Source organism: Pseudomonas sp. TUM22785 (assembly GCF_028198105.1).
Classification (GTDB): Bacteria; Pseudomonadota; Gammaproteobacteria; order Pseudomonadales; family Pseudomonadaceae; genus Metapseudomonas; species Metapseudomonas solani.
In genome coordinates, this window is the sequence record NZ_CP116239.1 from 5463827 (window position 1) to 5520769 (window position 56943).

Consider the following 56943-nt stretch of genomic DNA (forward strand, 5'->3'; position numbering starts at 1 on the left):
GGCATCGGCCAGCGCTTGCTCGCGCGCGGCACTGTCGCCGCCCGCCGGGGACGGGCCTTCGCCCCACAGGGCACCGGTCGGATGCAGGTCGAGGATCGCCAGGCGCGGGTCCCGGCACTCCTCCTCGCCGGCCATGAAGAAGCTGCGCTTGTCGGTAAAGGCCAGCAGGTCGCCGACTTCGGCACGGTTCCAGTTGCCGCTGGCGACACGCTCGGCGAGCACGCGGTTGAACAGGTAGCTACGCCCGGCCGACAGCAGACGTGAACGCAGGTTGCGCTGCTCAGGCAGCTCACGCCGCTCGGCAAAGGCACGGGCGTCGACGACATTGCCACCGCCATGGCCGAAGCGCTGCAGGCCGAAGTAGTTGGGCACGCCGCCGGCAGCCATGGTGGTCAGCCGTGCATCCAGGGCCTCATGGTCAGCGGCCAGGCGCGTGAGGCGCAGGGTAAAACCGTTGGCCGAGTGCGCGCCGCGTTGCAGCTTGCGCTTGTGGCGGGCGCTTTTGAGGATGCGCAGGTTCGAGTTCTCGGCAGCGGAAAGGTCCGGGTCGGCCTTGCCCGGCAGGTGCAGGCTGAACCACTGGCGGGTCAGTGCCTGACGATCCTTCAGGCCGGCGTAGCTGATGGTACGCACCGGCACTCCGGCGGCACGGGCGATGCGCCGTGCGGCCTCCTCGGTGTTCAGCTCGCGCTTCTCCACCCACAGCCACAGGTGTTCGCCTTCGCCGACGAGGGGGATGTCCAGCACTTCGTCGACCTGGAAGTCTTCGGCGATGGCCTTGAGCACGGCCTGCCCCAGGGGCTCCCCATAGGCACGCGGGCCCAGCAGTTCGAGTTCGTTCATGCCTTCAGCAACAGGGCGACTGCGTGAACCGCAATCCCCTCCTCGCGACCGGTGAAACCGAGCTTCTCGGTGGTGGTGGCCTTGACGTTGACCTGGTCCAGTTCGACGCCGAGGTCTTCGGCGATCAGCGCACGCATGGTCTCGATATGCGGGGCCATCTTCGGCGCCTGGGCGACGATAGTGGCGTCGACGTTACCGACCTTCCAGCCCTTGTTGCGCACCTGCACCAACACATGGCGCAGCAGCGCGCGGCTGTCGGCGCCCTTGAACTGTGGGTCGGTGTCCGGGAAGTGCTTGCCGATATCACCCAGCGCCGCCGCGCCCAGCAGCGCGTCGGAGAGTGCGTGCAGCAGCACGTCGCCGTCGGAATGGGCAATGAGCCCGAACTTGTGAGGGATGCGCACGCCGCCCAGGGTGATGAAATCCCCTTCGCCAAAGCGATGCACGTCGTAACCGTGGCCAATTCGCATAGTCAGAAAAACGCCCTGAAAAGTCAGGGCGCGATTCTAACTGAAAGCGGAAGCGGGAAGCGGGAAGCCAGACCGGCTTCCAGCCCTCAGATCACCCCAAGCCGACTCATCAGCCTTTCAACGCAGCGGCGTGGTGCCGCAGGTGATCGTCGATGAAGCTGGCGATGAAGTAGTAGCTATGGTCATAGCCCGGCTGCAGGCGCAGCGTCAGCGGATGATCGGCAGCCTTGGCGGCGGCCTGCAGCGCCTCGGGCTTGAGCTGGTTGACCAGGAAATCATCGCGGTCGCCCTGGTCCACCAGGATAGGCAGGCGCTCGCCCGCCTCGGCGATCAGGGCACAGGCATCCCATTCGCGCCAGCGCGAGCGGTCATCGCCGAGGTAGCGGGAAAACGCCTTCTCGCCCCAGGGGCACGCCATCGGGTTGACGATGGGCGCGAAGGCCGACAGCGACTGATAGCGCCCCGGGTTGCGCAGCGCGCAGACCAGCGCGCCATGGCCGCCCATGGAATGCCCACTGATGCCGCGCTTGGCCGAGACCGGGAAGTTGGCCTCGATCAGCGCCGGCAGCTCCTGCACCACGTAGTCATGCATCCGGTAGTTGCGCGCCCAGGGTTCCTGGGTGGCGTTGAGGTAGAAGCCGGCGCCGAGACCGAAGTCCCAGGCACCGTCCGGGTCACCCGGCACATCGACACCGCGCGGGCTGGTGTCCGGGGCGACGATGATCAGCCCCAGCTCGGCGGCCATGCGATGGGCACCGGCCTTCTGCATGAAGTTCTCGTCGCTGCAGGTCAGCCCCGACAGCCAGTACAGCACCGGCAGCTTCGTGCCCTGCTCGGCCTGGGGCGGCAGGTAGACGGCGAAGACCATGTCGCAGTTGAGCGTGGTGGAGCGGTGGCGATAGCGCTTGTGCCAGCCACCGAAGCTCTTGTTGCTGGAAACGATTTCAAGGGTCATTGAACGGACTCCGTCCGAGCAGTGAGCCAGAAGCTGGAAGCCCGAAGCAAAAGGCATCGCTACCTCCAGCTTCAAGCTTCAGGCTTCTAGCTAGCTCAGTAATGAATGACGGTGCGGATGCTCTTGCCTTCATGCATCAGGTCGAAGGCTTCGTTGATGCGGTCCAGCCCCATGGTGTGGGTGATGAAGGTATCCAGCGGGATCTCGCCCTTCTCGGCCTTTTCCACATAGCTCGGCAGCTCGGTGCGACCTTTCACGCCGCCGAAGGCCGAACCGCGCCAGACGCGACCGGTCACCAGTTGGAACGGACGGGTGCTGATCTCCTGGCCGGCACCGGCGACACCGATGATCACCGACTCGCCCCAGCCCTTGTGGGCGCACTCGAGGGCGGCGCGCATCAGTTGCACGTTGCCGACACACTCGAACGAATAGTCGACGCCACCGTCGGTCAGCTCGACCACCACGTCCTGGATCGGCTTGTCGTGGTCCTTCGGGTTGATGAAGTCGGTCGCGCCCAGCTCACGGGCCACATCGAACTTGGCCGGGTTGATGTCGATGGCGATGATGCGCGAGGCCTTGGCCATCTTGGCGCCGATGATCGCCGCCAGGCCGATGCCACCCAGGCCGAAGATGGCCACGGTGGCGCCCTCCTCCACCTTGGCGGTGTTGAGCACCGCGCCGATGCCGGTGGTCACGCCGCAACCCAGCAGGCAGACCTTCTCCAGCGGCGCTTCCTTGGGAATCTTCGCCAGGGAAATTTCCGGCACCACGGTGTACTCGGAGAAGGTCGAGGTGCCCATGTAGTGGTAGATCGGCTGGCCGTTGTAGGAGAAACGGCTGGTGCCGTCGGGCATCAGGCCCTTGCCCTGTGTGGCGCGCACTTTCTGGCACAGGTTGGTTTTGCCGGATTTGCAGAACTTGCACTCGCGGCACTCGGCCGTATAGAGCGGGATCACGTGGTCGCCCACAGCCAGGGAGGTCACGCCCTCACCCACCGCCTCGACGATGCCGCCACCTTCGTGGCCGAGGATGCAGGGGAACACGCCTTCGGAATCCGCACCGGAGAGGGTGTAGGCGTCGGTGTGGCAGACGCCGGTGGCGACGATGCGCACAAGCACTTCGCCGGCTTTCGGCGGAGCGACGTCCACTTCGACGATCTGCAAGGGTTTGCCGGCCTCGAAGGCAACGGCGGCGCGCGACTTGATCATGGTGACTCTCCAGTGGATTTAACGATGGCGGGGAGTGTAGATGAGCGCTCAATGGTAAATAATCCGCCACAAAGCAAAACATTATTGCTGCATGGGGATAATCGATGAGCCGTTGGGAAGGGTTGGACGAATTCGTCGCCGTGGCCGAGACCGGCCGCTTCACCGCCGCCGCCGAACGCCTGGGACTGTCCTCGTCCCATATCAGCCGCCAGGTGGCGCGACTGGAAGAGCGGCTGCAGACCCGGCTGTTCTATCGCAGCACGCGCAAGGTGGCACTGACCGAAGCCGGGCAGACCTTCCTGCAGCACTGCCAGCGCCTGGTAGACGCGCGTGACGAAGCCCTGCGCGCCGTCAACGACCTCACCGGCGAACCCAAGGGGCTACTACGCATGACCTGCGCCGTCGCCTACGGCGAGCGCTTCATCGTGCCCCTGGTGAATGAGTTCATGGCCCGGCACCCGCAGTTGCGGGTGGAGATCGAGCTGAGCAACCGCCCGTTGGACCTAGTCCACGAAGGCCTGGACCTGGCCATCCGCCTCGGCCGCCTGCAGGACTCGCGGCTGGTGGCCACGCGCCTGGCACCCCGGGTCATGTACCTGTGTGCCGCGCCCTCCTACCTGGAACGCTACGGTCGCCCCCACAGCCTGTCGGAGCTCGGCCGGCACAACTGCCTGATCGGCAGCTCGGACCAGTGGAGCTTCCTCGCCGAAGGGCGGGAACAGACGGTACGGGTTCAGGGCAACTGGCGCTGCAACAGTGGCGAGGCGGTGCTGGATGCGGCGCTGCGAGGCTTCGGCCTGTGCCAGCTGCCGGACTATTACGTGCTGGAGCACCTGCAGAACGGCCGGCTGGTTTCACTGCTGGAGCAGCATCAGCCGCCGAACACGGCAGTCTGGGCGATTTATCCACAGCAGCGTCACCTGTCGCCCAAGGTGCGCCAATTGGTGGATTTGTTGAAGGAAGGCCTGGCGAACCACCCGGCCTATCGCGATCAGTGCCGGCCGGCCCAGCGCTGACGCAGCCAGTCGAGGTCTTCCGGGCGGGTGACCTTGAGGTTGTCCGCACGTCCTTCGATCAGGCGCGGCGCCTGTCCCGACCATTCGATGGCCGACGCCTCGTCGGTCACGGCGACGCCCGAGACCAGGGCATCGGCCAGGGAGCGATGCAGGCTGCCAAAGCGGAACATCTGCGGCGTATAGGCCTGCCAGATGACGCTGCGGTCGACGGTCTCGGCCACACGGCCATCAGGCCCGGCACGCTTCAGGGTGTCGCGCGCCGGCACCGCCAGCAGGCCGCCGATAGGGTCATCGGCCAATTCGGCCAGCAGCAGGTCGAGATCACCGCGCGACAGGTTGGGCCGGGCAGCGTCGTGCACCAGCACCCAGTCATTCGGGCGTGCGCCCAATTCGTCCAGGCGCAGCAGCGCCTTGAGCACGGTATCGGCACGTTCCTTGCCGCCATCCACCCGCTCGATGCGCGAATCGCTGGCGCAATCCAGTTCGGGCCAGTACGGGTCATCGACGGACAGGCCGACCACCACGCGCTTGAGGTTCGGATGGTCGAGGAAGCAGGCGAGGCTGTGTTCGAGAATGGTCCGCCCGGCCAGTTCCAGATACTGCTTGGGGCGGTCGGCGCGCATCCGGGCGCCGACACCGGCGGCCGGGATCACGGCCCAGAACGCGGGGAGTTCGGGGGGACTCATTCGGCCAGCTGGTAGAGGGTTTCGCCCTCTTTGACCATGCCCAGTTCGTGACGCGCGCGCTCTTCCACGGTCTCCATGCCCTTCTTGAGCTCGGAAACCTCGGCCTCGAGGATGCGGTTACGTTCCAGCAGGCGTTCGTTCTCGCCCTTCTGGTCGGCGATCTGCCGCTCGAGGTCCGTCACCTGCGCCAGGCTGCCGTCGCCCACCCACAGGCGATACTGCAACCCGGACAAGGCCAGGATCAGTACGACGAACAACCAGTAAGGGGATTTGGCCATCGAAAGAGAGGTTTCCATACGAAAAGGGCAGCTTTCGCTGCCCTTTTTATCATCCCCGGCTTAGCCGCGGAACTCGGCACGACCACGGTAAGGCGCCTTTCCGCCCAGTTGCTCTTCGATGCGCAGCAGCTGGTTGTACTTGGACACGCGGTCGGAACGGCACAGGGAGCCGGTCTTGATCTGGCCGGCGGCGGTGCCTACGGCCAGGTCGGCGATGGTGCTGTCCTCGGTTTCACCGGAGCGGTGGGAGATCACCGCGGTGAAGCCAGCGGCCTTGGCCATCTGAATGGCTTCCAGGGTTTCGGTCAGCGAGCCGATCTGGTTGAACTTGATCAGGATCGAGTTGCCGATGCCCTTCTCGATGCCTTCCTTGAGGATCTTGGTGTTGGTGACGAACAGGTCGTCGCCCACCAGCTGGATCTTCTCGCCGATCTTGTCGGTGAGGATCTTCCAGCCAGCCCAGTCGGACTCATCCAGGCCGTCTTCGATGGAGATGATCGGGAAGCGCTCGGTCAGGCCTTTCAGGTAGTCGGCGAAGCCTTCGGCGTCGAACGACTTGCCTTCACCGGACAGGTTGTACTTGCCGTCTTCGAAGAATTCGCTGGCAGCGCAGTCCAGGGCCAGGGTCACGTCGGTGCCCAGCTTGTAGCCGGCATTGGCGACGGCTTCGGCGATGGCGGCCAGGGCGTCTTCGTTGGAGGTCAGGTTCGGGGCGAAGCCACCTTCGTCACCCACGGCGGTGTTCAGGCCACGGGCCTTCAGCACGGCTTTGAGGTGGTGGAAGATCTCGGTGCCCATGCGCAGGCCGTCGGAGAAGGTCTTGGCGCCAACCGGCTGGACCATGAACTCCTGGATGTCGACGTTGTTATCGGCGTGCTCGCCACCGTTGATGATGTTCATCATCGGCACCGGCATGGAGTACTGGCCGGGGGTGCCGTTGAGGTTGGCGATGTGCGCGTACAGCGGCAGGTCCTGGTCCTGGGCGGCGGCCTTGGCGGCGGCCAGGGACACGGCGAGGATGGCGTTGGCGCCCAGGGAGGCTTTGTTCTCGGTGCCGTCGAGGGCGATCATCGCCTGGTCGAGTGCTTTCTGGTCGACCGGGTCTTTACCCAGCAGCAGGCTGCGGATCGGGCCGTTGATGTTGGCAACGGCTTTCAGCACGCCCTTGCCCATGTAGCGGCTCTTGTCGCCATCGCGCAGCTCGAGGGCTTCACGGGAACCGGTGGAGGCACCGGACGGCGCGCAGGCGCTGCCGACGATACCGTTGTCCAGGATCACATCCGCCTCGACGGTGGGGTTACCGCGGGAATCCAGGACTTCACGGCCCTTGATGTCGACGATCTTTGCCATTGTTGTTAGCACTCCAAAGTTGACGATGACGCTGCAGCGGAATTAGAGGGGCGGCGCGGGCGGACGTTCACTTGGGCAGATCCGGCCCTTGATCTGACCGATCGGTCAGATAACGCGCGCCCGGCACTTTACCGGAGATTTGCCCGTTCAGGCAGTCTCGATCGGCGGAAAACTCTTGACCAGATCATCCAGCTGCTTGAGCTGGGCGAGGAACGGTTCCAGCTTGTCCAGGCGCAGGGCGCAGGGGCCGTCGCACTTGGCGTTGTCCGGATCCGGGTGCGCCTCCAGGAACAGGCCGGCCAGGCCCTGGCTCATGCCGGCCTTGGCCAGGTCGGTGACCTGGGCGCGGCGGCCACCGGCGGAGTCGGCGCGACCACCCGGCATCTGCAGGGCATGGGTGACGTCGAAGAACACCGGGTACTGGAACTGCTTCATGATGCCGAAGCCGAGCATGTCCACCACCAGGTTGTTGTACCCGAAGGAGGAGCCGCGCTCGCAGAGGATCAACTGGTCATTACCCGCCTCCTCGCACTTGGCCAGGATGTGTTTCATCTCCTGGGGCGCGAGGAACTGGGCTTTCTTGATGTTGATCACCGCACCGGTCTTCGCCATCGCCACGACCAGGTCGGTCTGGCGGGAAAGGAAGGCCGGCAGCTGGATGATGTCGCAGACTTCGGCGACGGGCGCGGCCTGATGCGGCTCGTGCACGTCGGTGATGATCGGCACGCCGAAGGTCTTCTTCACTTCCTCGAAGATCTTCAGGCCCTCTTCCAGGCCGGGGCCGCGGAAGGAGGTCACCGACGAGCGGTTGGCCTTGTCGAAGCTGGCCTTGAAGACGTAGGGGATACCGAGCTTGTCGGTGACCCTGACGTATTCCTCGCAGACCTTCAGTGCCAGGTCGCGGGACTCCAGCACGTTCATGCCGCCGAACAGCACGAAGGGCTTGTCGTTGGCGATCTCGATGTCACCGACGCGGATGATCTTCTGCGCCATGGGTCAGGCCTTCTTCGCTTTCTGCGCCAGGGCGGCGTTGACGAAACCGCTGAACAGCGGGTGACCGTAACGCGGCGTGGAGGTGAACTCCGGGTGGAACTGGCAGGCGACGAACCAGGGGTGATCCGGAGCCTCGACCACTTCGACCAGGGCGCCGTCGCCGGAGCGACCGGTGATCTTCAGACCCGCTTCGCGCAGTTGCGGCAGCAGGTTGTTGTTCACTTCGTAACGGTGGCGGTGGCGCTCGACGATTTCATCCTTGCCGTAGCAGGCATGCACCAAGGAGCCCTGCTCCAGTTGGCAGGCCTGGGCGCCAAGGCGCATGGTGCCGCCCAGGTCGGACGCTTCGGTACGGATCTCGGTGGCACCGGTGGCATCTTCCCACTCGGTGATCAGGCCCACGACCGGGTGGCCGCTGGCCTTGTCGAATTCGGTGGAGTTGGCGTCGGTCCATCCCAGCACATTGCGGGCGAACTCGATGACCGCCACCTGCATGCCGAGGCAGATGCCCAGGTAGGGGATCTTGTTCTCGCGTGCGTATTTGACGGTGGTGATCTTGCCTTCCACGCCGCGCAGGCCGAAACCGCCGGGAACCAGGATGGCGTCGACGCCTTCCAGCAGGCTGGTGCCCTGGTTCTCGATATCTTCGGAATCGATGTAGCGCAGGTTGACCTTGGTGCGGTTCTGGATGCCGGCGTGGCTCATCGCTTCGATCAGCGACTTGTACGCGTCCAGCAGCTCCATGTACTTGCCGACCATGGCGATGGTGACGTCCTTCTCCGGATTCAGCTTGGCATCGACGACGCGATCCCATTCGGAGAGGTCGGCACCGCCACACTGCAGGCCGAAGCGCTCGACGACGAAGTCGTCCAGACCCTGGGCATGGAGCACGGAAGGAATCTTGTAGATGGTGTCGACGTCCTGCAGGGCGATGACCGCGCGCTCTTCCACGTTGGTGAACAGGGCGATCTTGCGACGCGAGGACAGGTCGACTTCATGGTCGGAGCGGCAGATCAGTACGTCGGGCTGCAGACCGATGGAGCGCAACTCCTTCACCGAGTGCTGGGTCGGCTTGGTCTTGGTCTCGCCGGCAGTGGCGATGTAGGGGACCAGGGTCAGGTGCATCAGCATGGCGCGCTTGGCGCCCACTTCCACGCGCAACTGGCGAATGGCTTCGAGGAAGGGCTGGGACTCGATGTCACCCACGGTGCCGCCGATCTCGACCATCGCGACGTCGGCATCGCCGGCGCCCTTGATGATGCGACGCTTGATCTCGTCGGTGATGTGCGGGATGACCTGGATGGTGGCACCCAGGTAGTCACCACGGCGCTCCTTGCGCAGCACGTCCTCGTAGACGCGGCCGGTGGTGAAGTTGTTGTTCTGGGTCATGGTGGTGCGCACGAAGCGCTCGTAGTGGCCCAGGTCGAGGTCGGTCTCTGCGCCGTCGTCGGTGACGAACACTTCACCGTGCTGGAAGGGGCTCATGGTGCCGGGATCGACGTTGATGTACGGATCCAGCTTGAGCATGGTGACCTTCAGCCCCCGCGCTTCCAGAATGGCGGCCAAGGATGCCGAGGCGATGCCTTTCCCCAATGAAGAAACAACACCACCCGTGACGAAGATGTAGCGCGTCATGAAAAACCCTAGAAGTCTGCGTTTAGGCGGAAGGCCGCCGGGGAGAGCGAAGTAAGGCCGAAGCCTGCAATCTGGAACAGTGCCAAAACGGCAAACTCCCGCCGACTCCGAAGGAATCAGCAAGAGCTCTGTAAGACGGGAGCGTAGTCTACCGGAAAGACCCTTTCAGCTCAAACCTTGGTCATTCGTCGGCGGTGTCCAGCGCAGTCGCCAGCGCGCATCCGCAGGCCCGGCGAGGCCCGGGAGATTGGCCACGGCAAGCAGTTCACCCCTGCTGTAGAGCAGTGGCAGGCGCCCACGGACGAACGCCGGCAGGCCGCTCTCGTTGAGGAGGCGCTTGAGGTCGCGACGCCCACGCCCCGCGACATCGAGCACTTCGCCGCCCTGGCGGTAGCGCACTTCGAGCGCACCTTGCGGGGGCTCGCCGACAAGCTGCAACTGGCCGTTGCCGGGCAACTCCAGCACCTTGCCGGGCTCAGGCCATTGCCCGCCGGCCAACAGCCCCTGCTGCCAACTGCCGGGCAACCACCACAGCCGTCCGTCGGCGCGCCGCAGTTCTCCGCCCTCGAGTTTCCAGACCGGGCTGGCACTGGAGCCGGCATCACGCAAGTCATCCCAGCCCGCCCAGTGCCCGCTGTCCGGCATCGCGGTGAACGCGTTGAGCCAGTGGCGCAGGGCATTGCGCTGCCGGGCCGGAGACAAGCCGATCAACGGCGCCAGCTCCAGGGACGGCAGCAGCAGCCAGGGGAAAGCGCTGTCGGTACGTGCCGCCTGCAAATCCAGTTGCGCCAGTTCGCCGAGCAGCGCTTCGCCTTCGGCCAGATGCTCGGCACTGCGGGCGATACTCGACGACGCCTGCGGCCAGCGCTCGGCAAGTGCCGGCATGATCCGTTGACGCAAGTAGTTGCGGGAGAATTCGGTGTCATCATTGGACGGATCCTCGACCCACTCCAGCCCCAGCTCACGCGCACAGGCTTCGAGTTCAGCGCGAGGCACCTGCAGCAGCGGCCGAAGCAGAACACCATCCCCCAGCACGCGACTGCCCGGCATACCCGCCAGGCCACGCACCCCTGCGCCACGCAGCAGGCGGAACAGCAGGGTTTCCGCCTGGTCGTCACGGTGCTGGGCACTCATCAGCACCTCCCCTGCCCCGAGCCGAGCGATGAAGGCGGCATAACGGGCATCGCGCGCAGCACGCTCCAGGCTGTTGCCCGGCGCCACCCGCACCCGCGCCACATCCAGCGGCACACCCAGCCCGTCGCATATGCGCTGGCAATGGGCAGGCCAGGCCTCTGCAGCGGGCTGCAGGCCGTGGTGAACATGGATGGCGGAGAGAGGTGGCAGGCGCTCGCGCTCGGCGAGGCGCACCAGGAGGTGCAGCAGGACGGTGGAATCCAACCCTCCGGAGAAGGCCACCCGCCAGGCCGGTGCGTCACGCCAGGGGGCGACGGCAACCAACAGGAGGGATTCGAGCTTCAGGACGAGCGAGTGGCCGCTTGCGGTCACGCGCTCGTCCCCATGGCCGTCAGGCCACGCCATAGCTCATCAGGCGCTCGTAACGGCGAGCCAGCAGGTCGTCGGTGTCGAGTTTCTTCAGGGCTTGCAGTTGCGAGGTCAGTTCCGCACGGATCGACGCGGCCGCTACGGCCGGTTCGCGATGGGCGCCACCCAGGGGCTCGCCGATCACCTTGTCGACGATGCCCAGGCCCTTCAGGCGCTCGGCGGTGATGCCCATGGCCTCGGCGGCATCCGGCGCTTTCTCGGCGGTCTTCCACAGGATGGACGCACAACCCTCCGGCGAGATCACCGAGTAGGTGGAGTACTGCAGCATGTTCAAACGGTCGCAGACGCCAATGGCCAGCGCACCACCGGAACCACCCTCACCGATGACGGTGGCGATGATCGGGGTCTTCAGGCGCGCCATCACGCGCAGGTTCCAGGCGATGGCTTCGCTCTGGCCACGCTCTTCGGCATCGATGCCCGGGTAGGCGCCGGGGGTGTCGATGAAGGTGAGGATCGGCATCTTGAAGCGTTCCGCCATTTCCATCAGGCGGCAGGCCTTGCGATAACCCTCGGGGCGCGGCATGCCGAAGTTGCGGCGTACCTTTTCGCGCACTTCACGGCCTTTCTGGTGGCCGATGATCATCACCGGCTGGTCGTCCAGGCGGGCAACGCCACCGACCAGGGCCGCGTCGTCGGAGAAGTGGCGATCGCCATGCAGCTCGTCGAACTCGGTGAAGATGTGCTCGATGTAATCGAGGGTGTAGGGGCGGCGCGGGTGGCGTGCCAACTGGGCGATCTGCCAGCTGGTCAGGTTGCCGAAGATGCTTTCGGTGAGCGCGCTGCTCTTCTCCTGCAAGCGGGAGATTTCGTCGGTGATGTTCAGCGCGTTGTCGTTGCCGACCAGGCGCAGCTCCTCGATCTTGGCTTGCAGGTCAGCGATCGGCTGTTCGAAATCCAGAAAATTCGGGTTCATAGGCTTCCGTCGTGCGCGTGGGGCCAGGCGGCTGGTTCCATTTGGCGCCCTACCTTAAAGGAAGGGCGCGTGTGGGTCGAGAAAACGAGGGGCGACCGGGCGCCCCTTCGCTTCAGCGGTAGTGCAGGAAGACGTTGTCGCGCCCGAACTGGTCACGCAATGCCTGAATCAAAGCGTCGGCGGGGTCGATCCGCCACTGCTCACCGAACTGCAGCAACGCCTTGGCACTCGCTCCACTGTAGTCCAGCGTGATCGGGCAGGAGCCACGATGGCGATTGCACAGATCAGCCAGCCAGCGCAGGCGATCGCCCTGCAGGGCGCTGTGGTCGACCTTCATCCGCAGGCTCTCGGCGAGCCCCGTGCGGGCCTCCTCCAGGCTCATCACGCGCTTGGCACGCAGGCGCAGGCCGCCGGAGAAATCGTCGTGGCTGACCTCGCCCTCGACCACCACCAGCGCGTCGGTCTGCAGCAATGCACTGGCGGAGTTGAAGGCATCGGCGAACAGCGACGCCTCGATGCGACCGGAACGGTCGTCGAGGGTGATGAAGCCCATCTTGTCGCCCTTCTTGTTCTTCATCACCCGCAGGTTGACGATCAGGCCGGCGATGGTCTGGGTGTCACGCGCAGGCTTCAGCTCGACGATGCGCTGGCGGGCGAAGCGACGCACCTCGCCTTCGTATTCGTCGATCGGGTGCCCGGTGAGGTAGATCCCCAGGGCATCCTTCTCGCCCTTGAGCCGCTCCTTGAGGGACAGCTCCTTGGCGTTGCGATGGTTGGCGTACATGTCCGCTTCGGGTTCGGCGAACAGGCCGCCGAACAGGTCCATGTGTCCGCTGTCGTGGCTGCGCGCCGTCTGCTCGGCAGCCTGGATGGCTTCCTCCATGGACGCCAGGAGCACCCCGCGGTTGCGGTCGATGCCCGCCTGGTAGGCCTTGGGCTCTTCGCTGAAGAACGGGCCGAGGCGATCCAGTGCGCCGCCTCGGATCAGGGCGTCCAGGGTGCGCTTGTTGACGCGCTTGAGGTCGATGCGGTTGCAGAAATCGAAGAGGTCCTTGAACGGGCCGCCCTCGGCGCGGCACTCGGTGATCGCCTCCACCGGGCCCTCACCCACACCCTTGATGGCGCCCAGGCCGTAGATGATCTGCCCGGCGTCATCGACGGTGAAGCGGTACTCGGAGTTGTTCACGTCCGGCGCGACGATGCGCAGCTTCATGTTCCGGCACTCTTCGATCAGCGTCACCACCTTATCGGTGTTGTGCATGTCCGCCGTGAGTACCGCAGCCATGAAGGGCGACGGGAAGTGCGCCTTGAGCCAGGCGGTCTGGTAGGAGACCCAGCCGTAGGCTGCCGAGTGGGATTTGTTGAAGCCGTAGCCGGCGAACTTTTCCACCAGGTCGAAGATGTTGCCCGAGAGGTTCTCGTCGATACCGTTGCTGGAGCAGCCTTCGATGAAGCCGCCACGCTGCTTGGCCATCTCCTCGGGCTTCTTCTTGCCCATGGCACGGCGCAACATATCCGCGCCGCCGAGGGTGTAGCCCGCCATCACCTGGGCAATCTGCATCACCTGTTCCTGGTACAGGATGATGCCGTAGGTGGGCTTGAGCACGGGCTCGAGGCCCGCGTACTGGTAGTCCGGGTGCGGGTAGGACAGCTCGGCCCGACCGTGCTTGCGGTTGATGAAGTCGTCCACCATGCCCGATTGCAGCGGGCCCGGGCGGAACAGCGCCACCAGGGCGATCATGTCTTCCAGGCAGTCGGGCTTGAGCTTCTTGATCAGCTCCTTCATGCCGCGGGATTCGAGCTGGAAGACCGCGGTGGTCTCCGCCTTCTGCAGCATGTCGTAGGTTTTCTTGTCATCCAGCGGGATGCGGTCGATATCCACCAGGGGCTTGCCTTCCTTGACCCGCTCCCGGTTGATCATCTCCATGGCCCACTTGATGATCGTCAGCGTACGCAGGCCGAGGAAGTCGAACTTCACCAGGCCGGCGGCTTCAACGTCATCCTTGTCGAACTGGGTCACCAGGCCGCCACCCTCCTCGTCGCACGCGATGGGCGAGAAGTCGGTGAGCTTGGTCGGCGCAATCACGACGCCACCGGCGTGCTTGCCGGTACCACGGGTGATGCCTTCGAGCTTCAGGGCCATGTCCCAGATTTCCTGGGCTTCCTCGTCGACCTTGAGGAAGTCGCGCAGCGCCTCCTCCTGATTGAAGGCGGCCTCCAGGGTCATGCCCACTTCGAAGGGAATCATCTTCGACAGGCGATCGGCCAGGCCGTAGGACTTGCCCTGCACCCGAGCCACATCGCGCACCACCGCCTTGGCCGCCATGGAGCCGAAGGTGATGATCTGGCTTACCGCGTTGCGCCCGTATTTGTCGGCCACGTAGTCGATCACGCGGTCACGGCCGTCCATGCAGAAGTCGACGTCGAAGTCGGGCATGGAGACCCGCTCGGGGTTGAGGAAACGTTCGAACAGCAGGTCATAGGCCAGCGGGTCGAGGTCGGTGATCTTGAGTACGTAAGCCACCAGGGAGCCGGCACCCGAGCCCCGACCGGGGCCCACCGGCACATCGTTGTTCTTGGCCCACTGGATGAAGTCGGCAACGATCAGGAAGTAGCCGGGGAAGCCCATCTGGATGATGGTGCCCAGCTCGAACTCCAGCCGATCGATGTAGAGCTGGCGCTTTTCCTCATAGTCGGGCGTGGTCTCCTTGGGCCAGAGCACCTTCAGGCGCTCTTCCAGCCCCTCGTAGGAGGCGTGGCGCAGGTAGTCATCGATACCCATGCCGTTGGGGGTCGGGAAGTCGGGCAGGAAGTGCTTGCCCAGTTGCACCTCGATGTTGCAGCGCTTGGCGATCTCGACGGTGTTCTGCAGGGCCTCGGGGATGTCGGCGAACAGCTCGGCCATCTCTTCCGGGGACTTCAGGTACTGCTGGTTGGAGAAATTGCGGGGCCGACGCGGGTCGTCGAGAACGCGGCTCTCACCGATGCAGACGCGGGTCTCGTGAGCATCGAAGTCGTCAGGCTTGATGAAGCGCACGTCGTTGGTGGCCACCAGCAGGGCGCCGCAACGGTCTGCCAGGGCGACGGCCGCGTGCACATGCTCTTCATCGTTGACCCGAGCCGTACGCTGCAGCTCCAGGTAGAAGCGATCGGGGAAAACTGCCTGCCACTCGGCCAGCAAGGCCTCGGCCCCCGCCTGGTCGCCGTTGAGCAGCGCCATGCCAATCTCGCCCTCCTTGGAACCGGAGAGGGCGATCAGGCCTTCGGCGGCCTCCTTCACCCATTCGCGCTGGATGATCACCAGGTCGTTGCTCTGGCCTTCCGACCAGCCACGGGAGACGAGTTCGGTGAGGTTGCGGTAGCCCTTGGCGTTCATCACCAGCAGGGTCATGCGCGTCAGCGGGCCATCCTCGTAGGGGCTGGCCAGCCAGATATCGGCGCCGCAGATCGGCTTGATGCCGCCGCCCATGGCGGCTTTGTAGAACTTGACCAGGGAGCACATATTGCTCTGGTCGGTGACCGCTACGGCAGGCATCCCGGCACCCGCAACGGCCTTGATCAGGGGCTTGACCCGTACCAAGCCGTCGACCAGGGAGTATTCGGAATGCAGACGGAGATGGACGAAGGCGACAGTCATGGCGGTCCTATTCAAAACGCAAAAACGGCAAGGCCGGGATTGTACAGCGGAAGCGGCAGCAGGCTTCAAGTCGGAAACGGCCGCTTGCCGGAACGCTCTCCGACAGGCCGATGAAATGAGGGCCAGTCGGGCTGACTGGCGTCAGTCGGCGCCTTCGATCACCGCCCGCACCGGGGCGAAGGAGCGCCGGTGGATAGGCGTGGCGCCCAGGCGGCGCAAGGCTTCCAGATGCACGGGCGTGGGGTAACCCTTGTGTCCGCCCATGCCGTAGCCGGGGTACAGCGCGTCCAGCTCCTGCATCTCGCGGTCACGGCTGACCTTGGCCAGGATCGAGGCAGCGGCGATGGCCGGCACCTTGGCGTCGCCCTGGATCACCGGCGCGCTGGGCACGGCGAGCTTCGGGCAGCGGTTGCCGTCGATGAGCGCCAGTTTCGGGGTGATGCTCAGCCCTTCGACCGCACGTTGCATGGCCAGCATGGTGGCGTGGAGGATATTCAGGCGATCGATCTCCTCCACCTCGGCGCGGGCAATGCACCAGGCCAGGGCCTTCTCGCGGATCTCGTCGAACAGCGCCTCACGGCGTGCCTCGGTGAGCTTCTTCGAATCATTGAGGCCAAGAATGGGGCGCGCGGGATCGAGGATCACCGCAGCGGTGACCACGGGGCCGCAAAGCGGGCCACGGCCCACCTCGTCGACGCCGGCAACCAGTTCTTCCACCAGGGCGAAATCCAGTCCGAGTTGCATCAGCGGCTCCCTATCAGCTCGAGTACTGCACCGGCCGCTTCCTTGGAAGCGTCGAGGCGCAGGGTACGATGGATCACGTCGAAGCCCTCGGTCTGCACATCACCGCCATCGAGCAGCGGCACCAGCGTCTGCGCCAGCGCCTCCGCCGTGGCCGCGTCCTGCAGCAACTCGGGAACCAGCAGGCGCTGGGCCAGCAGGTTGGGCAGCGAAACATAGGGGCTTTTCACCAATCGCTTGAGGATGCGATAGGTCATGGGGGCAACCTTGTAGGCCACCACCATCGGGCGCTTGTACAGCAAGGCTTCCAGGGTCGCAGTGCCCGATGCGATCAACACCGCGTCGCAGGCCGCCAGGGCCTGGTGCGAGCGGCCATCGAGCAGCGTCAGCGGCAGGTTCCGGCCCGCCAGCATCTGCTCCAGCTGCTGGCGTCGAGCGGGGCTGGCGCACGGCAGTACGAAGTGCAGGCCCGAACGCATGGAACGCATGCGCTCGGCGGCATCGAGGAACAGGCTGCCGAGCTTGCCCACCTCGCCGCCCCGGCTGCCGGGCATCAGCGCAACCAGCGACACATCCTCCGGGACGTCGATGGCCGCGCGGGCGGCGGCACGGTCGGCCTGCAACGGAATGGTGTCGGCGAGCGGGTGCCCGACGAAACGCACGGGCACCTGATGGGCCTCGTAGAACTGCGCCTCGAAGGGGAACAGGGTGAGCATCAGGTCGCAGCCTTCACGAATCTTCAGCACGCGCTTCTGCCGCCAGGCCCACACGGAGGGGCTGACGTAATGCACGGTGCGAATGCCGGCGCGACGCAACTTGAGCTCGACGCCCAGGTTGAAGTCGGGGGCGTCGATACCGATGAAAACGTCTGGGCGCGCGTCGATCAGGGTGGCGATCAGCCGCTTGCGACGGCGCAGCAGCTCAGGCAGGCGGCCGAGTACCTCGACCAGCCCCATCACCGCGAGACGCTCCATGGGGAAATAGGAAACCAGCCCTTCGGCCTCCATCAACGGTCCACCGACGCCAATGAATTCGGCATCGGGGTGACGGGCTTTGAGGGCTTGCATGAGGCCGGAGCCGAGAATGTCGCCGGACGCCTCGCCGGCGACCAGCGCGATGCGCAATGGACGGGTCATGGGCTCAGCGGGTGATGCCGCGGGTCGAGGACTGGATCGAGTCGCGGAAGACCGCAACCTCGGGGAACTGTTCGGAGGATTCGGCCAGCTCGGCGAGCGCCTGCTCGACGGTCAGCCCCTGGCGGTAGACCACCTTGTAGGCACGGCGCAGGGCCTGGATCGCCTCGGCGGAGAAACCACGACGGCGCATGCCCTCGAAGTTCATGCTGCGCGCCTCGGCGGGGTTGCCGAACACGGTGACATAGGCCGGAACATCTTTGCCGATGGCGGTGCCCATGCCGGAGAAGCTGTGGGCGCCGATGCGGCAGAACTGGTGGACCAGGGTGAAGCCGGAGAGGATCGCCCAGTCATCCACATGGACATGGCCCGCCAGCGCGGTGTTGTTGACCAGGATGCAATGATTGGCGATCACACTGTCGTGGCCGATGTGCACATAGGCCATCAGCAGGTTGTGGTCGCCAATGGTGGTTTCGGATCGGTCCTGCACGGTACCCCGGTGGATGGTGACGCCCTCGCGGATCACATTGTGATCGCCGATCACCAGCCGGGTGGGCTCGCCCTTGTATTTCAGGTCGGGCGTGTCCTCGCCTACCGAAGAAAACTGGTAGATGCGATTGTGCTTGCCGATGCGGGTCGGGCCCTTGATCACTACATGGGGGCCGACCACGCTACCCTCGCCGATTTCCACATCGGGTCCAATGATCGACCAGGGGCCGACCTGGACGTCATCCGCCAGCCGAGCTGACGGATCGATGATGGCGCGAGGGTCGATCAAACTCATAATTTGCGTTCCGCACAAATGATTTCGGCCGAGCAGACTTCCTTGCCATCGACACTGGCCTGGCACTCGAACTTCCAGATGCTGCGCTTGACGCTGCGGAAGCTGGCTTCGAGGATCAGCTGGTCACCCGGCAGCACCGGCTGGCGGAAGCGCAGCTTGTCGGAGCCGACGAAGTAATACAGGGTGCCGTCGGCCGGCTTCACGTCGAGCATCTTGAAACCGAGAATGCCGGCAGCCTGGGCCATCGCTTCGATGATCAGCACGCCCGGCATGATCGGGTGTTCGGGGAAGTGGCCGTTGAAGAATGGCTCGTTGATGCTGACATTCTTGTAGGCGCGAATGCGCTTGCCTTCGATATCCAGATCCACGACCCGATCCACCAGAAGGAAAGGGTAGCGGTGCGGCAGGTATTCGCGAATCTCGTTGATGTCCATCATTTTCCTGGAGCCTTAAAAGGGGATTGGGGATGCGCGGCGCTGCGCGGGTCACGCATCAGATGAAGCATCCCCGCCCGGGGTCACTGACGCCAGGCGCTTTTCCAGCTGTTGCAGACGACGCGCCATGTCATCCAGCTGGCGAATCCTGGCTGCGCTCTTCTTCCAATCCGCCGCAGGTTGCATGGCGGTACCGGAGGAATAGGCACCAGGCTCGGTAATGGAACGGGTGACCATGGTCATGCCGGTGACGAACACGCCATCGCAGACCTCGATATGCCCGACCATGCCGACGCCGCCTGCAATCATGCAGTTGCGGCCGATCTTGGTACTGCCCGAAATGCCCACGCAACCGGCCATAGCGGTGTTGTCACCGATCTGGACGTTGTGGGCGATCATGATCTGGTTGTCCAGTTTCACACCGTTGCCGATCAGGGTGTCGGCCAGGGCGCCACGGTCGATGGTGGTATTGGCACCCACCTCGACATCGTCGCCCAGGGTGACGCCGCCGATCTGCGCGATCTTCTGCCAGACGCCCTTCTCGTTGGCGAAGCCGAAGCCCTCGCCACCGATCACGGCACCCGACTGGATGACCACACGCTTACCGATGCGGACATCGTGGTAAAGCGTGACTCGCGGCGCCAGCCAGCCACCCTCGCCCACCACGCTGCGGGCACCGATGACGCTGTAGGCGCCAACGGTGACGCCCGCGCCAATCTGCGCACCGGACTCGATCACCGCACCAGGCCCGATGCTCGCCGACGGATCGACGATGGCATCGGCCGCGACTACCGCGCTCGGATGGATACCGGCAGGGGAGACGGGTTTGGGATCGAACAGGTGGGAGAGCCGGGCGTAGGCCAGGTAGGGGTTGGGCACCAGAAGCGCGTCACCGGTGAAGCCTTCGGCATCGGCCGGGGTCAGCAGCACGGCGGCAGCGCGGGTATCGACGAGAAACTTGCGGTACTGCGGATTGGCCAGGAAGGTCAGCTGATCGGGACCAGCGTCCTGCAGGGTGGCCAATCCGGAGACAACCCTTGCCTCGTCGCCACGCAGGGTGGCGTCGAGACGCTCGGCCAACTGGCCGAGGGTAAAGGTCGGGGCGGTCATATCAGCGCAGTTGGTTCATGCGCTCGATGACCTGGCGGGTGATGTCGTACTGAGGTTTGACATCGATCACCGCACCACGCTCCAGCACCAGGTCGTAGCTGCCCTTTTTCAGGACTTCTTCGACGGCCTGGTCCAGCTTCGGCTTGAGCTGCTTGAGCATTTCGCGATCGGCAACGGCCTTGGCTTCGTTCAGTTCCTTGGACTGGAACTGGAAGTCACGGGCTTTCTGCTTGAACTCGAGCTCCAGGCGCTCACGCTCGGCCTGCTGCATCTTCTCGCCTTCCTTGACCAGGCGATCCTGGATGCGCTTGGCGTCGCTTTCCAGAGTCTTCAGCTTGGTCAGCTGCGGGCCGAACTTCTTCTCGGCATCCACGGCGTACTTCTTCGCCGAATCCGATTCGAGGAGCGCCATCTGATAGTTCAGTACCGCAACCTTCATCTCGGCAAAAGCCGGAGAGGCCATCAGGGCCGCGGCAACCAGAACGATTTGAGTCAACTTACGCACGATGCACTCCTGCAACAAACACTGTTGTCTTCTTGATCAGCAATTAGAAAGTCTGGCCCAGGGAGAACTGGAATACCTGGGTGTCGGCATTGTCCGGCTTCTTCACCGGCATGCCCAGGCTGAAGCTCAACGGCCCCAGCGCGGTGATCCAGGTCAGCCCCACACCCACGGAGCTGGCGAGGTCGCCTGCGTTGATGCTGCTGCAGTTGGTCGCGGTGGACGAGCAACTGGTGTCGAACACGTTACCCACGTCCCAGAACAGCACGGTACGCAGTTGGCGCTGGTCCTTGACGAAGGGCAGCGGGAACAGCAGCTCTACGCCGCCCTGTACCAGTACGTTGCCACCGAAGGGCAGCGGATCCTGGTCCGGGTCGGTGATGGTGCCAGGGTTTTTACCCCGACTCGGCGTACTGCGCGGACCGAGGCTGCTGTCTTCGAAGCCACGCACCGAGTTGAAGCCGCCGGCGAAGTAATGCTCGTAGAACGGCAGTTCGGAGGTGGAGCCGTAGCTGTCGCCGTAGCCCAGTTCGGTGTGCCAGCGCAGCGCGGTGTTCTGGCTCAGCGGGGTGAACAGCTGGGCGCGGTAGTCTAGCTTGAAGAACGACAGGTCGCTGCCCGGCAGGGTGCTTTCCAGCACCAGGCTCTGGGAATGACCACGGTTGGCCAGCACGCCACGGTTCAGTGTGGATTCGGACCAGCCGATGGAGCCCTTGAAGTTCAGGTAGCTGTCGCCTTCCTGGCGGATGAAGTCGAAGATCTCGTCGACCGTGTACAGGCCGGTGTCGATCTCGTCCTGCTGCACGGTCAAGCCGAAGGTCAGGCGCGAGGTCTCGTTGATCGGGTAGCCGACGCTGACGCCGCCACCGAGGCTGTTCACCGAGTAGCTGGATACGTCGACATCGAGGTCGTCGTAGTCGGTGGTGCGGTAGAAGGCGTTGTAGCCCAGGCTCACACCGTCGACGGTCCAGTAGGGGTCGACGAAACCGAAGTTGTAGCGGGTCTGGTACTCGGAGCGGGTCAGGCCGATGCTGACCTTGTTACCGGTACCGAGGAAGTTGTTCTGGCTGATCGAGCCACCGAGGATCAGGCCTGCGCTCTGGGCGAAGCCGACGCTGGCGGTGATGGAGCCGGAGGGCTGCTCTTCCACGCTGTAGTTGACGTCCACCTGGTCGTCGGTGCCGGGGACCTGCGGGGTCTCGACGTTGACTTCCTTGAAGAAGCCCAGACGCTCGAGGCGGGTCTTCGACTGGTCGATCAGGTAGGTCGACGCCCAGCCACCTTCCATCTGACGCATTTCGCGACGCAGCACTTCGTCCTCGGACTTGGTGTTGCCACGGAAGTTGATGCGGTTGACGTAGGCACGCTTGCCCGGGTCGACGGCGAAGGTCACGGAAACGGTGTGATCTTCGTCGTGTGCCTGAGGCACGCCGTTGACGTTGGCGAAGGTGTAACCCTCGTTACCCAGACGGCGGGTGATCAGTTCGGACGTGGTGGTCATGATCTTGCGGGAGAAGACCTGACCTTCCTTGACCAGCAGCAGCGCCTTCACTTCCTCTTCAGGCACCTTCAGGTCGCCGGAGAGCTTCACGTCGCGAATGGTGTACTTCTCGCCCTCGTCGACGTTGACGGTGATGTAGACGTGCTTCTTGTCCGGGGTGATGGACACCTGGGTGGAGGAGATGTCCATGTTGATGTAGCCGCGGTCCAGGTAATAGGAACGCAGGCGCTCCAGGTCACCGGAGAGTTTCTCGCGGGCGTACTTGTCATCGTTCTTGAAGAAGGACAGCCAGTTGGTGGTCTTCAACTCGAAGAGGCCGATCAGGTCCTCGTCGGGGAATACCGTGTTGCCCACCACGTTGATGTGCTGGATCGCGGCGACCGTGCCTTCGTTGATGTTGATCTTCAGCGCGACGCGGTTGCGCGGCTGCGGGATCACTTCGGCCTCGATCTCGGCGGAGTAGCGGCCCTGGGCCACGTACTGGCGCTGCAGTTCGTTACGCACGCCTTCGAGGGTGGCACGCTGGAAGATCTCGCCCTCGGAGAGGCCGGACTGCTTCAGGCCCTTGAGCAGGTCTTCGCTGGTGATGGCCTTGTTGCCCTCGATTTCGATGCTGGAAATCGACGGGCGCTCGACAACGGTGATCACCAGAACGCCGTTGTCACGGCCAAGCTGGATGTCCTGGAAGAAACCGGTCTTGAACAGGGCCCTAGTGGCTTCAACCAAGCGGCGGTCATCCGCCTGATCGCCGACGTTGAGCGGCAGAGCACCGAACACGCTGCCGGCGGATACCCGCTGCAGGCCGTTTACGCGGATGTCGGAGATGGTGAAGGACTCGGCGTGAACTTCGCCGATCATGAGTGCGGCGAGCACCGCAGTTAGCAGCAGGCGTTTCATGAAGTCCTTTTTTATTCCAACTGATAATAAGGAATCTGCCGCGAAGGGCGGCAGATCCGGAATTCAGTGACGCGTTACAGACGACCCAGGTCGTTCACCAGAGCCAATAGCATGACCCCGACGACAAGACTGATGCCGATCTGCACCCCCCACGCTTGCACCCGCTCTGACAGTGGTCGTCCACGCGCCCATTCAATCAGGTAGAACAGCAGGTGCCCCCCGTCCAGGACGGGAATTGGCAACAGATTGAGAACCCCCAGGCTTATGCTCAGGTAGGCCAGGAAATTCAGGAAATCTCCAACGCCGGACTGGGCCGAAGCGCCCGCCACTTTAGCAATGGTTATCGGCCCGCTCAAGTTTTTTACCGAGAGCTCGCCGAGCAACATTTTCTTTAGGGAATCCAGAGTTAGCAGGCTCATGGACCAGGTGCGACCTGCTGCCTCACCTATGGCATCCAGCGGACCGAAGCTGACCTCGCGCAGCATCTCTTTCGGCCACTCCCCCGCCTTTACACCCGCACCGAGGAAGCCGCTGCGGGCTTCACCCTCGCCACGCGCACCCAGGGTGACCGGCATCTCGGCAACCTGGCCGTCACGCTCGTAGCGAACGGTGATGCGCTGCCCGGGACGACTGCGGACGAAATCGACCAGTTGCTGCCAGTCGTCGAGCACCTGCCCGTCGAGCGCACGGATACGGTCACCAGGGCGCAGGCCAGCTGCCTGCGCCGGACCTTCCGGCACCTCGTCCAGCACCGGCGGCATGGCCGGGCGCCAGGGACGGATGCCGAGAGAGCCGATGGGATCGGGCTCGTCGGCGCCCTTCAGCCATTGATCCAGATGGAGCTGCACCGGCGTCTCGGCAGACGAGCCTTCGCCTCGCACCACCAGGTTCAATTCACCGCTTTCACCGAGACGACGCACCAGTTGCAGGTTCACCCCACCCCAGCCGCTGACCGCCTTGCCGTCGATGGAGAGGATTTCCTGCCCCGCCTGCAAGCCACCCTGGGCGGCGATGCTGTCGGGGGCGACCGAACCCACCACTGGGCGCACCTGCTGGGTACCCAGCATGGCCAGGATCCAGAAGAACAGCAGTGCAAGCAGGAAGTTGGCGATGGGGCCGGCGGCGACGATGGCGATGCGCTGACCGACAGGCTTGCGATTGAACGACTGGTCGAGCAGCGCGGCAGGTACCTCCGCCTCGCGCTCGTCGAGCATCTTCACGTAGCCGCCCAGGGGGATGGCGGCGATCACGAACTCGGTGCCCTGGCGGTCATGCCAGCGCACCAGCGGGGTGCCGAAACCGACGGAGAACCGCAGGACCTTGACGCCGCAGCGGCGAGCGACCCAGAAGTGGCCGAACTCGTGGAAGGTAACCAACACACCGAGCGCCACCAGGGTGCCCAGAACCATGTAAAGCGCGCTCATCGTAAACCTCCGGGCTAGCGCCCGTGACGGGCCAGCCAATCCTGCGCCGCAGCGCGTGCACGGGCGTCCGCGAGCAGCACGGCGTCCAGCGTTTCGACCGCCAGCACCGATTCGCGGTTCAGCACCTCGTCGATGATACTCGCGATCTCGGTGAAGCGAATCCGCCGCCCGAGGAAGGCATCCACGGCCACCTCGTTGGCGGCATTGAGCATCGCCGGGGCGCTGCCGCCCTCCTCCGCCGCCTGTCGCGCCAGGCGCAGGCAGGGGAAACGGGTTTCATCGGGCTCCTGGAAATCCAGACGGCCGATACGGAACAGATCCAGGGGCGAGACACCGGAATCGATACGCTCCGGCCAGGCCAGGGCATGGGCGATGGGCGTGCGCATGTCGGGGTTGCCCAACTGGGCCAGCACCGAACCGTCGACGTAGTCGACCAGGGAATGGATGACGCTCTGAGGGTGGATAACCACCTCGATCTGCGCCGGGCTTGCATCGAACAGCCAGCAGGCTTCGATCAGCTCGAGCCCCTTGTTCATCATGCTCGCCGAGTCCACGGAGATCTTGCGCCCCATGGACCAGTTGGGATGGGCACAGGCCTGCTCGGGGGTCACATCGCGCAGCGCGTCCAGCGATGTTTCGCGGAACGGGCCACCGGACGCGGTGAGGAGGATGCGCCGCACGCCGACCTGGGCCAGCCCACGGGCGTAGTCGCCGGGCAGGCACTGGAAGATCGCGTTGTGTTCACTGTCGATGGGCAGCAGTACAGCACCACTGTGGCGCACCGCCTGCATGAACAGCGCACCGGACATCACCAGGGCTTCCTTGTTGGCCAGCAGCACGCGCTTGCCGGCCTCGACCGCCGCCAGGGTCGGTTTTAGCCCGGCCCCACCGACGATGGCGGCCATGACCGCATCGACCTCGGGATGGGAGGCGACCTCGCACAGCCCGCTCTCGCCCACCAGCACCTCGGTGGTCAGGCCAGCGCCCTGCAAGCCGGCCTGCAGATGGCGGGCGGACTCCTGGTCGGGCACCACGGCGTAGCGCGGGCGGTGCCGCAGGCACAGGGCCTGGAGCTCGGAAAGACGGGAGAAGCCGCTCAGGGCGAAGGCTTCGTAGCGCAGCGGGTGCCGCGCAATGACGTCCAGGGTGCTGAGGCCGATGGAGCCGGTGGCCCCCAGCACGGTAATGCGCTGGGGACGACTCACAGACTGCCCCAGCCCGCGATCCACAGCAGCGCGGCGAACATCGGGATGGCCGCAGTGAGGCTGTCGATACGGTCGAGCACGCCACCATGGCCAGGCAGCAGGTTGCTGCTGTCCTTGATGCCGGACTGGCGCTTGAACATGCTTTCGGTGAGGTCGCCCACCACCGAGATCAACACCACCAGCGCCGCACCGAGCAGGCCAGCGAGCAGCTCACCGCCCGCCCAGCCGCGGAAGATGCCCACGCCGAGGGTGATCAGCAGGCTGGTGCACAGGCCGCCGATCAGCCCTTCCCAGCTCTTGCCGGGACTGACGGCCGGAGCCAGCTTGCGCTTGCCGAAGGCCTTGCCGGAAAAATAGGCGCCGATATCGGCAGCCCAGACCAGCACCATCACCGCAAGGATCAGCCAGTTGGCCAGCGGCCACTGCTTGAACAGCACCAGGCCTTGCCAGGCCGGCAGGAGAATCAGCAGGCCGATGACCAGCTTGCCCACAGAGCCACCCCAGTAGCGGCTGCTGGCGGGATAGCCGAGCACCAGCAAGGTCGCCGCCACCCACCAGAGGATGCCGGCAGCGAGAATCCAGGGCGCCAGGGCCGGCACCTGGTAAAGACCGAACAGCAGGGCCGCCACCAGTGCGGCATAACCAATACGGGCAGGCTGGGCGCCGAAACCGGCGAGACGCGCCCATTCCCAGGCACCCAGGCTGACCACCAGGCCGATGAACAGCGCGAAAGCACCGCCATCGAGCAGGAAGAAACCTCCCAGCGCGATGGGCAGCAGCACCAGCGCGGTGATGATTCGTTGTTTCAGCATCGTTAGCGGGCCTCGGCTTCTATCTGTTCGCTGGTCTTGCCGAACCGGCGCTGGCGCATGGCGAAATCAGCCAGAGCCTTGCGCATGGCTTCGTGCTTGAAGTCAGGCCAGAACAGATCGGAGAAATACAGCTCGGCATAGGCCAACTGCCAGAGCAGGAAATTACTGATGCGATGCTCGCCACCGGTGCGTATGCACAGGTCAGGCAGCGGCAGGTCGCCAGTGGCCAGGCAGTTCTGCAACAGCCCGGGAGTGATTTCGTCCACCTGCAGGTGCCCGGCCTGGACTTCACGGGCCAGGCGCTGAGCGGCCTGGGTGATGTCCCACTGGCCACCGTAGTTGGCGGCGATCTGCAGGGTGAAGCGATGCTCGCCGGCGGTCAGCAGCTCGGCTTCACGCATCGCAGCCTGCAACTCGGGGTGAAAGCGCGAACGATCACCGATGATGCGCAAGCGGATCTGGTTGTCGTTCAGGCGCCGCGCCTCCCGGCGCAAGGCCGAGAGGAACAGCTCCATCAGCGCGCCGACCTCTTCGGCCGGGCGCTGCCAGTTCTCACTGGAGAATGCGAACAGGGTGAGCACCTCGACACCGGCCTCGGCGCACACCTCGATAACCGCACGAACGGCGTCGACACCGGCCTTGTGGCCGGCGACACCTGGCAGCAGGCGCTTCTTGGCCCAGCGATTGTTGCCATCCATGATGATCGCCACATGACGCGGGATCGCTGGAGAAACGCCTTTCTTTTCCATATGCGGGTGCCGTCAGACAGCCATCAGGTCGTTTTCTTTGCCTTCCAGGCCCTTATCGACCTCAGCGACGAACTTGTCGGTCAGCTTCTGCACATCATCAGCAGCGCGACGCTCTTCGTCTTCGCTGATCGCCTTTTCCTTTACCAGGTCCTTCAGCTGGGCCAGCGCATCACGGCGGATGTTACGCACCGCGACACGGGCGTTCTCGGCTTCAGCGCGAGCCTGCTTGGTGTAGCCCTTGCGGGTTTCCTCGGTCAGGGCCGGCATCGGTACGCGGATGGTGGTGCCCGCGGTGGCCGGGTTCAGGCCGAGGTCGGACGTCATGATGGCCTTCTCGACCGCCTGGATCATGCTCTTGTCGAACACGGTCAGGGCCAGGGTGCGGGAATCCTCGGCGGTCACGTTGGCCACCTGGCGCAGCGGGGTATCGGTGCCGTAGTAAGACACCATCACGCTGTCCAGAATGCTCGGGTGCGCACGGCCGGTGCGGATCTTGGCGAAGGCATGACCCAGCGACTCCAGAGTCTTCGTCATGCGTTCCTGCGTGTCCTTCTTGATCTCGTTGATCATTGCTCGCCCTCCTCGATCAGGGTTCCTTCGGCGCCACCCACAACGATGTTCAACAGGGCGCCGGGTTTGTTCATGTTGAAGACCCGCAGCGGCATCTTCTGGTCACGACACAGGCAAATCGCCGTCAAGTCCATCACGCCCAGCTTGCGATCCAGCACCTCGTCATAGGTGAGGTGATCGAATTTCTCGGCGTTCGGATCCTTGAAGGGGTCGGCAGTGTACACGCCATCCACCTTGGTGGCTTTCAATACCACGTCAGCATCGATCTCGATGGCGCGCAGGCAGGCCGCCGAGTCGGTGGTGAAGAATGGGTTGCCGGTGCCGGCGGAGAAGATCACCACTTCGCCACTCTTGAGGTGGCGCATAGCCTTGCGGCGGTCGTAGTGATCGGTCACGCCGACCATGGAGATGGCCGACATCACCAGCGCGGGGATGTTGGAACGCTCAAGGGCGTCGCGCATGGCCAGGCCGTTCATCACGGTGGCCAGCATGCCCATGTGGTCGCCGGTGACCCGGTCCATGCCGGCGGCACTGAGGGCGGCACCGCGGAACAGGTTGCCGCCGCCGATGACCAGGCCGACCTGGACGCCAATGCCCACCAACTGACCGATTTCCAGCGCCATGCGGTCCAGGACCTTCGGATCGATCCCGAACTCCTCGGCACCCATCAGGGCTTCGCCGCTGAGTTTGAGCAGAATGCGTTTATAGCGAGGTTGACGACCACTCACCTGCTGAGCCATTACGAGTTCTCCTGCGGCGTATTGAATTCATGGAGCACGGGGCTCCCGCGTTCTGGAGCGTAGCTTCGACTACGCACGCGGCACTTGGTGCCCGCCTGGCGGGCCTGGCCACGGAGCCACCCAAAAGGGCTCCCCAGTTTGACGAAGAGGCCGCGCGCGTGAGCGGGCAGCCTCTTCCAGGGCGACAGCCTAGGCTGTCTTACTGCTTGGTTGCAGCGACTTGAGCAGCAACTTCGGCAGCGAAGTCCACTTCGACCTTCTCGATGCCTTCGCCTACTTCGTAACGTACGAAGGAAACGATCTCGGCGCCGGCTTTCTTGGCCAGGTCACCGACCTTGACTTCCGGATCCTTGACGAACGGCTGCTCGACCAGGCTGGCTTCGGCGAGGAATTTGGCGATACGGCCCTTGACCATGTTCTCGACGATGTTTTCCGGCTTGCCGGCGATCTTGTCGGCGTTCAGGGCCAGGAAGATTTCCTTTTCCTTGGCAACGGCTTCTTCGGAAACCTGGGAAGCGTTCAGGAACTGCGGGTTGCTGGCAGCCACGTGCATGGCGATGTCGCGAGCCAGTTCGACGCTGCCGCCTTTCAGGCTGACCAGAACGCCGATGCGGTGGCCGTGCAGGTAGGCACCAACGACGTCACCCTCGACGCGGGTCAGACGACGGATGTTGACGTTTTCGCCAGTCTTGGAAACCAGGGCCAGACGGGCGTCTTCGCGGGAGGCAACCAGCGGAGCGGCGTCGGTCAGCTTCTCTTCGAAAGCCTGGTCGATGGTGGCGGCGACGAAGTTCTTGAAGTCGTCCTGCAGAGCCAGGAAGTCGGTCTGGGAGTTGACTTCGATGATCACGGCGGCCTTGTTGTCGGCAGCAACCTTGACGGCGATGGCGCCTTCGGCAGCGATGTTGCCGGACTTCTTGGCAGCCTTGATGGCACCCGCGGCACGCATGTCGTCGATGGCTTTTTCGATGTCGCCTTCGGCCGCGGTCAGGGCCTTCTTGCAATCCATCATGCCCAGGCCGGTGCGCTCGCGCAGTTCTTTAACCAGGGCTGCAGTAATCTCTGCCATGTTCGCTATCCTCTTGAATAGGTTTTCAACCATTCAGCCCGGCATTCCGGGCAGACAAATATCTAAGGTGGCAAAAAGGGGGCCTAGCCCCCTTCTTGCGCACCGGGTAACGCTAAGCGCGCCGGCCTCAGCCTTCGGCAGCCTCGGAAGCAGCAGCTTCTTCGACGAACTCGTCAGCACCGCCATTGGCGTTCTGACGGCCACGCAGTACGGCGTCAGCCATGGCGCCCAGGTACAGCTGAACGGCGCGGATGGCGTCGTCGTTACCAGGGATGATGTAGTCAACGCCTTCCGGGCTGCTGTTGGTATCGACTACGCCGATGACCGGGATGCCCAGCTTGTTGGCTTCGGTGATAGCGATGCGCTCGTGGTCAACGTCAACCACGAACAGAGCATCCGGCAGGCCGCCCATGTCCTTGATACCACCCAGGCTGCGTTCCAGTTTTTCCAGATCGCGGGTGCGCATCAGCGCTTCTTTCTTGGTCAGTTTGGCGAAAGTGCCGTCCTGAGCCTGACCTTCCAGATCACGCAGACGCTTGATCGACTGACGGATGGTCTTGTAGTTGGTCAGCATGCCGCCGAGCCAGCGGTGATCGACGTACGGGGAGCCGCAACGAGCAGCTTCTTCGCGGACGATCTTGCCAGCGGAACGCTTGGTGCCGACGAACAGAACCTTGTTTTTGCCTGCAGCCAGTTTCTCAACGAAGGACAGGGCCTCGTTGAACATCGGCAGGGTTTTTTCAAGGTTGATGATGTGGATCTTGTTACGCGCGCCGAAAATGAACTTGCCCATTTTCGGGTTCCAGTAACGGGTCTGGTGGCCGAAGTGCACACCGGCCTTCAGCATATCGCGCATGTTGACTTGGGACATGATAGTTCCTTGATAAGTCGGGTTAGGCCTCCACGTACCCCAATCTCCAACCCTTGCGGGCACCCAGGAAATCGTGTCGATACGTGTGTGGGGTTTGTGCTTCTGGACAGGGTTGCCCATAAAGCGGCGCGTTTTATAGCACAGAAATCATCCCGAAGCTATAAGCTCAGAACCCGAAGCGAGACGCGTCGGGCCTTCTTGCAGCTTCAAGCTTCGGGCTTCCAGCTGTTAAGATTGCATCCTTTATATAGAAACGCTCGAGAACCGCCATGACCGTGACCATCAAGACGCCCGCAGAAATCGAAAAGATGCGCGTGGCAGGCCGCCTGGCCGCAGAAGTCCTGGAGATGATCGGCGAGCACGTCAAACCCGGCGTGACCACCGAAGAACTCGACCGCATCTGCCACGACTACATCGTCAACGTGCAGAAAGCGATTCCCGCCCCGCTCAACTACAAGGGCTTCCCCAAGTCCATCTGCACCTCGATCAACCATGTGGTGTGCCACGGCATTCCCAACGAGAAGGCGCTGAAAGACGGCGACACCCTGAACATCGACGTAACCGTCATCAAGGACGGCTACCACGGCGACACCAGCCGCATGTTCCACGTCGGCAAGGTGCCGGTCTGGGCCGAGCGCCTGTCCCAGGTCACCCAGGAGTGCATGTACAAGGCCATCGAACTGGTCAAGCCGGGCTGCCGCCTGGGCGACATCGGCGAGGTGATCCAGAAGCACGCCGAGAAGAACGGTTTCTCGGTGGTCCGCGAGTTCTGCGGCCACGGCATCGGTGCGGTGTTCCACGAAGAGCCGCAGATCCTCCACTACGGCCGTGCCGGCACCGGCATGGAGCTCAAGGCGGGGATGACCTTCACCATCGAGCCGATGATCAACCAGGGCCGTGCCGAGACCAAGGTACTGGGCGACGGCTGGACCGCCATCACCAAGGACCGCAAGCTCTCCGCGCAGTGGGAACACACCCTGGTGGTGACCGAGACCGGCTACGAGATCTTCACCCTGCGCAGCGACGACACCATTCCCCGGGTTTCTGCCTAAGTCCTGACCCCGCCCCACAGCTATAAGGAAGGCGACCGATGCCGCAGGTGGATCCCGAACTGTTCGACCGCGGCCAGTTCCAGGCCGAGCTGGCGCTGAAATCCAGCCCCATCGCCGCCTTCAAGAAGGCCATCCGCCAGGCGAAGGAGGTGCTCGACACCCGCTTCGCCAATGGCCGCGACATCCGCCGCCTGGTGGAAGACCGCGCCTGGTTCGTCGACCAGCTCCTGCGCGCCGCCTGGGAGCGCTTCGACTGGAGCGAAGACGCCGACATCGCCCTGCTGGCGGTCGGCGGCTACGGCCGGGGCGAGCTGCACCCCTATTCCGACATCGACCTGCTGATCCTCCTGGACAGCGCCGACCACGAAACCTTTCGCGAATCCATCGAGGGCTTCCTCACCCTGCTCTGGGACATCGGCCTGGAAGTCGGGCAGAGCGTGCGCTCGGTGGACGAATGCGCCGATGAGGCCCGCGCCGACCTGACGGTGGTCACCAACCTGATGGAAAGCCGCACCATCGCCGGCCCGGAAAGCCTGCGCAGGCGAATGCAGGACGTCACCAGCCCCGAGCGCATGTGGCCGAGCAAGGACTTCTTCCTCGCCAAGCGCCAGGAGCAGAAGGCCCGCCACGCCAAGTACAACGACACCGAATACAACCTCGAGCCCAACGTGAAGGGCTCGCCCGGGGGCCTGCGCGACATCCAGACCATCCTCTGGGTCGCCCGCCGCCAGTTCGGCAGCCTCAACCTGCACGCCCTGGTAAAGGAAGGCTTCCTCGTGGAAAGCGAATGCAGCATGCTCGCCTCCAGCCAGGAGTTTCTCTGGAAGGTGCGCTACGCCCTGCACATGCTCGCCGGCCGCGCCGAGGACCGCCTGCTGTTCGACCACCAGCGCAAGCTGGCCGGGCTGCTGGGCTTCCAGGGCGACGATGCCAAGCAGGCCATCGAACACTTCATGCAGAAGTACTACCGCGTGGTGATGGGCGTCGCCGAGCTGAGCGACCTGATCAACCAGCACTTCGAGGAAGTCATCCTGCGCAGCGCCGAGTCGTCGCCCGCGCAGCCGCTCAACAGCCGCTTCCAGCTGCGTGACCGCTACATCGAAGTCACCCACCCCAACGTCTTCAAGCGCACCCCCTTCGCCCTGCTGGAAATCTTCGTGCTGATGGCCCAGCACCCCGAGATCAAGGGCGTGCGTGCCGACACCATCCGCCTGCTGCGCGACAGCCGCCACCTGATCGACGACGACTTCCGCAGCGACATCCGCAACACCAGCCTGTTCATCGAGCTGTTCAAGTCGTCTCAGGGCATCCACCGCAACCTGCGGCGGATGAACCGCTACGGCATCCTCGGCCGCTACCTGCCCGAGTTCGGCCACATCATCGGGCAGATGCAGCACGACCTGTTCCACATCTATACGGTCGACGCCCACACGCTCAACCTGATCAAGCACCTGCGCAAGCTCAAGTGGCCCGAACTGGCGGAGAAGTTCCCGCTCGCCAGCAAGGTCATCGACAAGCTGCCCAAGCCCGAGCTGATCTATATCGCCGGTCTCTACCACGACATCGGCAAGGGCCGTGGCGGCGACCATTCCGAGCTCGGCGCCGTCGACGCCGAAGCCTTCTGCGCCCGGCACCAGTTGCCGGCCTGGGACTCGCGCCTGGTCACCTGGCTGGTGCAGAACCACCTGGTCATGTCCACCACCGCTCAGCGCAAGGACCTCTCCGACCCGCAGGTGATCTTCGACTTCGCCCAGTTGGTCGGCGACCAGACCCACCTCGACTACCTCTACGTACTCACCGTGGCCGACATCAACGCCACCAACCCGAGCCTGTGGAACTCCTGGCGCGCCAGCCTGCTGCGCCAGCTCTACACCGAAACCAAGCGCGCCCTGCGCCGCGGCCTGGAAAACCCGCTGGACCGCGAAGAGCAGATCCGCCAGACCCAGACCGCCGCCATCGACATCCTCGTGCGCAACGGCATCGACCAGGACGACGCCGAGCAACTCTGGTCCCAGCTCGGCGACGACTACTTCCTGCGCCACACCGCCAACGACGTGGCCTGGCACACCGAAGCCATCCTCCAGCACCCGGCCGGCAACGACCCGCTGGTGCTGATCAAGGAAACCGCCCAGCGCGAGTTCGAGGGCGCCACCCAGATCTTCATCTACGCCCCGGACCAGCACGACTTCTTCGCCGTGACCGTGGCCGCGATGAGCCAGCTCAACCTCAATATCCACGACGCACGGATCATCACCTCCACCAGCCAGTTCACCCTCGACACCTACATCGTGCTCGACACCGCTGGTGGCTCCATCGGCGACAACCCGGCGCGGGTGAAGGAAATCCGCGAGGGCCTGATCGAGGCGCTGAAGAACCCCGACGAGTACCCGGCGATCATCCAGCGCCGCGTACCGCGCCAGCTCAAGCACTTCGCTTTCCCGCCCCAGGTGACCATCTCCAACGACGCCCAGCGCCCGGTGACCGTGCTCGAACTGATCGCCCCCGACCGCCCCGGCCTGCTGGCGCGCATCGGGCGCATCTTCCTCGACTTCGACCTGTCGCTGCAGAACGCCAAGATCGCCACCCTCGGCGAGCGGGTGGAAGACGTATTCTTCGTCACCGACGCCGACAACCAGCCGCTGGCGGACCCAGAGCTGTGCCGGCGCCTGCAGGCCGCCATCGTCTCGCAGCTGTCCGAAGCCAACGCCCAGGGCGTGGACCCGAATCGCATCAGTATCTGAGCGCGCCCGTGCAGCCGCTCGCAGTAGCCAGGAACAACGAATGAACGACGCGCTGAACCACCTGCAGCCCTACCCCTTCGAAAAGCTCCGCGCCCTGCTCGGCGGCGTGCAGCCCGCCGACAAGAAGGCCATCGCCCTGTCCATCGGCGAGCCCAAGCACCGCTCGCCGGACTTCGTCGCCAAGGCCCTGGCCGATAGCCTCGAGCAGATGGCCGTATACCCCACCACCCTCGGCATCCCGGCCCTGCGTGAAACCATCGCCGCCTGGTGCGAGCGCCGTTTCAAGGTGCCCACCGGCTGGCTCGACGCCGCCCGCCACGTGCTGCCGGTCAACGGCACCCGCGAGGCGCTGTTCGCCTTCACCCAGACCGTGGTCAACCGCACCGACAACGGCCTGGTGGTCAGCCCGAACCCCTTCTACCAGATCTATGAAGGCGCAGCCCTGCTCGCCGGCGCCGAGCCGCACTACCTGCCCTGCCTGGCGGAGAACGGCTTCAACCCCGACTTCGACGCCGTACCGGCCGAGGTCTGGCAGCGCTGCCAGATCCTCTTCCTCTGCTCCCCGGGCAACCCCACCGGCGCCCTGGTGCCGGTCGAACAACTGAAGAAGCTGATCGCCCTGGCCGACGAATACGATTTCGTCATCGCCGCCGACGAGTGCTACAGCGAGCTGTACTTCGACGAAGCCAACCCGCCTGCCGGCCTGCTCAGCGCCTGCGCCGAACTGGGCCGCAGCGACTTCGCCCGCTGCGTGGTGTTCCACAGCCTGTCCAAGCGCTCCAACCTGCCGGGCCTGCGCTCCGGTTTCGTCGCCGGTGATGCCAGCATCCTCAAGGCCTTCCTGCTGTATCGCACCTACCACGGCTGCGCCATGCCCGTGCAGACCCAGCTGGCCAGCATCGCCGCCTGGAACGACGAAGCCCACGTGCGCGCCAACCGCGACCTGTACCGCGAGAAGTACGACGCCGTGCTCGACATCCTCGGCGGCGTACTCGACGTGCAGCGCCCGGACGGCGGCTTCTACCTCTGGGCGAAAACCCCGGTGGACGACCAGACCTTCACCCGCGAGCTCTTCGCCCGCGAGCACGTCACCGTGGTGCCCGGCTCCTACCTCTCTCGCGAGGTGGACGGCTTCAACCCCGGCGCCGGCCGCGTGCGCATGGCCCTGGTGGCACCGCTCGCCGAGTGCATCGAAGCCGCCGAGCGCATCCGCGACTTCGTCCGCAGCCTCTGATCCGACTGCCCGGTCAGCGAACGGGCAGGTGTCACAAAGCCGAACATCCAGGCTTGCCCCTTGGTGCAGGGGCCCTGAAAATCCGGCCTCTCATCCAGGGAAGGATGAGCTCGCAGACCCCGGTTGAACCGGGGCTGGCCATCCATGGAGCAGGAGTCAGGATGAAAGTCTTCGAAGTGACCATCACCATCGGCGGCGCGGTCGGCCATGTCATCGTCGGCGGCGGCGTGTTCAACGCCGAAGTACGCGACACCAGCAACGGCCGCACCTCTCTCTACACCGTCTACATGGCCGGCATCGGCGTAGGTCTTCCCGCGTTCCGCGCCACATCCCGCACCTTCCGCTTCAGCGACGATGCCGCCAAGTCCTCCGACAGCTTCGAGGGCTACGGCTACATGGGCGGCGTCTCCGTGGAAGCCGGTGCTGGCGTCAAGATCGGCGGTGGCATCAAGATCCCCAATGGCCCGATGATCCCCACCAGCGTCTCGACCGACTACGGCGGCGTCGATATCAGCGTGTCCCACAACGTAACGCGCTGGGCACTCTAGGAGTTTCGAATGGACAGCACGCTCCGCCTGGCAATCGGCATCCTCCTGCTCGCCGTCGCGCTCTATCTGCTACTCGCCCCGGGCAAGGTGTCCACTGCCCTGGCGCGCTTCTATGGCCGCTACCCCCTGGTGCGCCTGGCCCCCGAGCGCCAGCTCCAATCGGCGCCGACACTCGTGCGTGCCCTCGGCGCGGTCGTCGCTCTGCTCGGCCTCGCTGTGTTCTTCCTCTGACGGCACGGTGCGCCGCGCAGGCGCCCCATCGGGCAATCCCGCGTGGCATAATCGCCGACCGACGTCGCGCGCCCATGGCTGCGCGCCCCCTTGGTTCACGTGATTCCGAGCTGCCCCATGACCATCACCCTCTACGGCATCAAGGCCTGCGACACCATGAAGAAAGCCCGCACCTGGCTCGACGAGCAGGGCGTGAGCTATGCCTTCCACGACTACAAGGCTTCCGCCATCGACCGCGCCAATCTGCAGAAATGGTGTGCCGAACACGGCTGGGAAACCGTCCTCAACCGTGCCGGCACCACCTTCCGCAAACTCGACGACGCGCAGAAGGCCGATCTCGACCAGGCCAAGGCCATCGAACTGATGCTGGCCCAGCCGTCGATGATCAAGCGACCGGTACTCGACCTGGGCACCCGCACCCTGGTCGGCTTCAAGCCTGAGCTCTACGCCGCCGCCTTCAAGTGACCGCACACCGTCTCGGCACCGCCCGGCAAGCCATCGACCGGACCGCCTGATCCAACCTATTCAGAACGAGGAATTCCCATGTCCACCCAACTCTTCAGCGTCGCTTTCGGCGTCGGCACCCAAAACCGCCAGGGCAACTGGCTGGAAGTCTTCTACGCCCAGCCCCTGCTCAAGCCCAGCGCCCAGCTGGTCGAGGCCATCACCCCGATCCTTGGCTACAGCGCCGGCAACCATGCCATCGCCTTCAGCAATGCCCAGGCCGCTGACCTGGCTTCCGCGCTCAAGGAAATCGACCCGGCCCAGTCCGCCCTGCTGACCCGTCTGGCCGAAAGCCAGAAGCCGCTGGTCGCCACCCTGCTGGCCGAAGACGCCGCCCTGACCTCCACCCCGGAGGCCTACCTCAAGCTGCACCTGCTGTCCCACCGCCTGGCCAAGCCCCACGGCCTGAACCTGACCGGCATCTTCCCGCTGCTGCCCAACGTCGCCTGGACCAGCCACGGCGCCGTCGACCTGACCGAACTGGCCGAACGCCAGCTGGAAGCGCGCCTGAAGGGCGAGCTGCTGGAAGTCTTCTCCGTGGACAAGTTCCCCAAGATGACCGACTACGTGGTCCCCGCCGGCGTGCGCATCGCCGACAGCGCCCGCGTGCGCCTGGGCGCCTATGTGGGTGAAGGCACCACCGTGATGCACGAAGGCTTCATCAACTTCAACGCCGGCACCGAAGGCCCGGGCATGATCGAAGGCCGCGTCTCCGCTGGCGTCTTCGTCGGCAAGGGCTCCGACCTGGGCGGCGGCTGCTCCACCATGGGCACCCTCTCCGGTGGCGGCAACATCGTCATCGCCGTGGGCGAAGGCTGCCTGATCGGCGCCAACGCCGGCATCGGCATCCCCCTAGGCGACCGCAACATCGTCGAAGCCGGCCTGTACATCACCGCCGGCACCAAGGTCGCCCTGCTGGACGACCAGAACGCCCTGGTGAAAGTGGTCAAGGCCCGCGACCTGGCCGGCCAGCCTGACCTGCTGTTCCGCCGCAACTCGCAGAACGGCGCCGTCGAGTGCAAGACCAACAAGACGGCCATTGAGCTGAACGAAGCCCTTCACGCGCATAATTAAAAAGACAGCTTGAAGTCGAAAGCCAGAAGCCGGAAGTGACCTCGAGTACTTCCGGCTTCCAGCTTCTGGCTTCCAGCACTTTCCGGTCTCAGGCTCATCGCTATGCTTCCGTCCCCTTGGCGCTCCGACTTCCCCGCCCTTTCGGCCCTTGACGCCGAGGGGCAGACCTACCTGGACAGCGCCGCCACCTCGCAGAAGCCCCAGGCGGTGCTCGATGCCCTGCTCGGCTACTACGCCAGCGGCGCGGCCAATGTGCACCGTGCCCAGCACCTGCCGGGCGAGCGGGCGACCCGGGCCTTCGAAGGCAGCCGCACCCGCGTCGCCCACTGGCTGAACGCTGCCCACCCGGCGCAGATCGTCTTCACCCGGGGCGCCACCGAAGCCTTCAACCTGCTGGCCTATGGGCTGGAGCGGCACTTCGCGCCCGGTGATCGCATCGTCATCAGCGCCCTGGAACACCACGCCAACCTGTTGCCCTGGCAGCAGCTGGCACGCCGTCGCCAGCTCGAACTGGTGGTGCTGCCGCTGGATGCGAGGGGCGATATCGACCTCGACCAAGCCCGCCAGCTGATCGATTCGCGTACCCGCCTGCTCGCCGTCAGCCAGCTGTCCAACGTGCTCGGCCGTTGGCAGCCCCTCGCCGAGCTGCTGGCCATGGCCCGCCAGCAAGGCGCGCTGACCGTGGTGGATGGCGCCCAGGGCGTGGTCCACGGCCGTCATGACGTACAGGCCCTGGGTTGCGACTTCTACGTGTTCTCCGGGCACAAGCTCTACGGCCCGGAAGGCGTCGGCGTGCTCTATGGCCGTGCCGACGCCCTGGCCCGTCTGGACCATTGGCAGTTCGGCGGCGAGATGGTGCACCGCACCGACTACCAGGACGCCGACTTCCACAGCGCGCCCCTGGGCTTCGAGGCCGGCACCCCGGCCATCGCCCCGGTGATCGGGCTCGGCGCCGCGCTGGATTACCTCGGCAGCCTCGATGCGGCCGCCGTCACCGCCCACGAGACCGTACTCCACGCCAAGCTGCTGGCCGGCCTCGCCGCCCGCGACGGTGTGCGCCTGGTGGGCGAGCCCCGGGTGGCACTGGCCTGCTTCGGCGTCGAAGGCGTGCACAACGCCGACCTCGCCCACCTGCTCACCGAACAGGGCATCGCCGTGCGTGCCGGGCACCACTGCGCCATGCCGCTGTACAAGGGGCTCGGCCTCAGTGGCGCGATCCGTGTCTCCCTCGGCCTCTACAACGACAGCGCCGACCTGGAGCGCTTCTTCGTTGCCCTGGACAAGGCCCTGGAGCTGCTGCGATGAACCTGCCACCCGCCGCCTCCGAGGCCCTCGCAGCCTTCACCGGCGCCGGCAGTTGGGAACAGCGTGCACGCCTACTGATGCAATGGGGCGAGCGCCTGGAACCCCTGGCAGACGAAGAACGCAGCGACGCCAACCGTGTGCATGGCTGCGAAAGCCAGGTCTGGCTGGTCAGTGAAATGAAGGATGGCCAGCGTCACTTCCGCGCCGCCAGCGACGCCCGACTGATCCGCGGCCTGCTGGCCGTGCTCCTGGTACGTGTTCAGGGCCTTGCACCCGAGGAGCTGGCCGCCCTCGACCTCGCCGACTGGTTCACCCAGCTCGGCCTCGCCCGCCAGCTCTCCCCTTCCCGCAGCAACGGCCTCAACGCCGTGCTCGAACAGATACGCAAGACCGCTATGTAGGTCGGGTGCAACCCGACACAAGGCCGCTACAGCCGGCGGGTTTCACCCGCCCTACGGCCAAGGACTCATGCGAGTCATCAGCATCCTTGGGTAGGCGCGAATTCATTCGCGATGAGATTCCCGAAACAACCCTCTAACCGGCAGCCCGCTCCGACGGCCGCCGCGCACCGGCCACCAGCTTGTCCACGGTCTTGGCCGCAGCGGCCATGCCGAAGCTGGCGGTCACCATCATCACCGCGCCGAAGCCGCCGGCGCAGTCCAGCTTCACGCCCTCACCGACGAAGCTCTTCTGCTGGCACACCGAGCCATCGGGCTTGGGGTAGCGCAGCTGCTCGGTGGAGAACACGCAGGGCACGCTGTAGGTGCGCCCCGCCGTGCGCGAGAAGTTGTAGTCGCGGCGCAGCATCGAGCGCACCTTGGCCGCCAGCGGGTCGTTGAAGGTCTTGTTCAGGTCGGTGACCTGGATCTGCGTCGGGTCCACCTGGCCGCCCGCGCCGCCGGTGGTGACGATCTGGATCTTGCGCCGCTTGCACCAGGCGATCAGCGCCGCCTTGGCCGCCACGCTGTCGATGCAGTCGATCACCGCATCCAGTTCGGGGGTGATGTACTCGGCCATGGTCTCGCGGGTGACGAAGTCAGCCACCGCATGCACCACGCAAGCCGGGTTGATGGCGCGGATGCGCTCGGCCATCACCTCCACCTTGGCCCGCCCCACGGCACCGGCGATGGCGTGCACCTGGCGGTTGGTGTTGGTGATGCAGACATCGTCCAAGTCGAACAGGGAAATCTCCCCGACGCCGGACCGCGCCAGCGCCTCCGCCGCCCAGGAGCCGACGCCGCCGATGCCCACCACCGCCACGTGCGCCGCCTGCAGGCGCGCGGCGCCCTCCAGGCCATAAAGGCGGGCGATGCCACCGAAACGTTCGTCTGTACTCATGCCTAGCTCCCAACTCGCCAGCCACCTGGCCGGGCGCGCATTATAGGAAGCGTCGACCGCCATCCCAAGCCCGACACCGCTGAATGGTGGGCCATAGATCGGTCCGCTGCCCGCCAGCGCTATAGTCGGCCGATAACAACAAGGGAGCCCAGCATGCGCAACTTCACCTTCTATAACCCCACCCGCATTCATTTCGGCGAAGGCCAGATCGACAAGCTGGCCCGTGAGATTCCCGCCGGCAGCCGGGTGCTGGTCACCCACGGCGGCGGCAGCATCTTCCAGAACGGCGTCTGGCAGCAGGTGGAACAGGCCCTGGCCGGTTATGCACTGACCCGCTTCGCCGGCATCGAGGCCAACCCGCAATTCGACACCCTGGTAAAAGCCACGGAACTGGCGCGCCGCGAAGGCTGCGACTTCATCCTCGCCGTTGGCGGCGGCTCGGTGATCGACGGCAGCAAGTTCATCGCCGCGGCCCTGTGCCATGACGGCGACCCGCTGGACCTGCTCACCGGCACCCGCGCCCAGGCCGCCGTGCCGCTGGGCTGCGTGCTGACGCTGGCGGCCACCGGCTCGGAGAGCAACCCCCACGGCGTGGTCACCCATGTTGCCCGCCAGGAGAAGCTGCCTTTCTCCAGCCCACTGCTGTACCCGCGCTTCGCCATCCTCGACCCGCGCACCACCTTCAGCCTGCCCGCCCGGCAGATCGGCAACGGCGTGGTCGACGCCTTCGTCCACACCCTGGAGCAGTACCTCACCTACCCCGCCGATGCGCCGCTGCAGGACCGCCAGGCCGAAGGCCTGCTGCTCACCCTTATAGAGGAAGGCCCCAAGGCCCTGGCCAACCCCGAGGACTACGCCGTGCGCGCCAACCTCATGTGGTGCGCCACCCAGGCCCTCAACGGCCTGCTCGGCTGCGGCGTGCCGCAGGACTGGGCGACCCACATGATCGGCCACGAGCTCACCGCCCTCTATCACCTCGACCATGCCCAGACCCTGGCCGTGGTGCTGCCGGCGCTGCTGGCCGAGCGTCGTGAACCCAAGCGCGCCAAGCTGGCCCAGTACGCCGAGCGTGTCTGGGGCCTGACGGGAGACGAAGACACCCGGATCGATGGCGCCATCGCCGCCACCCGCGACTTCTTCGAAGCCCTGGGCGTGCCCACCCGCCTCGCCGACCACGGCCTGGGCGCGGAAGCCATCCCCCAGGTGCTGGCCCAGCTGGAGCGCCACGGGATGACGGCCCTCAGCGAGCGTCGCGACCTCGACCTGGAAGCCAGCGAGCGCATCCTGCTGCGTGCCCTGTAATCCACTTCGTACCGGGCCTGACACAACGCCGGCGACGGGCCCGGGAAATCGCCGCGAACTTCTCCGCACCCCCAGGGACAAAGCCTGTGTGCAATGGCCGGCAGGCACGGCTATCGTTCGTACAGAATCTATACAGTCGCCGGACGCCGGAGTAGCATGCGCGCCGACCAGCGCTCGCTGGCGCTATCTCCCCGTTCCACGCTTCGGAACCTGAAATCCCTATGCCATCGCGTAAATTTGGACTCAACCTGGTGGTCTTCGTGGCGGTCGCCGCGCTGTTCACCGGAATCTGGGCGCTCTACAACCGTCCCGTCAGTGCCCCGGACTGGCCCGAGCAGATCTCCGGCTACTCCTACTCGCCGTTCCGTGTGGACCAGAACCCCCAGCAGGACCGCTACCCCACCGACGAGCAGATCCGTGAAGACCTCGAGCTGCTGAGCAAGCAGACCGACAACATCCGCACCTACTCGGTGGACGGCACCCTCGCCGACATCCCCCGCATCGCCGAGGAATTCGGCCTGCGCGTGACCCTCGGCATCTGGATCAGCCCGGACGAAGCGCGCAACGAGCGCGAGATCACCAAGGCCATCGAGATCGCCAACAACTCGCGCAGCGTCGTGCGCGTAGTGGTCGGCAACGAAGCGTTGTTCCGCCGCGAGATCAGCCGCAAGGACCTCTCCGTCTACCTCGACCGCGTCCGCGCGGCCGTGAAGGTACCGGTGACCACCTCCGAGCAGTGGCACATCTGGCTCAAGTACCCGGAGCTGGCCAACCACGTCGACCTAGTCGCCGCCCACGTCCTGCCCTACTGGGAATTCATCCCCATGGAGGACTCCACCCAGTTCGTGCTGGAGCGCGCCAAGGACCTGAAGAAGGCCTTCCCGAAAAAGCCGCTGCTGCTCTCCGAAGTGGGCTGGCCGAGCAACGGCCGCATGCGCGGCGGCGCCGACGCCTCCCAGGCCGACCAGGCCATCTACCTGCGCACCCTGGTCAACGCCCTCAACGCCCAGGGCTACAACTACTTCGTGATCGAGGCCTTCGACCAGCCGTGGAAGGCCAGTGACGAAGGCTCGGTGGGCGCCTACTGGGGCGTCTACAACCTGGAGCGCCAGCCCAAGTTCAACTTCGAAGGCCCGGTGATCGCCATCCCGCAATGGCGCATGCTCGCCGTCGCCTCGGTGGTCATGGCCCTGCTGGCCCTGGCCCTGATGCTCATCGACGGCAGTGCCCTGCGTCAGCGCGGCCGCACCTTCCTCACCTTCGTCGCCTTCGCCGGTGGCTCGGTGCTGGTGTGGATCGCCTACGACTACAGCCAGCAATACAGCACCTGGTTCAGCCTCACCGTCGGCGTGCTCCTGGGCGTCGGTGCCCTGGGCGTGTTCATCGTCCTGCTCACCGAGGCCCACGAACTGGCCGAGGCGGTCTGGGTACGCTCCCGTCGCCGGCCGTTCCTGCCGGTGATCGGCGACTCGCCCTACCGGCCCAAGGTGTCGATCCACGTGCCCTGCTACAACGAGCCGCCGGAGATGGTCAAACAGACCCTCGACGCCCTCGCCGCGCTGGATTACCCAGACTATGAAGTCATCATCATCGACAACAACACCAAGGACCCGGCCGTCTGGGAACCGGTGCAGGCGTACTGCGAACAGCTCGGACCGCGCTTCCGCTTCTTCCACGTCGCCCCGCTCGCCGGCTTCAAGGGCGGCGCGCTGAACTACATCCTGCCGCACACCGCGCCTGACGCCGAAGTCGTGGCGGTGATCGACTCCGACTACTGCGTGAACCCCAACTGGCTCAAGCACATGGTCCCGCACTTCGCCGATCCCTCGATCGCCGTGGTGCAGTCGCCGCAGGACTACCGCGACGGCAAGGAAAACACCTTCAAGAAGCTTTGCTACGCCGAGTACAAGGGCTTCTTCCACATCGGCATGGTGACCCGCAACGACCGCAACGCGATCATCCAGCACGGCACCATGACCATGATCCGCCGCACCGTGATGGACGAGCTGCAATGGGCCGACTGGACCATCTGCGAGGACGCCGAGCTCGGCCTGCGCGTGTTCGAAAAAGGCTATGCCGCCGCCTACGCCCATGACAGCTTCGGCCAGGGCCTGATGCCGGACACCTTCATCGACTACAAGAAGCAGCGTTTCCGCTGGGCCTATGGCGCCATCCAGATCATGAAGGGGCACGCCCGCAGCCTGTTCCTCGGCAAGGATTCCGAGCTCAAGCGTGGCCAACGCTACCACTTCATCGCCGGTTGGCTGCCGTGGATCGCCGACGGCCTGAACATCTTCTTCACCATCGGTGCGCTGCTCTGGTCGGCCGCGATGATCATCGTGCCGCAACGGGTCGACCCGCCGCTGCTGATCTTCGCCATCCCGCCGCTGGCGCTATTCTTCTTCAAGGTGGCGAAGATCGTGTTCCTCTACCAGCGCGCCGTCGGCGTCAACCTGAAGGACGCGTTCTGCGCCGCGGTAGCGGGCCTGGCCCTGTCGCACACCATCGCCAAGGCGGTGCTGTACGGCTTCTTCACCACCAGCATCCCGTTCTTCCGCACGCCGAAGATGCGCAGCAACCACGGCCTGATGATGGCCCTGGCGGAAGCCCGCGAAGAAGTCTTCGTGATGCTGCTGCTGTGGGGCGCCGCCATCGGCATCGGCATCGTCCAGGGCCTGCCCAGCGCCGACGTGAAGTTCTGGGTGGCCATGCTGCTGGTGCAGTCGCTGCCCTACCTCGCCGCGCTGATCATGGCGCTGCTCTCCTCGGCACCCAAGCCGCTGGAACAGCCCCATCCGGAAGCCACGGCCTGACCCGTAGCGAGTGACCTAAACGGCGGCCAATGGCCGCCGTTTATGTTTTAAGATGTCGTCCTTTTCACGCCTTGCCGCCTTACCGGAGCCCTGCATGACCGCCCTCTCCCCCACCCTCGAGCTCGCCTGCGACCTCATCCGCCGCCCCTCGGTCACGCCGGTCGACGAAGGCTGCCAGGAGCTGATGATGCGCCGCCTGGAAGCGCTCGGCTTCCGCATCGAACGCATGCGCATCGAGGACGTGGAGAACTTCTGGGCCATCCGTGGCGGTGAAGGCCCCGTGCTGTGCTTCGCCGGGCATACCGACGTGGTGCCCACCGGCCCGCTGCAGGCCTGGCAGCACCAGCCCTTCGACGCCAAGATCGACGAGCAGGGCATGCTCTGCGGCCGTGGCGCCGCCGACATGAAAGGCAGCCTGGCGTCGATGATCATCGCCGTCGAGCGCTTCGTCGCCGAACACCCGCAGCACCGGGGCGCCATCGCCTTCCTCATCACCAGCGACGAAGAAGGCCCCGCCCACCATGGCACCAAGGCCGTGGTCGAGCGCCTGGCCGCCCGTGGCGAACGCCTGGACTGGTGCATCGTCGGCGAGCCCTCCAGCACCACACTGGTAGGTGACGTGGTGAAGAACGGTCGCCGTGGCTCCCTTGGCGCCACCCTCACCGTGCGCGGCATCCAGGGCCACGTGGCCTACCCGCACCTGGCGAAGAACCCGATCCACCTCGCCGCCCCGGCCCTGGCGGAACTCGCCGCCGAGCATTGGGACGACGGCAACGCCTTCTTCCCGCCCACCAGCTTCCAGGTCTCCAACCTCAACTCCGGTACCGGCGCCACCAACGTGATCCCGGGCGAGCTGGTGGCGGTGTTCAACTTCCGCTTCTCCACCGAATCCACGGTCGAAGGCCTGCAGCAGCGGGTCAATGCCATCCTCGACAAGCACGGCCTCGACTACCACGTGGAATGGGCCCTGTCCGGCCTGCCGTTCCTCACCGAGCCGGGCGAACTGCTCGACGCCGTGGCCGCCAGCATCAAGGCCGTCACCGGTCGCGAGACCACCCCGTCCACCAGCGGTGGCACCTCCGATGGCCGCTTCATCGCCACCATGGGCACCCAGGTGGTCGAGCTCGGCCCGGTCAACGCCACCATCCACCAGGTCAACGAGCGCGTGCTGGCCAGCGACCTCGACCTGCTGACCGAGATCTACCAGCAGACCCTCGTGCGGCTGCTGGCCTGATCATGCTCACCTGCCCCATCTGCCAGGCGCCGCTGTCCCTCGTGGACAACGGCGTCGCCTGCCCGGCCAACCACCGGTTCGACCGCGCCCGCCAGGGCTACCTGAACCTGCTGCCGGTGCAGCACAAGAACAGCCGCGACCCCGGTGACAACGCCGCCATGGTCGAGGCCCGCCGACGCTTCCTCGAAGGCGGCCACTACGCGCCGCTGGCCGCCCGCCTGGCGCAGCTGGCCGCCGAGCGCAGCCCCGCGCGCTGGCTGGATATCGGCTGCGGTGAGGGCTACTACACGACGCAGATCGCCGATGCGCTGCCCGACGCCGACGGCTACGGCCTGGACATCTCCCGCGAAGCGGTGAAGCGTGCCTGCCGCCGCGCCCCCGGCCTGACCTGGCTGGTGGCGAGCATGGCCCGCGTGCCCCTGGCGGACGCCAGCTGCCAGCTCCTGGCCAGCGTCTTCAGCCCGCTGGACTGGCAGGAGGCCCGCCGCCTGCTCGCCCCCGGCGGTGGCCTGCTGCGCATGGGCCCGACCCGCGGCCACCTGATGCAGCTGCGCGAGCGCCTGTATGACGAGGTGCGCGACTACGACGACGAGAAGCACCTGACACTGATCCCCGAGGGCATGAAGCTGGAACACAGCGAAACCCTCGAATTCGACCTGCAGCTGGCCAGCAGCGAAGCCCGTGCCGACCTTCTGGCCATGACGCCCCACGGCTGGCGCGCCAGCGCCGAACGCCGTGCCGCCGTGATCAAAGACGCCTTCGAAGTGACGGTATCCATACGCTACGATTGGATCGTCAGAAACTAGGACCCCCGCCATGCGCCAACCCGATATCGAGATCTACCTGAAGGACGCCGACCAGGACGCCGTTTCCGCCTGGCTGGCGCAGGCCCTGGGCGACTGCTCGCCCTGGCAGCAGAAGGGCCAGACCTTCAAATGCAACGCCGGCGGCATCCCCGTGACCTGGCTGCCGCGCGCGGTGGGCAAGTGGCACAGCCTGCTGCTGGAGAGCGATGCGACGCCCTGGGAGGACGACCTCTCCTGCGCACTGGCCGCGTTCGCCGCGCTGGGCGTGGAAATCCGTTGCGCACCGGGAGGCTGGCAGGAAGAAGAAGGCGAGGAAGATGCGGACCGCTGGATCAGGGTCAACGCCCAAGGCAGCAGCGAGATCGTCTGGCGCACCGACTGAGTGCAGCCGCGAGTGGTGTTGCAGAAAACAAAAGGCCCGTCATCGACGGGCCTTTTGCTTGGAGTCGTCAGACTCTGGAGACGTCTTCCGCCTGCAGGCCTTTCTGTCCCTGGATCACCGCGAATTCCACTTTCTGGCCTTCGACCAGGGAACGATGCCCATCGCCGCGGATAGCACGGTAGTGAACGAAGACATCCGGACCGCTTTCGCGCTGAATGAATCCATAGCCTTTAGCGTCATTGAACCACTTGACGGTTCCGACCTCACGATCAGCCATTACTACTCTCTCCAAACTCGCAATTTTATTGTGTTACCCCTTATTCAAGAGGCTTAGACGGTTGGGCAAGGACGTTCTTCTTTTTATAGCCGACCGCAGTCCAGAGAGGCGTGGGCGGGTATTCCGAATAGCGTTCTTTTAACCACCGCGACCGGAGTATACGACAGGAAATGCTACAGAAAAGCACTTTTTTAGAATGCCGTGAAACCGCCGGCTGGCAGGGCTTTCACGCCCTTTTATGGGTCTTTCGGGTCACAAAATGGGGCACTCCCGGAGCGTTTGAAAAGCAACTTGGAAATGCCTTTCGCACACCCCGGTAGTTGCCCTTCTTACTTGGCCGAGAGCACGTCTTCGAGCCTCTTCGCCAGCGCCTGGTATTGGAACGCCTCGATGCGATAAGCCCAATCGAGACGACCCGCAACTTGCTCGCCGTCGAACTTGTCCTTGCGCTTCAACTGCATCCAGTACTGCTCGCCCTGCCCCAGGATGACCCCATCGAGCTGGCCACCCGCAAAGTCCTGCAGGCTGAACTCGAGCAACGGCTTGTCCTTGAACTGCACTTGGTCCAGCGGCGCGGCATCGGCGAACTCCAGGCTGGCGAACAGCGTCGCCATGCCATTGGCCGCCGCCTCGTAGGCCAGCGTACGGTTGGCCGGCAGCTGGCGGACCTTGAGGTTCGCTTCGCCTTCGGCATCGCGGTAGACCGTCAGCCCATTGCCCTGGCGGAACTTCACCTCGACCTGGCGCACGCTGGCGAAGGGGATGCTGGCGATACGTCGATCCAGCCAGCCGAGCTCGGTCTCCGGCAGGGCGATACGCGTGTCGATCAGCCAGCTCTGGTTCTCGCCGGCCAGGCGCACCAGTTGTCCCTTGCCGCCTTGGCCCGGCTTGCCCACCAGCAGCACCTGCTCGGGCAGGCCTTCGCCCCGCAGCTTCACGCGGATGCCCTGGCCTTCGCCCTTGTCCGCCAGGCCGAGTTGGCCGTGCAGCTCGGGCTTGGCGGTGCGCGCCTCGATTTCCCGCGCATCCCCCAGGGCCCGCAGCAGGTCGGCCACCGGCTTGGCCGCCGCCGGATAGCCGGCCTTGTCGGGCAGTACCCAGGTGCCGCTCTGCCGTGCCAGGCGCAGCAGTGGCTGCCCCGGGCGCTCCACCTCGATGCGGTCCACCTCGGCGAGCCGGCCCTGCAGCGCCGGTAGCAAGGGCGACGGCCCCTTCACCGCGAGCGGTTCGGGGGCCCGGTGCAGGCCGACATAGGCCAGCACCAGGGCGATGGCCACCAGGGCCAGGAACAACAGTGCCTTGCGTCCCATCGGTTCTCTCCTCAGGCCCGGCGACGACGCCAGAACCACAGCAGCAGCACGCCCAGGGTCAGCACCAGCGGAACCAGGACGATGTTGATGAGTTTGAGGGTACGGCCGAGTTTCTCGATATCGGCGTTGAGCTGGTAGTTGACCTCACGCAGCTCCTTGCGGATGCGCACCTTCTCCTGCATGAACTGCTGCAGGGTGGCCTGTTGTTCGGGGGTCAGTTCCAGGGCCTTGGTCGGGTCCTGGTTCTTCTGCAGGCTGGCCAGCTTCTCCTCGGTATCGGCAAGGCGCTGCTGCAGCACCTGCTCCTGCTCGCGGAAGCGCGCCTCGGCCTCACGCTGCAGCGACTCGACCACGGTGAAGGGCCGGGTGAAGCGCCCCCGGGAGCGCACGCTGATCAACGCTTCGGAACCGGTCAGGTTATCCAGGGCGTTGATGGCGAAGCCGGAGTTGTCGGCCCAGGGCTGCGGCACGCGCTGGCCGAAGAAGTCCTGCACCTGCACCCACATGCGATCACTGAGCATGTCGGTGTCGGCGACCACGATGACGTTGATGTTGTCCGCCGCCTTGAGGCCGTCCTTGTGGCCCTCGATGCCATCGGGGAAGGCGCTCTGCACCGGCCCGCCGATGCGCGCGGCGATGGCGTAGCGGTCGCCGCTGGGCTTCAGCTCGCGCATCAGCACATCGGGGTTGCGCAGGGTGGCGAAGATCCCGGCATCGAAGGGCATGGCGTATTCCGAGCTCTGGATCAGCGGCGCGAAATGGGTCTTCGCACCCTCCAGCGGGCGCAGGATGCCGGCGGTGGCGACGGTGACCGTCTCCAGGCTGGAGGTGGCGATGTCGCTGGCGTCCAGGGCCTTCTTCGGCAGGCTCAGCCAACCGACGTGGCGCGCAGGGCGCTGGCCCTCGCCCATGCTCACCGACATGGCGTAGGCGCCATCGCCCACCACCTTGCCGGGCACCATCTCCAGGCCCCAGGCCTTGAACAGCGCCGGCAGGTCGGAGGCCTTGTCCTCGCCGCCCATCTCGCCAGGCATCTGCACGCCGTGGTCGGCTTCGCTGTAGGGGTCGACGAACACCAGCAGCTTGCCGCCGCGCAGGACGAACTGGTCGATGGCGTACTGGGTCTGCTGCGACAGGTTCTTCGGGTGCACCAGCAGCAGCACCGAAACCTTGTCGGGAATCTGGTCGACGCTGGGCTTGATGCTCTCGATCTGGAACAGCTGGCGGATTTCCTCCATCACCATCCAGGGCTGGCCGGGCTGGCGGGTCTGCATGTCGAAGCCGCCATTGATGGGCAACCCGGACATCACCCCGACCACCGGCCGCTGGGGCTTGGCCAGGCTCTGCACCAGGCGGCTGATCTCGTATTCGAGGAACTCCTCCTGGTCGAGGGGGAAGAACGGGATGATCTGCCGGTCATCGACGCTGTTGGTCCCAGCCAGGCCGAAGTAGACCGAATCGCCGCCCTGCTGCAGCGGCACCGCCTGCAGGCCGAACTCGGCGGCCTTGTCCTCGTCCTCGGAGAAGGGCTCGGGGTCGACGATGTGCAGCTTGATCTTGCCGTCCGACGCCTGGGCATAGGCCTTGAGCATCTCCTCCACGCGCTTGGCGTAGTTGCGCAGCACCACCAGGTCCTTGGCGGATTTGTCGGAGTAGAAGAAGTACAGGTTGATGGGCTCGTCCAGCTCCCCGAGGATCTGCCGGGTGCCGTCGGAAATGGTGTAGAGCTTCTGCTCGGTCAGGTCGATGCGGGCGTTGGTCAGCGCCAGCCCGGAGACCATGTTGAACGCCAGGAAGGCCAGGGCGATAAGCAGCAGGCCGGCGCTGGAATACATCAGTTTCTTCATGTCAGTCGGCCTTCTTCAGATCGACCACCACGGCGGTGGCGGCCAGCCAGGCGGCGATCAGGGTGACGAAAAAGAGCAGGTCGCGCAGGTCGATCACGCCCTTGCTGATGGCCTCGAAGCGGGTCAGGAAACTCAGCGAGGCGACCGCGTCCAGCAGCCATTGCGGGGCCCAGGCGCTGAAGCCGTCGAGCACCAGCGGGAAGCCGCTGACCATGAACAGGAAGCACATGACCACGGCGAGGATGAAGGCGATCACCTGGTTCTTGGCCAGCGCCGACATGCACGAGCCGATGGCCAGGTACGAGCCCGCCAGCAGCCAGCTGCCGATGTAGCCGGTGACGATGGCGCCGTTGTCCGGCTCGCCCAGGTAGTTGACCGTGACGATCATCGGGAAGGTCAGCAGCAGCGCCAGGCCGGCGAAGGCCCAGGCGGCGAGGAACTTGCCGGTGACCGCCTCGAAGCGGGTGATCGGCAACGTCATCAGCAGCTCGATGGAGCCTGACTTGCGCTCCTCCGCCCACAGGCGCATGGCGATGGCCGGCACCAGGAACAGGTAGAGCCAGGGGTGGAAGTTGAAGAAGGGCGCGAGGCTGGCCTGGCCGCTCTCGAAGAAACCACCCAGGTAGAAGGTGAAGACCCCGGACAGCACCAGGAAGATCACGATGAACACATAGGCCAGCGGCGTGGCGAAGTAGCTCGCCAGCTCGCGCTTGAATATGACCGGCAACTGCTTCATGCCGCCTCTCCCCGGGTCAGGCTGCGGAACACTTCATCCAGGCGACCCCGCTCGACATTCAGCTCCTTGACCTTCCAGCCGCGCTGGTGGATGAGCTGGTTGACCTGCGGGAAGATCACCTCGCCAGGCTTGGCCAGCACCGTCAGGCCGCTGCCGTGGGGGTTCTCCTCCACGCCGGCAACGCCCGGCAGCACCGCCAGGGCCAGCGGATCCAGGGGCTCGTCGGCCACCAGGGTCACCGCCTGGTGATAGCGCGAACGGCTCTCCAGCTCGTAGGGGGTGCCATCGGCTACCAGCTTGCCGGCGGCGATCACCACCGCGCGGGTGCACACCGCCGCCACCTCTTCGAGGATGTGGGTGGAAATGATCACGATCTTGTCCTGGGCCAGGCTCTGGATCAGCTGGCGCACCTGGTGCTTCTGGTTAGGGTCGAGGCCGTCGGTGGGCTCGTCGAGGATCAGCACGCGAGGGTCGTGGAGAATCGCCTGGGCCAGGCCGACACGGCGCTTGAAGCCCTTGGACAGGGTATCGATGGATTGCCCCAGCACCTTGTCCAGCTCCACCTGGCCGGCGGCGCGGGTCACCCGCTGCTTCTTCTCGGCGCCACGGAAGCCGCGTACCTCGGCGATGAACTCGAGGAAGCCGCGCACCGTCATGTCGCCATAGCAGGGCGCACCTTCGGGGAGGTAGCCGATCTGCTGCTGGGCCTGGAGGGTGCGGGTCTGGATGTCGAAGCCGAGCACGCTCGCAGTGCCGGAGGTCGGCGCGAGGAACCCGGTGAGCATCTTCATGGTGGTGGACTTGCCGGCACCGTTCGGGCCGAGGAAGCCGAGCACCTCCCCCTGCTGGACGCCGAAGGACAGGTCATCCACCACTGTGTGCTGCGCGAAACGCTTGGTCAGTTTTTTTAGTTCGATCATGGCCTCTACCCCAAAGGGAAAAGCCCCCGGCCATGCTGGCCGCTGGGGCCTTGCAAAACGCCGGCGGACTATAAGGAGTCCCCCGGCGGCATAGCAAGACAGCAGAAGATTCCGGAAGTTTCCTGGCGGCCCCATGGTTTTCAGACCGTTAGGTGCTTTTTGCGGCTGGATGGCGAATACGGCAAACTAGCCACCCCGAGCACTCGCTCGTTCGACTACAGACTCCGTATGACCCGCTCGCCCTTCCGCCGCCTGGCCTTCGGTACCCTGCGCCGCCTCCTTTATCTCTGGGTGCGCTCGGAAACCATCAACCAGTCCGCCTTCACCCTCAAGCTCGACCGCAGCAAGCCGGTGCTCTATGTGCTCCAGCAACCTTCGGCCAGCGACCTGGCGGTGGTGGACGGGGAGTGCACCAAGGCCGGCCTGCCCCGCCCGGTGCTGCCGGTGGCGGTGGGCGACACCCTCGAGCCCGCCGCCTTCTTCTACCTGACCCCCGAACCCGGCTGGTTCGGCGGGCAGGACAAGCGCGGCACCTCGCCGACCCTGGTGCGGGTGCTCGACGCCATCCAGCAGCACGCCGTGGATGACGCGCAGATCATTCCGGTCACGGTGTTCTGGGGCCAGTCCCCGGACCGCGAGACCAGCCCCTGGAAGCTGCTGTTCGCCGACAGCTGGGCCGTCACCGGGCGCCTGCGCAAGCTGGTCAGCATCCTCATCCTCGGGCGCAAGACCCGCGTGCAGTTCTCCGCCCCCATCCACCTGCGCGAGCTGATCGCCCAGGGCAAGGGCCCGGAGCGCACCCAGCGCATGGTGCAGCGCATCCTGCGGGTGCACTTCCGCAACCAGAAGACCGCCGTCATCGGCCCCGACCTCTCCCACCGCCGCAACCTGGTCAAGGGCCTGGTGCACGCGCCCCAGGTGCGCCAGGTGATAGCCGAGGAAGCCGAGCGCGAGAAGATCAGCCCGGCCAAAGCCGAGGCCCAGGCGCTGAAGTACGGCAACGAGATCGCCTCCGACTTCGCCTACACCGCCATCCGCTTCCTCGAAGTGGTGCTGAGCTGGTTCTGGAACAAGCTCTATGAAGGCATCAAGGTCAACCACATCGAAGGGGTGCAGGAGATCGCCCAGGGCCACGAAGTCATCTACGTGCCCTGCCACCGCAGCCACATCGACTACCTGCTGCTCTCCTACCTGCTGTTCCGCAACGGCCTGACCCCACCGCACATCGCGGCCGGCATCAACCTCAATATGCCGGTGATCGGCGGCCTGCTGCGTCGCGGCGGCGCCTTCTTCATGCGCCGTACCTTCAAGGGCAACCCGCTCTACACCGCGGTATTCAACGAATACCTGCACACCCTGTTCAGCCGTGGCTTCCCGGTGGAGTACTTCGTCGAAGGCGGGCGTTCGCGCACCGGCCGCATGCTCCACCCGAAAACCGGCATGCTCGCCATCACACTGCGCAGCTTCCTCCGCTCCTCGCGCCTGCCCATCGTCTTCGTGCCGGTCTACATCGGCTACGAGCGCGTGCTGGAAGGCCGCACCTACCTGGGCGAGCTGCGTGGCGCGAGCAAGAAGAAGGAATCCATCTTCGACATCTTCAAGGTCATCGGCGCCCTCAAGCTGCGCTTCGGCAGCGTCGCGGTGAACTTCGGCGAGCCGATCAAGCTCGCCGAATTCCTCGACCAGGAACAGCCGACCTGGCGCGACCAGGAACTGGGCCCGCAGTACCGCCCGGAATGGCTCAGCGACACCACCAACAAGCTGGCCACCCGCGTCGCCCGCCACCTCAACGACGCGGCAGCGATCAACCCGGTCAACCTGGTGGCCCTGGCGCTGCTCTCCACCAGTCGCCTGGCCCTGGACGAACGCGCCCTGACCCGCGTGCTCGACCTCTACCTGGCCCTGCTGCGCGCCGTGCCCTACTCGCCCCACGCCACCCTGCCGGAAGGCGATGGCCAGGCGCTGATCCAGTACGTGCAGAGCATGAACCTGCTGGCCGAGCAGAAGGACGCCCTGGGCAAGATCCTCTACCTGGACGAGCAGAACGCCGTCCTGATGACCTACTACCGCAACAACGTGCTGCACATCTTCGCCCTGCCGGCGCTGCTCGCCAGCTTCTTCCAGAGCAGCGGGCGCATGAGCCGCGAGCAGATCCTGCGCTACACCCGCGCGCTCTACCCCTACCTGCAGGCCGAACTGTTCATCCGCTGGAACCTGGACGAGCTGGATGCCGTGGTCGACCAGTGGCTGGAGGCCTTCGTCGAACAGGGGCTGCTGAAGTTCGAGAACGAAACCTATGTGCGCCCGGCGCCGAGCTCGCGCCAATTCGTGCTGCTGACGCTGCTCTCGCGCTCCATCGCCCAGACCCTGCAACGCTTCTACATGGCCATCGCCCTGCTGCTCAACGCCGGGCAGAACCAGCTGGCCGCCGAGGAACTGGAAGACCTGTGCACCGTGATGGCCCAGCGCCTGTCGATCCTCCACGGCCTCAACGCCCCGGAGTTCTTCGACAAGAGCCTGTTCCGCCACTTCATCCAGACCCTCCTCGACCAGCGCGTGCTGCGCCAGGACGAAGCCGGCAAGCTCAGCTACCACCCGGCCCTGGGTGACCTCGCCGAAGGCGCCGCCAAGCGCGTGCTGCCGGCCGAGATCCGCCTGTCGATCCGCCAGGTCGCCCTGGAGCGCCAGGGCGAAGTGGACGCCGAAGCCGAAGCGCCCGCCGAAGCCAGCTGACCCCCAAGCCGGCCCCGCCCGGGGCCGGCCTTGTTTCACCCTGTCGATTTAGAGAACTCGCCTACAGGCTGCATCGGAGCCTGCCGAACGGCTGCCGTGCGGCCGCTCAGTACCATGACCGACCTGCGCTACGCAGGACTCCACCCACAGGGACGGTGCCGACCATGCTGCTGAGATCAATCCCCATCCATAACGCCGACGGCCAGGTCGTCAACGCCGCCATCCTCTGCTGCTTCGGGATCGCCGCCCTGGAGCGCGACTTCCTCCTCTACACCCTCGACGAAGCCCAGCCCGGCCAGCGCTGCAAGGCCTACATCGCCGAAATCCGCATCCACCCCGAGGGCTACAGCCTCGACACCATCGACGCCGAGCACTGGCCCCAGGTGAAACGGGTGCTCAAGGAACTGACCCGGGAGCGCACGCCATGACCGCGCGTCGGAAGCCCCTGGAATTCCACCTGCTGAACCTCAAGGCGCTGCCGCTGATCGAGCCGGTGGAGCCGAGCCGCCTGGAAGAACACCGCTCCGTGCTGCTCGGCAAGGACGCCCTGACACGGCTCATGGCGGTGGCCGGCAAGGTGTCCCGCCAGCCGCAAGGCAGCACCTGGTCCATCCCCGCCCAGCCCCAGGCCGCAGCGCGCCCCTCGTCTGCCCGGGAAGCGCGCCTGCAACAGCTGGAACACCACCTCGTCGAACGCCTGGCCCGATTCAAGGCCCTCAGCGAAGCGCGCGCCCGGGAGTTCGCCAGGCGTGACGCCGAGCAGCGCACCCAGGCGAAAAACCTGCGGGCGGAGGCTGCCAGGCTCGCGGGCCGGGCCGCCGAACTGGACGAGCGCGAGGCGGATCTGCACCGCAGAAGCCTGACCCTGGCGCAGCAGCTGGAACAGCTGATCAACGCCCGGCAGCGCCTGCAGACGATCACCCAGGCCCTGGAAGACCGCCCACCGCTCGAGGACTGACGGGCACGCGGGGCTGTACCCCCGCCCCCTGGCTTCTATAGTGTGTGTATCGCTGTCCATCGAACCACGAGGCCCCATGAAGTCCCCCAGCCTGCTGCTCGCCAGCGCCCTGCTCGTCGCCTGCACCACCGTCCAGCCCCCGACCCAGGTCCATCTCAATGGCGAGGTCTTCTACCTGCAACGCAGCGCCTTGCCGCCGGATGCCACGCTGCGCGTCTCGCTGCAGGACGTCTCGCTGGCCGATGCCCCCGCCCGCGAGCTCGCCTACCAGCAGGGCCGGGTCGAAGGCCAGGTGCCCCTGCCCTTCCAGCTCAGCTACGACCCGGCCAACCTGCAGCCCGGCCATGACTATGCGGTGAGCGCGCGCATCGAGCGCGACGGCAAGCTGCTGTTCATCAGCACCGAGCGCCACTCGGTTAAACTCGACGGCAGCGACCCGCAGCCCCTGCGCATCAAGGTCGATGCCGTTCCCTGACAACCCGCCTTTCCGCCACAAGGATGCCGCCATGTTCCGACTCACCACCCTGGTCGCCGGCCTCGCCCTCTCCGCCAGCGCCTTCGCCCTCTCCCTCAGCGACCTCAGCCAGCAGGACGCCAGCGGCGGCCTCAAGGACGCGCTCACCCAGGGCGCCAAGGTCGCCGTGCAGCAACTCGGCAAGCCGGGCGGCTTCAGCGAAAACCCCGAAGTGCGCATCGAGCTGCCGGGCAAACTCGGCAAGGCCGCCAAGACCATGAAGATGATGGGCATGGGTGCCCAGGTCGACCAGTTGGAAGCCAGCATGAACAAGGCCGCCGAAGCCGCCGTGCCGGAAGCCCAGGCGCTGCTGGTGGACGCGGTGAAGAAGATGACCGTGCAGGACGCCAAGGGCATCCTCTCCGGCCCCGAGGATTCCGCCACCCAGTACCTGAACAAGACCAGCCGCGAACAGCTGCGCGCCAAGTTCCTGCCCATCGTCAAGAAAGCCACCGACCAGGTTGGCCTGGCCAAGCAGTACAACAGCTTCGCCGGCCAGGCCGCGAGCTTCGGTGTGGTCGACGCCAAGAGCGCCAACATCGAAAGCTACGTGACCGAGGAAGCCCTCGACGGCCTGTTCAAGATGATCGCCGACCAGGAAGCCAGCATCCGCAAGAACCCCGCCGCCGCGGCCACCGGCCTGGCGAAAAAGGTCTTCGGCGTGCTCTGAGCCTCAGCCCGAAACGAAAAAGCCCGGCCAAGCGCCGGGCTTTTTTGTTCAAGCACCGTAGGTTGGCGCCGAGCGCAGCGAGGCCCAACGGACCAACGCCCGAGACTGCGTAGTGGCGTGATTCGCGAATGAATTCCCACAAGGGCGGCGGCGCTGCGCACCGCTTGGCGACTGAAGTCGCCCCTACAGAGGCCCCACCGCTTGAGCGCGACCGCTGTATAGGACCTCCACCAGGCGGAGTCGAACGCGGCACAGGTTCAATCCTGGGCTCCGCCGCGAAGGGTTTCACCGCGCTCGCGATCAACCCGCCCCACCACCTCGACGC

At 65.2% G+C, this 56943-nt stretch carries 54 protein-coding genes (2 of these 54 only partly in view); 20 read left to right on the forward strand and 34 right to left on the reverse strand.

The window, feature by feature from the left end; translation table 11 throughout:
* The 4 genes from truD to PI990_RS24900 form a co-directional block, all read right to left on the reverse strand.
* On the reverse strand, positions 1-843 hold the 5' portion of the coding sequence (gene truD / locus PI990_RS24885) for a tRNA pseudouridine(13) synthase TruD (RefSeq protein ID WP_271658794.1). The gene continues 216 nt to the left of window position 1, outside the view; 843 of the gene's 1059 nt are visible here — the first part of the coding sequence; the start codon lies at positions 841-843; its stop codon lies beyond the left edge, outside the window.
* Positions 840-1313, reverse strand: a complete 474-nt coding sequence (gene ispF, locus PI990_RS24890; RefSeq protein ID WP_021219417.1) for a 2-C-methyl-D-erythritol 2,4-cyclodiphosphate synthase — start codon at positions 1311-1313, stop codon at positions 840-842. The genes truD and ispF overlap by 4 nt, the downstream gene beginning before the upstream one ends.
* A gap of 109 nt (positions 1314-1422) precedes the next feature.
* Positions 1423-2268 (reverse strand): S-formylglutathione hydrolase, encoded by an 846-nt coding sequence (gene fghA, locus PI990_RS24895; RefSeq protein WP_271658795.1) that lies wholly within the window; start codon positions 2266-2268, stop codon positions 1423-1425.
* Between the two features lie 95 nt (positions 2269-2363).
* Entirely contained in the window at positions 2364-3476 is a 1113-nt protein-coding gene (locus PI990_RS24900) for an S-(hydroxymethyl)glutathione dehydrogenase/class III alcohol dehydrogenase (RefSeq protein WP_043243643.1), read from the reverse strand.
* A 104-nt stretch (positions 3477-3580) separates the two neighbouring features.
* On the opposite strand from PI990_RS24900, the gene PI990_RS24905 reads away from it, so the two are divergent.
* Positions 3581-4492 carry a LysR substrate-binding domain-containing protein gene (locus PI990_RS24905; protein WP_271658796.1) on the forward strand — a complete coding sequence of 304 codons (912 nt, stop codon included), beginning with the start codon at positions 3581-3583 and terminating at the stop codon, positions 4490-4492.
* Here the strand turns inward: PI990_RS24905 and ispD are convergent.
* From ispD to rpsB, 23 genes are all read right to left on the reverse strand, one after another.
* The gene (gene ispD / locus PI990_RS24910; protein WP_271658797.1) at positions 4468-5178 is read right to left on the reverse strand and encodes a 2-C-methyl-D-erythritol 4-phosphate cytidylyltransferase; all 711 of its coding nucleotides are present in this window, start codon (positions 5176-5178) and stop codon (positions 4468-4470) included. The two genes, PI990_RS24905 and ispD, sit on opposite strands and share 25 nt — an antisense overlap.
* Entirely contained in the window at positions 5175-5456 is a 282-nt protein-coding gene (ftsB, locus tag PI990_RS24915; RefSeq protein WP_021219422.1) for a cell division protein FtsB, read from the reverse strand. The genes ispD and ftsB overlap by 4 nt, the downstream gene beginning before the upstream one ends.
* 60 nt (positions 5457-5516) lie before the next feature.
* Entirely contained in the window at positions 5517-6806 is a 1290-nt protein-coding gene (eno, locus tag PI990_RS24920) for a phosphopyruvate hydratase (RefSeq protein WP_021219423.1), read from the reverse strand.
* Positions 6807-6953: 147 nt separating this feature from the next.
* Positions 6954-7799 carry a 3-deoxy-8-phosphooctulonate synthase gene (gene kdsA / locus PI990_RS24925; RefSeq protein WP_184487681.1) on the reverse strand — a complete coding sequence of 282 codons (846 nt, stop codon included), beginning with the start codon at positions 7797-7799 and terminating at the stop codon, positions 6954-6956.
* A gap of 3 nt (positions 7800-7802) precedes the next feature.
* Positions 7803-9434, reverse strand: coding sequence for a CTP synthase (locus PI990_RS24930; RefSeq protein WP_271658798.1), 1632 nt, complete (start codon positions 9432-9434; stop codon positions 7803-7805).
* 165 nt (positions 9435-9599) lie between these two features.
* Positions 9600-10913, reverse strand: a complete 1314-nt coding sequence (gene tilS / locus PI990_RS24935; RefSeq protein WP_271661351.1) for a tRNA lysidine(34) synthetase TilS — start codon at positions 10911-10913, stop codon at positions 9600-9602.
* Positions 10914-10959: 46 nt separating this feature from the next.
* The gene (gene accA, locus PI990_RS24940) at positions 10960-11910 is read right to left on the reverse strand and encodes an acetyl-CoA carboxylase carboxyl transferase subunit alpha (RefSeq protein ID WP_021219427.1); all 951 of its coding nucleotides are present in this window, start codon (positions 11908-11910) and stop codon (positions 10960-10962) included.
* A gap of 112 nt (positions 11911-12022) precedes the next feature.
* The gene (gene dnaE / locus PI990_RS24945; RefSeq protein WP_271658799.1) at positions 12023-15547 is read right to left on the reverse strand and encodes a DNA polymerase III subunit alpha; all 3525 of its coding nucleotides are present in this window, start codon (positions 15545-15547) and stop codon (positions 12023-12025) included.
* A 141-nt stretch (positions 15548-15688) separates the two neighbouring features.
* The gene (rnhB, locus tag PI990_RS24950) at positions 15689-16291 is read right to left on the reverse strand and encodes a ribonuclease HII (protein WP_021219429.1); all 603 of its coding nucleotides are present in this window, start codon (positions 16289-16291) and stop codon (positions 15689-15691) included.
* Entirely contained in the window at positions 16291-17424 is a 1134-nt protein-coding gene (gene lpxB, locus PI990_RS24955; RefSeq protein WP_031287665.1) for a lipid-A-disaccharide synthase, read from the reverse strand. The genes rnhB and lpxB overlap by 1 nt, the downstream gene beginning before the upstream one ends.
* Before the next feature lie 4 nt (positions 17425-17428).
* Positions 17429-18205: an acyl-ACP--UDP-N-acetylglucosamine O-acyltransferase gene (gene lpxA / locus PI990_RS24960; RefSeq protein ID WP_021219431.1), complete on the reverse strand. Its 777-nt coding sequence runs from the start codon at positions 18203-18205 to the stop codon at positions 17429-17431.
* On the reverse strand, positions 18202-18642 hold the full coding sequence (gene fabZ, locus PI990_RS24965) for a 3-hydroxyacyl-ACP dehydratase FabZ (RefSeq protein ID WP_031287666.1): 441 nt from the start codon (positions 18640-18642) through the stop codon (positions 18202-18204). The genes lpxA and fabZ overlap by 4 nt, the downstream gene beginning before the upstream one ends.
* Before the next feature lie 48 nt (positions 18643-18690).
* Positions 18691-19749, reverse strand: a complete 1059-nt coding sequence (lpxD, locus tag PI990_RS24970) for a UDP-3-O-(3-hydroxymyristoyl)glucosamine N-acyltransferase (RefSeq protein WP_021219433.1) — start codon at positions 19747-19749, stop codon at positions 18691-18693.
* Position 19750: 1 nt separating this feature from the next.
* Positions 19751-20254, reverse strand: coding sequence for an OmpH family outer membrane protein (locus PI990_RS24975; RefSeq protein ID WP_031287668.1), 504 nt, complete (start codon positions 20252-20254; stop codon positions 19751-19753).
* A gap of 43 nt (positions 20255-20297) precedes the next feature.
* On the reverse strand, positions 20298-22649 hold the full coding sequence (gene bamA / locus PI990_RS24980) for an outer membrane protein assembly factor BamA (RefSeq protein ID WP_184487677.1): 2352 nt from the start codon (positions 22647-22649) through the stop codon (positions 20298-20300).
* 74 nt (positions 22650-22723) lie between these two features.
* Positions 22724-24073, reverse strand: coding sequence for an RIP metalloprotease RseP (gene rseP / locus PI990_RS24985; RefSeq protein ID WP_184487676.1), 1350 nt, complete (start codon positions 24071-24073; stop codon positions 22724-22726).
* A gap of 14 nt (positions 24074-24087) precedes the next feature.
* Positions 24088-25278 carry a 1-deoxy-D-xylulose-5-phosphate reductoisomerase gene (ispC, locus tag PI990_RS24990; RefSeq protein ID WP_271658800.1) on the reverse strand — a complete coding sequence of 397 codons (1191 nt, stop codon included), beginning with the start codon at positions 25276-25278 and terminating at the stop codon, positions 24088-24090.
* A complete protein-coding gene (locus tag PI990_RS24995; RefSeq protein WP_271658801.1) occupies positions 25275-26090 on the reverse strand; it encodes a phosphatidate cytidylyltransferase in 816 nt (271 codons plus the stop codon). The genes ispC and PI990_RS24995 overlap by 4 nt, the downstream gene beginning before the upstream one ends.
* 2 nt (positions 26091-26092) lie before the next feature.
* Entirely contained in the window at positions 26093-26839 is a 747-nt protein-coding gene (gene uppS, locus PI990_RS25000) for a polyprenyl diphosphate synthase (protein WP_031287671.1), read from the reverse strand.
* 12 nt (positions 26840-26851) lie between these two features.
* On the reverse strand, positions 26852-27409 hold the full coding sequence (frr, locus tag PI990_RS25005; protein ID WP_021219440.1) for a ribosome recycling factor: 558 nt from the start codon (positions 27407-27409) through the stop codon (positions 26852-26854).
* Positions 27406-28149: a UMP kinase gene (gene pyrH, locus PI990_RS25010; protein ID WP_021219441.1), complete on the reverse strand. Its 744-nt coding sequence runs from the start codon at positions 28147-28149 to the stop codon at positions 27406-27408. Before pyrH ends, frr begins: the two co-directional genes overlap by 4 nt.
* 199 nt (positions 28150-28348) lie before the next feature.
* Complete coding sequence (tsf, locus tag PI990_RS25015; RefSeq protein ID WP_021219442.1) at positions 28349-29218, reverse strand: translation elongation factor Ts; 870 nt, start codon at positions 29216-29218, stop codon at positions 28349-28351.
* A 127-nt stretch (positions 29219-29345) separates the two neighbouring features.
* Positions 29346-30089, reverse strand: a complete 744-nt coding sequence (gene rpsB / locus PI990_RS25020) for a 30S ribosomal protein S2 (RefSeq protein WP_021219443.1) — start codon at positions 30087-30089, stop codon at positions 29346-29348.
* Between the two features lie 269 nt (positions 30090-30358).
* Here rpsB and map point away from each other — a divergent pair, with 269 nt between their 5' ends.
* The 9 genes from map to PI990_RS25065 all read left to right on the forward strand — a co-directional run bounded on the left by map (position 30359) and on the right by PI990_RS25065 (position 39179).
* Complete coding sequence (gene map, locus PI990_RS25025) at positions 30359-31141, forward strand: type I methionyl aminopeptidase (protein WP_021219444.1); 783 nt, start codon at positions 30359-30361, stop codon at positions 31139-31141.
* A gap of 38 nt (positions 31142-31179) precedes the next feature.
* Entirely contained in the window at positions 31180-33882 is a 2703-nt protein-coding gene (locus PI990_RS25030) for a [protein-PII] uridylyltransferase (protein WP_021219445.1), read from the forward strand.
* Between the two features lie 40 nt (positions 33883-33922).
* Positions 33923-35116 (forward strand): succinyldiaminopimelate transaminase, encoded by a 1194-nt coding sequence (gene dapC / locus PI990_RS25035; protein ID WP_271658802.1) that lies wholly within the window; start codon positions 33923-33925, stop codon positions 35114-35116.
* A 161-nt stretch (positions 35117-35277) separates the two neighbouring features.
* Positions 35278-35664 (forward strand): hypothetical protein, encoded by a 387-nt coding sequence (locus tag PI990_RS25040; protein WP_271658803.1) that lies wholly within the window; start codon positions 35278-35280, stop codon positions 35662-35664.
* A 9-nt stretch (positions 35665-35673) separates the two neighbouring features.
* Entirely contained in the window at positions 35674-35895 is a 222-nt protein-coding gene (locus PI990_RS25045) for a hypothetical protein (protein WP_271658804.1), read from the forward strand.
* A 117-nt stretch (positions 35896-36012) separates the two neighbouring features.
* Complete coding sequence (locus PI990_RS25050; RefSeq protein WP_021219449.1) at positions 36013-36360, forward strand: ArsC family reductase; 348 nt, start codon at positions 36013-36015, stop codon at positions 36358-36360.
* Positions 36361-36438: 78 nt separating this feature from the next.
* Positions 36439-37473, forward strand: a complete 1035-nt coding sequence (gene dapD / locus PI990_RS25055; protein WP_271658805.1) for a 2,3,4,5-tetrahydropyridine-2,6-dicarboxylate N-succinyltransferase — start codon at positions 36439-36441, stop codon at positions 37471-37473.
* A gap of 102 nt (positions 37474-37575) precedes the next feature.
* The gene (locus tag PI990_RS25060) at positions 37576-38778 is read left to right on the forward strand and encodes an aminotransferase class V-fold PLP-dependent enzyme (RefSeq protein ID WP_271658806.1); all 1203 of its coding nucleotides are present in this window, start codon (positions 37576-37578) and stop codon (positions 38776-38778) included.
* Entirely contained in the window at positions 38775-39179 is a 405-nt protein-coding gene (locus PI990_RS25065) for a SufE family protein (RefSeq protein ID WP_271658807.1), read from the forward strand. Before PI990_RS25060 ends, PI990_RS25065 begins: the two co-directional genes overlap by 4 nt.
* A 133-nt stretch (positions 39180-39312) precedes the next feature.
* Here the strand turns inward: PI990_RS25065 and tcdA are convergent, their stop codons facing one another.
* Entirely contained in the window at positions 39313-40116 is an 804-nt protein-coding gene (gene tcdA / locus PI990_RS25070) for a tRNA cyclic N6-threonylcarbamoyladenosine(37) synthase TcdA (RefSeq protein WP_021219453.1), read from the reverse strand.
* A gap of 153 nt (positions 40117-40269) precedes the next feature.
* Between tcdA and PI990_RS25075 the strand changes: the two genes are divergently transcribed.
* From PI990_RS25075 to PI990_RS25095, 5 genes are all read left to right on the forward strand, one after another.
* Positions 40270-41418 (forward strand): iron-containing alcohol dehydrogenase, encoded by a 1149-nt coding sequence (locus PI990_RS25075; RefSeq protein WP_271658808.1) that lies wholly within the window; start codon positions 40270-40272, stop codon positions 41416-41418.
* Between the two features lie 221 nt (positions 41419-41639).
* Entirely contained in the window at positions 41640-44231 is a 2592-nt protein-coding gene (locus PI990_RS25080) for a glycosyltransferase (protein ID WP_021219455.1), read from the forward strand.
* 94 nt (positions 44232-44325) lie between these two features.
* Positions 44326-45465 (forward strand): succinyl-diaminopimelate desuccinylase, encoded by a 1140-nt coding sequence (gene dapE, locus PI990_RS25085; RefSeq protein ID WP_271658809.1) that lies wholly within the window; start codon positions 44326-44328, stop codon positions 45463-45465.
* A 2-nt stretch (positions 45466-45467) separates the two neighbouring features.
* Entirely contained in the window at positions 45468-46271 is an 804-nt protein-coding gene (locus tag PI990_RS25090) for a putative RNA methyltransferase (protein WP_271658810.1), read from the forward strand.
* Positions 46272-46281: 10 nt separating this feature from the next.
* Entirely contained in the window at positions 46282-46653 is a 372-nt protein-coding gene (locus tag PI990_RS25095; RefSeq protein ID WP_263400013.1) for a hypothetical protein, read from the forward strand.
* Positions 46654-46720: 67 nt separating this feature from the next.
* On the opposite strand, the gene PI990_RS25100 is transcribed toward PI990_RS25095, so the two are convergent.
* From PI990_RS25100 to PI990_RS25120, 5 genes are all read right to left on the reverse strand, one after another.
* Entirely contained in the window at positions 46721-46930 is a 210-nt protein-coding gene (locus PI990_RS25100) for a cold-shock protein (protein ID WP_021219459.1), read from the reverse strand.
* A 329-nt stretch (positions 46931-47259) separates the two neighbouring features.
* Positions 47260-48240 carry a DUF4340 domain-containing protein gene (locus PI990_RS25105; RefSeq protein ID WP_271658811.1) on the reverse strand — a complete coding sequence of 327 codons (981 nt, stop codon included), beginning with the start codon at positions 48238-48240 and terminating at the stop codon, positions 47260-47262.
* Positions 48241-48251: 11 nt separating this feature from the next.
* Positions 48252-50087 (reverse strand): GldG family protein, encoded by a 1836-nt coding sequence (locus tag PI990_RS25110; RefSeq protein ID WP_271658812.1) that lies wholly within the window; start codon positions 50085-50087, stop codon positions 48252-48254.
* Between the two features lies 1 nt (position 50088).
* Positions 50089-50823 carry an ABC transporter permease subunit gene (locus tag PI990_RS25115; RefSeq protein WP_271658813.1) on the reverse strand — a complete coding sequence of 245 codons (735 nt, stop codon included), beginning with the start codon at positions 50821-50823 and terminating at the stop codon, positions 50089-50091.
* Positions 50820-51743: an ABC transporter ATP-binding protein gene (locus tag PI990_RS25120; protein WP_271658814.1), complete on the reverse strand. Its 924-nt coding sequence runs from the start codon at positions 51741-51743 to the stop codon at positions 50820-50822. The genes PI990_RS25115 and PI990_RS25120 overlap by 4 nt, the downstream gene beginning before the upstream one ends.
* A gap of 228 nt (positions 51744-51971) precedes the next feature.
* Between PI990_RS25120 and plsB the strand changes: the two genes are divergently transcribed.
* The 5 genes from plsB (at position 51972) to PI990_RS25145 (ending at position 56618) form a co-directional block, all read left to right on the forward strand.
* Positions 51972-54476, forward strand: a complete 2505-nt coding sequence (gene plsB, locus PI990_RS25125) for a glycerol-3-phosphate 1-O-acyltransferase PlsB (protein WP_271658815.1) — start codon at positions 51972-51974, stop codon at positions 54474-54476.
* A 164-nt stretch (positions 54477-54640) separates the two neighbouring features.
* Positions 54641-54904, forward strand: coding sequence for a hypothetical protein (locus tag PI990_RS25130; protein WP_271658816.1), 264 nt, complete (start codon positions 54641-54643; stop codon positions 54902-54904).
* Entirely contained in the window at positions 54901-55434 is a 534-nt protein-coding gene (locus PI990_RS25135; protein ID WP_271658817.1) for a hypothetical protein, read from the forward strand. Before PI990_RS25130 ends, PI990_RS25135 begins: the two co-directional genes overlap by 4 nt.
* Positions 55435-55510: 76 nt before the next feature.
* Complete coding sequence (locus PI990_RS25140) at positions 55511-55909, forward strand: YbaY family lipoprotein (RefSeq protein WP_263400020.1); 399 nt, start codon at positions 55511-55513, stop codon at positions 55907-55909.
* Positions 55910-55940: 31 nt separating this feature from the next.
* Positions 55941-56618 (forward strand): DUF4197 domain-containing protein, encoded by a 678-nt coding sequence (locus PI990_RS25145; RefSeq protein WP_043244051.1) that lies wholly within the window; start codon positions 55941-55943, stop codon positions 56616-56618.
* A gap of 257 nt (positions 56619-56875) precedes the next feature.
* Here the strand turns inward: PI990_RS25145 and PI990_RS25150 are convergent, their stop codons facing one another.
* Positions 56876-56943: the final stretch of an aromatic ring-hydroxylating oxygenase subunit alpha gene (locus PI990_RS25150; RefSeq protein WP_271658818.1), read on the reverse strand. The gene runs 1135 nt beyond the window's last position; 68 of the gene's 1203 nt are visible here — the last part of the coding sequence; its start codon lies off the right edge, out of view; it ends in the stop codon at positions 56876-56878.

Coding starts and splice junctions, on each gene's coding strand:
- ispF (WP_021219417.1), bottom strand. CDS start 1,313: ATGCGAATTGGCCACGGTTACGACGTGCATCGCTTTGGCGAAGGGGAT.
- fghA (WP_271658795.1), bottom strand. CDS start 2,268: ATGACCCTTGAAATCGTTTCCAGCAACAAGAGCTTCGGTGGCTGGCAC.
- PI990_RS24900 (WP_043243643.1), bottom strand. CDS start 3,476: ATGATCAAGTCGCGCGCCGCCGTTGCCTTCGAGGCCGGCAAACCCTTG.
- PI990_RS24905 (WP_271658796.1), top strand. CDS start 3,581: ATGAGCCGTTGGGAAGGGTTGGACGAATTCGTCGCCGTGGCCGAGACC.
- ispD (WP_271658797.1), bottom strand. CDS start 5,178: ATGAGTCCCCCCGAACTCCCCGCGTTCTGGGCCGTGATCCCGGCCGCC.
- ftsB (WP_021219422.1), bottom strand. CDS start 5,456: ATGGCCAAATCCCCTTACTGGTTGTTCGTCGTACTGATCCTGGCCTTG.
- eno (WP_021219423.1), bottom strand. CDS start 6,806: ATGGCAAAGATCGTCGACATCAAGGGCCGTGAAGTCCTGGATTCCCGC.
- kdsA (WP_184487681.1), bottom strand. CDS start 7,799: ATGGCGCAGAAGATCATCCGCGTCGGTGACATCGAGATCGCCAACGAC.
- PI990_RS24930 (WP_271658798.1), bottom strand. CDS start 9,434: ATGACGCGCTACATCTTCGTCACGGGTGGTGTTGTTTCTTCATTGGGG.
- accA (WP_021219427.1), bottom strand. CDS start 11,910: ATGAACCCGAATTTTCTGGATTTCGAACAGCCGATCGCTGACCTGCAA.
- dnaE (WP_271658799.1), bottom strand. CDS start 15,547: ATGACTGTCGCCTTCGTCCATCTCCGTCTGCATTCCGAATACTCCCTG.
- rnhB (WP_021219429.1), bottom strand. CDS start 16,291: ATGCAACTCGGACTGGATTTCGCCCTGGTGGAAGAACTGGTTGCCGGC.
- lpxB (WP_031287665.1), bottom strand. CDS start 17,424: ATGACCCGTCCATTGCGCATCGCGCTGGTCGCCGGCGAGGCGTCCGGC.
- lpxA (WP_021219431.1), bottom strand. CDS start 18,205: ATGAGTTTGATCGACCCTCGCGCCATCATCGATCCGTCAGCTCGGCTG.
- fabZ (WP_031287666.1), bottom strand. CDS start 18,642: ATGATGGACATCAACGAGATTCGCGAATACCTGCCGCACCGCTACCCT.
- lpxD (WP_021219433.1), bottom strand. CDS start 19,749: ATGACCGCCCCGACCTTTACCCTCGGCCAGTTGGCCGAGCGTCTCGAC.
- bamA (WP_184487677.1), bottom strand. CDS start 22,649: ATGAAACGCCTGCTGCTAACTGCGGTGCTCGCCGCACTCATGATCGGC.
- rseP (WP_184487676.1), bottom strand. CDS start 24,073: ATGAGCGCGCTTTACATGGTTCTGGGCACCCTGGTGGCGCTCGGTGTG.
- PI990_RS24995 (WP_271658801.1), bottom strand. CDS start 26,090: ATGCTGAAACAACGAATCATCACCGCGCTGGTGCTGCTGCCCATCGCG.
- uppS (WP_031287671.1), bottom strand. CDS start 26,839: ATGGAAAAGAAAGGCGTTTCTCCAGCGATCCCGCGTCATGTGGCGATC.
- frr (WP_021219440.1), bottom strand. CDS start 27,409: ATGATCAACGAGATCAAGAAGGACACGCAGGAACGCATGACGAAGACT.
- pyrH (WP_021219441.1), bottom strand. CDS start 28,149: ATGGCTCAGCAGGTGAGTGGTCGTCAACCTCGCTATAAACGCATTCTG.
- tsf (WP_021219442.1), bottom strand. CDS start 29,218: ATGGCAGAGATTACTGCAGCCCTGGTTAAAGAACTGCGCGAGCGCACC.
- rpsB (WP_021219443.1), bottom strand. CDS start 30,089: ATGTCCCAAGTCAACATGCGCGATATGCTGAAGGCCGGTGTGCACTTC.
- map (WP_021219444.1), top strand. CDS start 30,359: ATGACCGTGACCATCAAGACGCCCGCAGAAATCGAAAAGATGCGCGTG.
- PI990_RS25030 (WP_021219445.1), top strand. CDS start 31,180: ATGCCGCAGGTGGATCCCGAACTGTTCGACCGCGGCCAGTTCCAGGCC.
- dapC (WP_271658802.1), top strand. CDS start 33,923: ATGAACGACGCGCTGAACCACCTGCAGCCCTACCCCTTCGAAAAGCTC.
- PI990_RS25040 (WP_271658803.1), top strand. CDS start 35,278: ATGAAAGTCTTCGAAGTGACCATCACCATCGGCGGCGCGGTCGGCCAT.
- PI990_RS25045 (WP_271658804.1), top strand. CDS start 35,674: ATGGACAGCACGCTCCGCCTGGCAATCGGCATCCTCCTGCTCGCCGTC.
- PI990_RS25050 (WP_021219449.1), top strand. CDS start 36,013: ATGACCATCACCCTCTACGGCATCAAGGCCTGCGACACCATGAAGAAA.
- dapD (WP_271658805.1), top strand. CDS start 36,439: ATGTCCACCCAACTCTTCAGCGTCGCTTTCGGCGTCGGCACCCAAAAC.
- PI990_RS25060 (WP_271658806.1), top strand. CDS start 37,576: ATGCTTCCGTCCCCTTGGCGCTCCGACTTCCCCGCCCTTTCGGCCCTT.
- PI990_RS25065 (WP_271658807.1), top strand. CDS start 38,775: ATGAACCTGCCACCCGCCGCCTCCGAGGCCCTCGCAGCCTTCACCGGC.
- tcdA (WP_021219453.1), bottom strand. CDS start 40,116: ATGAGTACAGACGAACGTTTCGGTGGCATCGCCCGCCTTTATGGCCTG.
- PI990_RS25075 (WP_271658808.1), top strand. CDS start 40,270: ATGCGCAACTTCACCTTCTATAACCCCACCCGCATTCATTTCGGCGAA.
- PI990_RS25080 (WP_021219455.1), top strand. CDS start 41,640: ATGCCATCGCGTAAATTTGGACTCAACCTGGTGGTCTTCGTGGCGGTC.
- dapE (WP_271658809.1), top strand. CDS start 44,326: ATGACCGCCCTCTCCCCCACCCTCGAGCTCGCCTGCGACCTCATCCGC.
- PI990_RS25090 (WP_271658810.1), top strand. CDS start 45,468: ATGCTCACCTGCCCCATCTGCCAGGCGCCGCTGTCCCTCGTGGACAAC.
- PI990_RS25095 (WP_263400013.1), top strand. CDS start 46,282: ATGCGCCAACCCGATATCGAGATCTACCTGAAGGACGCCGACCAGGAC.
- PI990_RS25100 (WP_021219459.1), bottom strand. CDS start 46,930: ATGGCTGATCGTGAGGTCGGAACCGTCAAGTGGTTCAATGACGCTAAA.
- PI990_RS25105 (WP_271658811.1), bottom strand. CDS start 48,240: ATGGGACGCAAGGCACTGTTGTTCCTGGCCCTGGTGGCCATCGCCCTG.
- PI990_RS25110 (WP_271658812.1), bottom strand. CDS start 50,087: ATGAAGAAACTGATGTATTCCAGCGCCGGCCTGCTGCTTATCGCCCTG.
- PI990_RS25115 (WP_271658813.1), bottom strand. CDS start 50,823: ATGAAGCAGTTGCCGGTCATATTCAAGCGCGAGCTGGCGAGCTACTTC.
- PI990_RS25120 (WP_271658814.1), bottom strand. CDS start 51,743: ATGATCGAACTAAAAAAACTGACCAAGCGTTTCGCGCAGCACACAGTG.
- plsB (WP_271658815.1), top strand. CDS start 51,972: ATGACCCGCTCGCCCTTCCGCCGCCTGGCCTTCGGTACCCTGCGCCGC.
- PI990_RS25130 (WP_271658816.1), top strand. CDS start 54,641: ATGCTGCTGAGATCAATCCCCATCCATAACGCCGACGGCCAGGTCGTC.
- PI990_RS25135 (WP_271658817.1), top strand. CDS start 54,901: ATGACCGCGCGTCGGAAGCCCCTGGAATTCCACCTGCTGAACCTCAAG.
- PI990_RS25140 (WP_263400020.1), top strand. CDS start 55,511: ATGAAGTCCCCCAGCCTGCTGCTCGCCAGCGCCCTGCTCGTCGCCTGC.
- PI990_RS25145 (WP_043244051.1), top strand. CDS start 55,941: ATGTTCCGACTCACCACCCTGGTCGCCGGCCTCGCCCTCTCCGCCAGC.